This is a genomic window from Mycobacterium sp. SMC-11, assembly GCF_046250095.1.
In the GTDB taxonomy this organism is placed as follows: Bacteria; Actinomycetota; Actinomycetes; order Mycobacteriales; family Mycobacteriaceae; genus Mycobacterium; species Mycobacterium heraklionense_A.
In genome coordinates this window covers 2,071,185-2,127,980 of sequence record NZ_CP176430.1, presented here as the reverse complement: position 1 = coordinate 2,127,980, position 56,796 = coordinate 2,071,185, and the positions used below count along the sequence as shown (strand labels likewise).

At 68.0% G+C, this 56,796-nt stretch carries 50 protein-coding genes, 1 tRNA gene, 3 rRNA genes and 1 pseudogene (2 of these 55 running past the window's edge); 15 read left to right on the top strand and 40 right to left on the bottom strand.

From position 1 onward, the window contains the following. Positions 1 to 231 carry the 5' portion of a hypothetical protein gene (locus tag ACKY0X_RS09905; protein WP_409429783.1) on the bottom strand. It extends 108 nt beyond the left edge of the window, so the window shows 231 of its 339 coding nt (coding positions 1–231); the start codon lies at positions 229 to 231; its stop codon lies off the left edge, out of view. Here ACKY0X_RS09905 and ACKY0X_RS09900 point away from each other — a divergent pair. The 4 genes from ACKY0X_RS09900 to ACKY0X_RS09885 all read left to right on the top strand — a co-directional run bounded on the left by ACKY0X_RS09900 (position 127) and on the right by ACKY0X_RS09885 (position 3,142). Continuing rightward, the gene (locus tag ACKY0X_RS09900; RefSeq protein ID WP_409429283.1) at positions 127 to 1,887 is read left to right on the top strand and encodes a molybdopterin-dependent oxidoreductase; all 1,761 of its coding nucleotides are present in this window, start codon (positions 127 to 129) and stop codon (positions 1,885 to 1,887) included. The genes ACKY0X_RS09905 and ACKY0X_RS09900 overlap by 105 nt on opposite strands. 119 nt (positions 1,888 to 2,006) lie before the next feature. After that, the gene (locus ACKY0X_RS09895; protein WP_409429282.1) at positions 2,007 to 2,363 is read left to right on the top strand and encodes a hypothetical protein; all 357 of its coding nucleotides are present in this window, start codon (positions 2,007 to 2,009) and stop codon (positions 2,361 to 2,363) included. Positions 2,364 to 2,377: 14 nt separating this feature from the next. After that, positions 2,378 to 2,659 carry a hypothetical protein gene (locus ACKY0X_RS09890; protein WP_409429281.1) on the top strand — a complete coding sequence of 94 codons (282 nt, stop codon included), beginning with the start codon at positions 2,378 to 2,380 and terminating at the stop codon, positions 2,657 to 2,659. Positions 2,660 to 2,893: 234 nt separating this feature from the next. Beyond that, positions 2,894 to 3,142, top strand: coding sequence for a hypothetical protein (locus tag ACKY0X_RS09885; RefSeq protein WP_409429280.1), 249 nt, complete (start codon positions 2,894 to 2,896; stop codon positions 3,140 to 3,142). A 78-nt stretch (positions 3,143 to 3,220) separates the two neighbouring features. On the opposite strand, the gene ACKY0X_RS09880 is transcribed toward ACKY0X_RS09885, so the two are convergent. The 3 genes from ACKY0X_RS09880 to ACKY0X_RS09870 form a co-directional block, all read right to left on the bottom strand. Further along, positions 3,221 to 4,012, bottom strand: coding sequence for an AAA family ATPase (locus tag ACKY0X_RS09880; protein WP_409429279.1), 792 nt, complete (start codon positions 4,010 to 4,012; stop codon positions 3,221 to 3,223). A gap of 42 nt (positions 4,013 to 4,054) precedes the next feature. After that, positions 4,055 to 4,573, bottom strand: a complete 519-nt coding sequence (locus ACKY0X_RS09875; RefSeq protein ID WP_409429278.1) for a hypothetical protein — start codon at positions 4,571 to 4,573, stop codon at positions 4,055 to 4,057. A 108-nt stretch (positions 4,574 to 4,681) separates the two neighbouring features. After that, positions 4,682 to 4,755, bottom strand: a tRNA-Pro gene (locus ACKY0X_RS09870). 183 nt (positions 4,756 to 4,938) lie between these two features. Here ACKY0X_RS09870 and ACKY0X_RS09865 point away from each other — a divergent pair. Next, complete coding sequence (locus tag ACKY0X_RS09865; RefSeq protein ID WP_409429573.1) at positions 4,939 to 6,594, top strand: patatin-like phospholipase family protein; 1,656 nt, start codon at positions 4,939 to 4,941, stop codon at positions 6,592 to 6,594. A 5-nt stretch (positions 6,595 to 6,599) separates the two neighbouring features. Here the strand turns inward: ACKY0X_RS09865 and ACKY0X_RS09860 are convergent, their stop codons facing one another. Further along, a complete protein-coding gene (locus ACKY0X_RS09860) occupies positions 6,600 to 7,382 on the bottom strand; it encodes a sulfite exporter TauE/SafE family protein (RefSeq protein ID WP_409429277.1) in 783 nt (260 codons plus the stop codon). A gap of 60 nt (positions 7,383 to 7,442) precedes the next feature. On the opposite strand from ACKY0X_RS09860, the gene ACKY0X_RS09855 reads away from it, so the two are divergent. Then, entirely contained in the window at positions 7,443 to 7,877 is a 435-nt protein-coding gene (locus tag ACKY0X_RS09855) for a hypothetical protein (RefSeq protein WP_409429276.1), read from the top strand. Positions 7,878 to 7,886: 9 nt separating this feature from the next. Here the strand turns inward: ACKY0X_RS09855 and der are convergent, their stop codons facing one another. The 6 genes from der to ACKY0X_RS09825 are packed head-to-tail and all read right to left on the bottom strand — an operon-like array spanning position 7,887 to position 13,203. Continuing rightward, entirely contained in the window at positions 7,887 to 9,293 is a 1,407-nt protein-coding gene (gene der / locus ACKY0X_RS09850) for a ribosome biogenesis GTPase Der (protein ID WP_409429275.1), read from the bottom strand. Next, positions 9,290 to 9,982 carry a (d)CMP kinase gene (gene cmk, locus ACKY0X_RS09845; protein ID WP_409429274.1) on the bottom strand — a complete coding sequence of 231 codons (693 nt, stop codon included), beginning with the start codon at positions 9,980 to 9,982 and terminating at the stop codon, positions 9,290 to 9,292. The genes der and cmk overlap by 4 nt, the downstream gene beginning before the upstream one ends. Next, positions 9,979 to 10,737: a pseudouridine synthase gene (locus tag ACKY0X_RS09840; protein WP_234784636.1), complete on the bottom strand. Its 759-nt coding sequence runs from the start codon at positions 10,735 to 10,737 to the stop codon at positions 9,979 to 9,981. The genes cmk and ACKY0X_RS09840 overlap by 4 nt, the downstream gene beginning before the upstream one ends. Then, entirely contained in the window at positions 10,734 to 11,510 is a 777-nt protein-coding gene (gene scpB / locus ACKY0X_RS09835) for an SMC-Scp complex subunit ScpB (RefSeq protein ID WP_409429273.1), read from the bottom strand. The genes ACKY0X_RS09840 and scpB overlap by 4 nt, the downstream gene beginning before the upstream one ends. A 14-nt stretch (positions 11,511 to 11,524) precedes the next feature. Continuing rightward, the gene (locus ACKY0X_RS09830; protein ID WP_409429272.1) at positions 11,525 to 12,349 is read right to left on the bottom strand and encodes a segregation/condensation protein A; all 825 of its coding nucleotides are present in this window, start codon (positions 12,347 to 12,349) and stop codon (positions 11,525 to 11,527) included. Next, positions 12,346 to 13,203 carry a ParA family protein gene (locus ACKY0X_RS09825; RefSeq protein WP_024442037.1) on the bottom strand — a complete coding sequence of 286 codons (858 nt, stop codon included), beginning with the start codon at positions 13,201 to 13,203 and terminating at the stop codon, positions 12,346 to 12,348. Before ACKY0X_RS09825 ends, ACKY0X_RS09830 begins: the two co-directional genes overlap by 4 nt. A 112-nt stretch (positions 13,204 to 13,315) precedes the next feature. Between ACKY0X_RS09825 and ACKY0X_RS09820 the strand changes: the two genes are divergently transcribed. Further along, positions 13,316 to 14,071 (top strand): O-methyltransferase, encoded by a 756-nt coding sequence (locus tag ACKY0X_RS09820; protein ID WP_409429271.1) that lies wholly within the window; start codon positions 13,316 to 13,318, stop codon positions 14,069 to 14,071. An 89-nt stretch (positions 14,072 to 14,160) separates the two neighbouring features. Here the strand turns inward: ACKY0X_RS09820 and xerD are convergent, their stop codons facing one another. The 16 genes and pseudogenes from xerD to ACKY0X_RS09740 form a co-directional block, all read right to left on the bottom strand. Next, positions 14,161 to 15,117 (bottom strand): site-specific tyrosine recombinase XerD, encoded by a 957-nt coding sequence (gene xerD / locus ACKY0X_RS09815; RefSeq protein WP_409429270.1) that lies wholly within the window; start codon positions 15,115 to 15,117, stop codon positions 14,161 to 14,163. Further along, positions 15,114 to 15,737, bottom strand: coding sequence for an NUDIX domain-containing protein (locus ACKY0X_RS09810; protein ID WP_409429269.1), 624 nt, complete (start codon positions 15,735 to 15,737; stop codon positions 15,114 to 15,116). Before ACKY0X_RS09810 ends, xerD begins: the two co-directional genes overlap by 4 nt. Then, entirely contained in the window at positions 15,730 to 17,538 is a 1,809-nt protein-coding gene (locus tag ACKY0X_RS09805; RefSeq protein WP_082980843.1) for a CTP synthase, read from the bottom strand. Before ACKY0X_RS09805 ends, ACKY0X_RS09810 begins: the two co-directional genes overlap by 8 nt. Positions 17,539 to 17,675: 137 nt before the next feature. Further along, complete coding sequence (locus ACKY0X_RS09800) at positions 17,676 to 18,635, bottom strand: copper transporter (RefSeq protein WP_409429268.1); 960 nt, start codon at positions 18,633 to 18,635, stop codon at positions 17,676 to 17,678. A gap of 37 nt (positions 18,636 to 18,672) precedes the next feature. Beyond that, positions 18,673 to 19,854 carry a putative cytokinetic ring protein SteA gene (gene steA / locus ACKY0X_RS09795; RefSeq protein ID WP_065039243.1) on the bottom strand — a complete coding sequence of 394 codons (1,182 nt, stop codon included), beginning with the start codon at positions 19,852 to 19,854 and terminating at the stop codon, positions 18,673 to 18,675. A 114-nt stretch (positions 19,855 to 19,968) separates the two neighbouring features. Further along, complete coding sequence (recN, locus tag ACKY0X_RS09790) at positions 19,969 to 21,747, bottom strand: DNA repair protein RecN (RefSeq protein WP_409429267.1); 1,779 nt, start codon at positions 21,745 to 21,747, stop codon at positions 19,969 to 19,971. A gap of 15 nt (positions 21,748 to 21,762) precedes the next feature. After that, positions 21,763 to 22,695 (bottom strand): NAD kinase, encoded by a 933-nt coding sequence (locus tag ACKY0X_RS09785; RefSeq protein WP_409429266.1) that lies wholly within the window; start codon positions 22,693 to 22,695, stop codon positions 21,763 to 21,765. Beyond that, entirely contained in the window at positions 22,692 to 23,498 is an 807-nt protein-coding gene (locus ACKY0X_RS09780; RefSeq protein WP_409429265.1) for a TlyA family RNA methyltransferase, read from the bottom strand. Before ACKY0X_RS09780 ends, ACKY0X_RS09785 begins: the two co-directional genes overlap by 4 nt. Before the next feature lie 7 nt (positions 23,499 to 23,505). Further along, positions 23,506 to 23,691: a hypothetical protein gene (locus ACKY0X_RS09775; protein ID WP_409429264.1), complete on the bottom strand. Its 186-nt coding sequence runs from the start codon at positions 23,689 to 23,691 to the stop codon at positions 23,506 to 23,508. Positions 23,692 to 23,719: 28 nt separating this feature from the next. Further along, positions 23,720 to 24,703 (bottom strand): HAD-IIA family hydrolase, encoded by a 984-nt coding sequence (locus ACKY0X_RS09770; RefSeq protein WP_409429572.1) that lies wholly within the window; start codon positions 24,701 to 24,703, stop codon positions 23,720 to 23,722. A 36-nt stretch (positions 24,704 to 24,739) separates the two neighbouring features. Continuing rightward, positions 24,740 to 25,366: pseudogene (locus ACKY0X_RS09765) on the bottom strand (hypothetical protein); the annotation flags it as partial. A 655-nt stretch (positions 25,367 to 26,021) separates the two neighbouring features. Next, positions 26,022 to 26,134, bottom strand: a 5S ribosomal RNA gene (rrf, locus tag ACKY0X_RS09760). A gap of 138 nt (positions 26,135 to 26,272) precedes the next feature. Then, a 23S ribosomal RNA gene (locus ACKY0X_RS09755) occupies positions 26,273 to 29,393 on the bottom strand. Between the two features lie 358 nt (positions 29,394 to 29,751). Next, positions 29,752 to 31,286: ribosomal RNA gene (locus ACKY0X_RS09750) — 16S ribosomal RNA — on the bottom strand. The 16S, 23S and 5S rRNA genes sit together here, the layout of an rRNA operon. Positions 31,287 to 31,664: 378 nt before the next feature. Further along, on the bottom strand, positions 31,665 to 32,933 hold the full coding sequence (tyrS, locus tag ACKY0X_RS09745; protein WP_409429263.1) for a tyrosine--tRNA ligase: 1,269 nt from the start codon (positions 32,931 to 32,933) through the stop codon (positions 31,665 to 31,667). A 17-nt stretch (positions 32,934 to 32,950) separates the two neighbouring features. Beyond that, entirely contained in the window at positions 32,951 to 33,562 is a 612-nt protein-coding gene (locus ACKY0X_RS09740; RefSeq protein WP_409429262.1) for a DNA-3-methyladenine glycosylase, read from the bottom strand. Between the two features lie 70 nt (positions 33,563 to 33,632). Here ACKY0X_RS09740 and ACKY0X_RS09735 point away from each other — a divergent pair, with 70 nt between their 5' ends. The 3 genes from ACKY0X_RS09735 to ACKY0X_RS09725 are packed head-to-tail and all read left to right on the top strand — an operon-like array spanning position 33,633 to position 35,775. Further along, the gene (locus tag ACKY0X_RS09735; protein ID WP_409429261.1) at positions 33,633 to 34,391 is read left to right on the top strand and encodes an ABC transporter ATP-binding protein; all 759 of its coding nucleotides are present in this window, start codon (positions 33,633 to 33,635) and stop codon (positions 34,389 to 34,391) included. Further along, on the top strand, positions 34,325 to 35,155 hold the full coding sequence (locus tag ACKY0X_RS09730) for an ABC transporter permease (protein ID WP_409429260.1): 831 nt from the start codon (positions 34,325 to 34,327) through the stop codon (positions 35,153 to 35,155). Before ACKY0X_RS09735 ends, ACKY0X_RS09730 begins: the two co-directional genes overlap by 67 nt. Next, complete coding sequence (locus ACKY0X_RS09725; protein ID WP_409429259.1) at positions 35,155 to 35,775, top strand: TetR family transcriptional regulator; 621 nt, start codon at positions 35,155 to 35,157, stop codon at positions 35,773 to 35,775. Before ACKY0X_RS09730 ends, ACKY0X_RS09725 begins: the two co-directional genes overlap by 1 nt. On the opposite strand, the gene ACKY0X_RS09720 is transcribed toward ACKY0X_RS09725, so the two are convergent. After that, complete coding sequence (locus ACKY0X_RS09720) at positions 35,741 to 35,965, bottom strand: Trm112 family protein (RefSeq protein WP_409429258.1); 225 nt, start codon at positions 35,963 to 35,965, stop codon at positions 35,741 to 35,743. The genes ACKY0X_RS09725 and ACKY0X_RS09720 overlap by 35 nt on opposite strands. Next, positions 35,962 to 38,991 carry an acyl-CoA synthetase gene (locus ACKY0X_RS09715; protein ID WP_409429257.1) on the bottom strand — a complete coding sequence of 1,010 codons (3,030 nt, stop codon included), beginning with the start codon at positions 38,989 to 38,991 and terminating at the stop codon, positions 35,962 to 35,964. The genes ACKY0X_RS09720 and ACKY0X_RS09715 overlap by 4 nt, the downstream gene beginning before the upstream one ends. A gap of 70 nt (positions 38,992 to 39,061) precedes the next feature. Between ACKY0X_RS09715 and ACKY0X_RS09710 the strand changes: the two genes are divergently transcribed. Next, positions 39,062 to 40,843: an ABC-F family ATP-binding cassette domain-containing protein gene (locus tag ACKY0X_RS09710; protein WP_409429256.1), complete on the top strand. Its 1,782-nt coding sequence runs from the start codon at positions 39,062 to 39,064 to the stop codon at positions 40,841 to 40,843. Between the two features lie 3 nt (positions 40,844 to 40,846). On the opposite strand, the gene ACKY0X_RS09705 is transcribed toward ACKY0X_RS09710, so the two are convergent. Next, the gene (locus ACKY0X_RS09705; protein ID WP_409429255.1) at positions 40,847 to 41,500 is read right to left on the bottom strand and encodes a M15 family metallopeptidase; all 654 of its coding nucleotides are present in this window, start codon (positions 41,498 to 41,500) and stop codon (positions 40,847 to 40,849) included. 114 nt (positions 41,501 to 41,614) lie between these two features. Between ACKY0X_RS09705 and ACKY0X_RS09700 the strand changes: the two genes are divergently transcribed. The 3 genes from ACKY0X_RS09700 to ACKY0X_RS09690 are packed head-to-tail and all read left to right on the top strand — an operon-like array spanning position 41,615 to position 44,505. Further along, positions 41,615 to 42,394, top strand: a complete 780-nt coding sequence (locus ACKY0X_RS09700) for a siderophore-interacting protein (RefSeq protein WP_409429571.1) — start codon at positions 41,615 to 41,617, stop codon at positions 42,392 to 42,394. Between the two features lie 10 nt (positions 42,395 to 42,404). Further along, positions 42,405 to 43,859, top strand: coding sequence for a PPE family protein (locus ACKY0X_RS09695; protein WP_409429254.1), 1,455 nt, complete (start codon positions 42,405 to 42,407; stop codon positions 43,857 to 43,859). Continuing rightward, on the top strand, positions 43,837 to 44,505 hold the full coding sequence (locus tag ACKY0X_RS09690) for a heme oxygenase (biliverdin-producing) (RefSeq protein WP_409429253.1): 669 nt from the start codon (positions 43,837 to 43,839) through the stop codon (positions 44,503 to 44,505). Before ACKY0X_RS09695 ends, ACKY0X_RS09690 begins: the two co-directional genes overlap by 23 nt. A gap of 5 nt (positions 44,506 to 44,510) precedes the next feature. On the opposite strand, the gene argH is transcribed toward ACKY0X_RS09690, so the two are convergent. Genes argH through argC form a run of 8 tightly spaced genes read right to left on the bottom strand, consistent with a single transcriptional unit; the run spans position 44,511 to position 52,872 of the window. Next, entirely contained in the window at positions 44,511 to 45,923 is a 1,413-nt protein-coding gene (gene argH, locus ACKY0X_RS09685; protein ID WP_409429252.1) for an argininosuccinate lyase, read from the bottom strand. Then, positions 45,920 to 47,116, bottom strand: coding sequence for an argininosuccinate synthase (locus tag ACKY0X_RS09680; RefSeq protein ID WP_065041823.1), 1,197 nt, complete (start codon positions 47,114 to 47,116; stop codon positions 45,920 to 45,922). Before ACKY0X_RS09680 ends, argH begins: the two co-directional genes overlap by 4 nt. A gap of 40 nt (positions 47,117 to 47,156) precedes the next feature. Further along, entirely contained in the window at positions 47,157 to 47,645 is a 489-nt protein-coding gene (locus tag ACKY0X_RS09675; RefSeq protein WP_406759961.1) for an arginine repressor, read from the bottom strand. Further along, positions 47,642 to 48,568 (bottom strand): ornithine carbamoyltransferase, encoded by a 927-nt coding sequence (argF, locus tag ACKY0X_RS09670; protein ID WP_409429251.1) that lies wholly within the window; start codon positions 48,566 to 48,568, stop codon positions 47,642 to 47,644. The genes ACKY0X_RS09675 and argF overlap by 4 nt, the downstream gene beginning before the upstream one ends. Then, positions 48,565 to 49,743 carry an acetylornithine transaminase gene (locus ACKY0X_RS09665; RefSeq protein ID WP_409429250.1) on the bottom strand — a complete coding sequence of 393 codons (1,179 nt, stop codon included), beginning with the start codon at positions 49,741 to 49,743 and terminating at the stop codon, positions 48,565 to 48,567. Before ACKY0X_RS09665 ends, argF begins: the two co-directional genes overlap by 4 nt. After that, positions 49,740 to 50,618, bottom strand: a complete 879-nt coding sequence (gene argB / locus ACKY0X_RS09660; protein ID WP_409429249.1) for an acetylglutamate kinase — start codon at positions 50,616 to 50,618, stop codon at positions 49,740 to 49,742. Before argB ends, ACKY0X_RS09665 begins: the two co-directional genes overlap by 4 nt. Beyond that, entirely contained in the window at positions 50,615 to 51,817 is a 1,203-nt protein-coding gene (gene argJ, locus ACKY0X_RS09655) for a bifunctional glutamate N-acetyltransferase/amino-acid acetyltransferase ArgJ (protein WP_409429248.1), read from the bottom strand. Before argJ ends, argB begins: the two co-directional genes overlap by 4 nt. After that, positions 51,814 to 52,872 (bottom strand): N-acetyl-gamma-glutamyl-phosphate reductase, encoded by a 1,059-nt coding sequence (gene argC, locus ACKY0X_RS09650; RefSeq protein ID WP_409429247.1) that lies wholly within the window; start codon positions 52,870 to 52,872, stop codon positions 51,814 to 51,816. The genes argJ and argC overlap by 4 nt, the downstream gene beginning before the upstream one ends. Positions 52,873 to 53,006: 134 nt before the next feature. Between argC and ACKY0X_RS09645 the strand changes: the two genes are divergently transcribed. Next, positions 53,007 to 53,639, top strand: a complete 633-nt coding sequence (locus ACKY0X_RS09645; RefSeq protein WP_409429246.1) for a maleylpyruvate isomerase family mycothiol-dependent enzyme — start codon at positions 53,007 to 53,009, stop codon at positions 53,637 to 53,639. Positions 53,640 to 53,652: 13 nt separating this feature from the next. Here ACKY0X_RS09645 and ACKY0X_RS09640 read toward each other — a convergent pair whose 3' ends face one another. Together ACKY0X_RS09640 and ACKY0X_RS09635 are read right to left on the bottom strand one after the other, a co-directional pair. Further along, the gene (locus ACKY0X_RS09640; RefSeq protein WP_409429245.1) at positions 53,653 to 55,095 is read right to left on the bottom strand and encodes a dihydrolipoyl dehydrogenase family protein; all 1,443 of its coding nucleotides are present in this window, start codon (positions 55,093 to 55,095) and stop codon (positions 53,653 to 53,655) included. A 132-nt stretch (positions 55,096 to 55,227) separates the two neighbouring features. Continuing rightward, positions 55,228 to 56,796, bottom strand: partial view of a PGRS repeat-containing protein gene (locus ACKY0X_RS09635; RefSeq protein WP_409429244.1) — the 3' portion only. 1,080 nt of this gene lie beyond the right edge of the window; 1,569 of the gene's 2,649 nt are visible here — the last part of the coding sequence; its start codon lies off the right edge, out of view; it ends in the stop codon at positions 55,228 to 55,230.

Sequence of the window (56,796 nt, the reverse complement as noted above, 5' to 3'; positions counted from 1 at the left end):
GGTGTAGTCGATGATCCACAGTCGGATGCCGACGGCGTCGGGCGAGAAGTGGAAGCGGAAGAAATGCCCCGGTAGCACCTCCGCCGATACCCGGCGGAAATGCGAACTCCCACATATGGTGTCGCCATGAGCCCTGAAGCGACGAAAGCCGATGCTCATCACATAGATGTCTTTGGCGAGCACGTCCGCGTCGGCGAATGGGCCGGCGGGATCGCCGATGAGCCTGCCCACATCCCGTCGGTTCGGATCGGCCGCCGCTGGATCAGCACGCTATGGCTGGTGCCGTTGGCAGTCGCGGGGTTGATGGTCGCGGTGGCAATCGCCCAACATCTGCGCCAGTTCGACTGGATGCAGGAGTTCATCGCGCGCTACCCGGGCACGCCGGCCACCGATGGCGCAGAGCCCTCTGGCTTTCCGGCATGGCTGCGCTGGTCGCATCTGTTCAACATCATGTTCATGATGTTCATCATTCGGGCGGGTTTACAGATCCTGGCCGACCATCCGCGGCTCTACCTGAACGCCGGCAGCACCCCGGGCACGGCCTGGCTGCGGTTACGCGGGCCGGTTCCGCCGGACCGGTTGAACCCGTCCGAGCCGTCGCGCGCGTGGACCGCCAAGGACGATTCGGTCTCGTTGCCGCGGTGGCTGGGCATCCCCGGCACCCGGCACACCATCGGATTGGCGCGCTGGTGGCACTTCACCTTTGACGCACTGTGGCTGCTCAACGGCATCGTCTTCTATGTGCTGCTGTTCGCGACCGGGCAGTGGCGCCGCATCGTTCCGCAGTCATGGGACGTTATCCCCAATGCCGCATCCACCATGGTCCAATACCTGTCGCTGGACTTCCCCGCCAACGACGGATTCGTCGCCTACAACAGCCTGCAACTGATCGCCTATTTTCTGACCGTCTTCATGTTCGCGCCGCTGGCATTCATCACCGGCCTGCTGCAAGCCCCGGCGATTGCGGCGCGGTTCGGACTGGGCAGCGGACCGGCCAACCGGCAGGTCGCCCGGTCGATTCACTTCGGCGTGCTGGCGTGGATGGTGTTCTTCATCGCCGTGCACACCGCGATGGTGTTCACCACCGGGCTGGTCGGGAACCTGAACCACATCGTCTTCGGCACCGACACCGACTCGTACTGGGCGCTGGCGGTCTACGTGCTGGCCATGGCGGTGATCATCGTGTTGTGGCTGGCGGCATCGCCCGTCACACTGCGCTATCCGCGAGTAATCCAAACGGTCGGCCGTGCCTCCGTCGGTTGGATCAAGGGGCTGATGGAGTGGTTCAACCCGGAGGCGGAGTATTCCGAGGACGACATTTCCCCCTATTTCTGGCCCAACGGGACGCTGCCAGCCTCTGAGCACTACCGGAAACTCCAGGCGGGAAATTGGGTGGACTACCGGCTCCGGGTGAGCGGCTTGGTCGAGAACCCCACCGACTTCAGCTACGCCGACCTGTTGGCCATGGACAGACATGAGCAGATCACCCAGCACTACTGCATCCAGGGCTGGTCGGGCATTGCGAAGTGGGGCGGTGTCCGGATGCTCGACATCCTGCGTATCGTCAAGCCACTGCCGTCGGCGCGGTGGGTGGTGTTCACCTCGATGGCCGACGGGTCCGAACCCGGCGGCGGCCGCTACTACGACTGCCACAAGATCGACCACATGCGCCACCCGAAAGCACTCCTGGCCTATGAGATGAATGGCGAACCGCTCACCGAAACCCACGGCGCTCCTTTGCGCCTGCGCAACGAGGTCGAACTGGGCTTCAAACAGGTGAAGTGGATCGAGTCGATCGAGTTCGTGGAAACCTTCGCCCACATCGGCAAAGGCCAGGGCGGCTACAACGAGGACCACGAGTACTTCGGCTACCGCATGCCCATCTGACCCGATATCGCCGACCTGCTTGATGCTGATGCTCGCGGCGTTTCCGGCCAGTCCCCGCTAACGGCCCCACTCCACCCCGGTGAATTCCGCAAACAGCAATTCACTTATACAGTTCCCCCATGACCACCCCCGTCCTGCGGGTCACCCCGGTCAGCCTGCGCACACTGGCGCAGCGCTGCGCGGCGCTGTCGGGTCAGGTCGCGCCGGCACTGCCCGCGGCGAGCGGATCGGCATGGCAGGCCAGCGGCGCTGCAACCAGCAGCGTCAATGCCGGTGCAAGCAGCGCCGGCAGCGCCTCCAGATCCCGGATGACCGCCAACTCGAACAAGCTGAGCACCGCCGCGCGCGAGTACGAGTCGATGGACCATGACGGCGCCGCCGTCCTGGCCGCAGTCCCCCAGCACGGAGCCAGTCTTCCCACGCTGGTCCCCCGCAGCTCCGGTGTCGACGGCGGCGCCGGCAAGCTCGGGATATAGGCAGGCAGACCGCGATGTCCGGATTGCCGCCGCTGACCGAGATCGAAGACGCCAACTGGGATTACCTCACCACCAACGCCACCGCCTGGACCAACCTCGCCAACACATGGGAAGCCGCGTTCACCGAAGTCCGCGACGCTGCAAAGAATCCCGGAGGCACCCCCTGGACCGGCGCCGGCGCCGAAGCCTTCCAACAGCGCGCCGCCGCCGACGTCGTGAAAATCCACGGTCCCGCCGACATGCTGCGCAACGCCGCCGCTATCGCCACCCGCGGAGCGCAGGCACCACCTTTTTGACACACCGCGTGTCTGGGGCGCGGTTTCAAAACACCCCTCCCCAGCCAGCACCTCACTGTGACCACGATCACACGGCATTGTTTTGGCGGCATCCCCGACCGGCACCGCACCCGGCAACTCCGCCGGCATCGGCACCGATGCCCCTGCCCCGCCACGGCGGCCGCACCCGGCACCGGGTCCGGCACCGCCAGTGCCCGTTGCCGGATCCGCTTCACGCCGCGTGGGTCAGCGTCGGTGACGGCGCTTGCGCAGCAACGGATTCCGGCGCAGGCTCAGCGCATGGAAACGACTACGGAGTACGCAAATATCCGGGACAGCATCGAGACCGTGGCCGCGCTGGCAACAGCGGCGGCGAGAGGGATCGAGGTGCTCGACACCGACACCGCTGACAGCCTCAGCGATGAGGCGAAGATCGCGACGGCGGACGCGGTCTGGTCGGGTCTCATCGCTGGCATCGCCGGCCTGGACCGCCTCGACCGCTGAACCCACCGCGCAGCCCCGGCCGCTGAGAATGCGGCCGGGGCGGTTTCACGCGATTGCACTGCGGCCGTCAAACCGCGGCTAGAGGTAGGTTCCGCTGCCGGGCAGGGCAGCCCGGTACCGCCCGGAACCGATCTCGGCCAGCAGCGCCGCGGTGGTCAGTTCCCCGCCCTTCGCGGTGAGCACCGCACGCCGCACAATCTCGCGCAGGTCGGAGCCGCTGGTGCGCTCCGGCAGCCGGCCCGCCACCGCGGCGCAGTCGACGGTGTCGGCGCCCGGCAACCCGTCGATGAGGGCCGAGAGAATTCGCGCCGAGTCGGGCCGGGTCGGGAAACCCACTTCCACGGCGCTGTCAAACCTCCCGGTTCTTACGGCCGCTGCATCAAGTGTGCTGATGTCATTGGTCGACGCGATGGTGAGGATTCGCGCGTCCGAAGCAATGTCCATGGCCTGTAGCAATTCGCTGAGGCCGCCACCGTCGCCGCGGCTACGATCCCGACACCACAGGTCGACGTCCTCCAACGCCAGCATGACCGGCCCGCCGAGTTTCTGCGACGCCTCGACGACGCTCGTGAGCAGTCTTTCTCCGGCGCGTGCCTCCACGTAGATCACGGTGAACTCCCCGACCAATTCACGGGCAATCACGGCACTCACCGCGCTCTTCCCGGTGCCCGGCGGGCCGCAGAGCAGCACCCCGCGGCGGGAGCCGAGCCCGTGACGGTTCAGCAGCTCGTGCTGATCCCGAACCGCGGTCACGGCAAGATCGATTTCCTTCCACACCGTTTCATCGACCACCACGGTGTCGCGAGTGAGCTGCGTGGGCAGGTCGATGACGGTCAGTACCAGCCCACCGCTGTAGCTGGCGCGGCACACCTTGCCACGGTACGGATTCAGCTCGTCCGCGCGGTGCAGCAGCTAGTCCAGGACGGCCCGTGCGTCGCGCTGAAAATCGCGATGCACGTATGCGGTGATCTCAGGGTTGTGCCCGAGAGACATTTGCGTGTCGATGCTGATCACCACAGCGGTATGCGGCAGCAGCGTTCCGACGGAAAAAGCCGCGCGCAATTTGTGCGGGTGGTGGTAGGTGGTTTCGCCGACTTCGGCCTCTGTCCAGGACGGCGGATCCGCGTAGCTATACGGCCCAAGCTCCACGTCATCGGCGTGCTTCTCAATCAGCTCGGCGAGCGCCAGCGCCGCGGTCAGCCGCGTGACCGCCGACAAAGCGCGCTCTTCGTCGATGACGTGCGAGTGACCGGGCACTCCGAGGCAGCGGAGTGTGAACCGTTCTGCAGTCTCACTTTTTGGCGGCCGTTCCGCAACGCCGACAAGCAGCTGACCCAGCGCCATCAGCGCCCGCTGCGAGTCGTCGGCCAACGCATCGATCCACGCCGCTGCGTCGGTGACGGGAGTACGGGAATTGACGGTGCTAGCCATGGCAAACGACCGTAGGCGAGGGTACCGACAACCAACTGGGGTCAAAACTGGGGTCAAACCCCGCTTCCGGAAACCCTCCGAACCCCAAAAAACCACCTCTGACCTGTGTCGGGCTGACAGGATTTGAACCTGCGACCACTTGACCCCCAGTCAAGTGCGCTACCAAACTGCGCCACAGCCCGCCACCGCCGAACATCTCCGGCAGCAGGTCGAAATGCTACCGCACGCCCGCGCGTGTCCCGAATCCGCGTGACGACACCTCGACCGCGTAGGCTCGCCACGCGGGACTGCCTCCCCTCGGCAGCGCGACTACCCCTCAGGAACCACCACTTATGCAGCTTCCCCCCTCGCAGCAGTGGTCGGCCATGCCCGACCCCACGGACCCCATAGACACCCCCAAGACCAGCACCGACTCGGCCGTCACCGATGAAGTAGTGGACGTCGTCGATACCGGCGACACCATCCTGCTGCTGCAGAAGATGGAAAATCGCCTCATCCGGCACACGCTGCGCCGGCCCGACGTGCTCAGCGCCGAGCAGCTGCGCCGGCTGCGGTATCTGCTCAACTTCGCCCGGCTCGACGACTTCGAGCCCGGTGCCGCCGGCCCGGGCGGCGCCCGCGGCCGCGGTGACGTCGCGGTCGGCGCGGAGTTGGCCGGGTGGCGGGCCAAGGTGGCCGACGCGATGCGCGGCCCGCTGCGCGAGGAACGCGATCCGGTGATGGCCTTGGTCGCCGCCCGCGACACCCTGAGCACGCTGACCGCCGACCAGGACGAGCAGCGCCGCCTGCTGGCCGAACGCCACTGCAACGACTTCTCCCTGGCCGAGCTCGACGCCGAGGTGGGCCACAAGAAGCTGGTCACCGTCCTCGGTGGTGGGGGCGGCGCCGGCTTCGTCTACATCGGCGGCATGGAGGCCCTGCTGGAATCCGGGGCGGTGCCCGACTACCTGATCGGCTCTTCGTTCGGTTCCATCCTGGGCTCGGTCGTCAGCCGCACCCTTCCGGTGCCCATCCACGAATACATCGAGTGGGCCAAGACGGTGTCGTTCCGCGCCATCTTGGGGCCCGAGCGACTGCGCCGCCGCCACGGCCTGACCGGTGTGTTCGCCTTGAACTTCGATCTTTTCGCCGACGCGATGTTCCGCCGCGACGACGGCGCGCCCATGAAGATGTCGGATCTGGCGATTCCGTTCGACGCCGTGGTGGCCGGGGTGCGCCGCCAGCCGTTTGCGGCGCTGCCGGGGCGCTACCGCAACCAGCGCCTGGCCGGCCTGCAGCTGCGGTCCTTCCCGTATCTGTCGATCGGCCTGGGCCCGCAGGTGGCCACACGGATGTGGCAGACGGCCGCGTTCATCGACCCCCGGGTGGTGACCCCGATCGTGATCGGCGGCGACAACCCGGACCGCGACGTCAATGTCGTTGACGCAGCGTCGTTCTCGTCGGCGATCCCCGGGGTGCTGCACCACGAGCCCAAGGACCCGGCCATGGAGCCGCTGTTCGATGCGCTACTAGACGAGCACGACGTCGGTGCCCTGGTCGACGGTGGCGCGGCCAGCAATGTGCCCCTGGAGCTGGCCTGGAAACGCGTCCGGGCAGGCCGGTTGGGCACCCGCAACGCCTGTTATCTCGCCTTCGACTGTTTCCACCCGCAGTGGGACCCCAAGCACCTGTGGCTGGTGCCGATCACCCAGGCGATCCAGTTGCAGATGGTGCGCAACGCGCCCTACGCGGACCATCTGGTCCGGTTCTCCCCCACCCTGTCACCGGTCAACCTGGCGCCGTCGGCGGCCACCATCGACCGGGCCTGCCAGTGGGGACGCAAGAGTGTCGGTCACGCCATCCCGGTGGTTTCGGCACTGCTGCAACCGGTCTGGTGGGAGGGCACCGAGCCCGCGGTGGTGACGCCGAAGGCGCCGCCGCAACCGGAGCACCCGCACGCCGCGTCGATGAATGAGGTGATGGCCTCGGCCCGGGCGCCACGCAATCGCTGGGAGCGGTGGCGCAGGCAGAACCCCGCCTGAACCGGCTAGACCGTCAACAGCCGGTAGAGCCCGATCAGACCGACCACCAGGATCACCGCACGCAGCGCGTTCGGGGATAACCGGCGCCCGTAGTGACCGCCCAGATATCCCCCGATCAGTGAACCGACGGCGATCAATCCGGCTGCCGGCCAACTGATCCGGTCGAACGCCGTCACCATGTAGGCGCCGGCGGCGACCACGTTGACGATCAGCACCAGCAGGTTCTTCGCGGCGTTCATCCGCTGCATCGACTCGGGCAGCAGCACCCCCATCACACCGACCAGCAGAATTCCTTGGGCCGCAGCGAAATAACCGCCGTACACACCGACGACGAAGGTGCCGACCACCAATGCCGTCAGCCGACCACCGCTGAGCTGGTCGGTCGAACGGCCCTCGGCCGCCGCGCGGCGCTGCGCCACGGCCTGGATCTTCGGCCCGATCACCACCAGCGCCAGGGCGCCGACCAACAGTGCCGGCACGATTCGGTTGAACACGCTCTCGGGCAGGTGCAGCAGCAGATACGCGCCGAGCACCGCGCCCAGCAGCGATCCCGGTATCTGCCAGCGCAGCCGATCCCACTGACCGCGCAGTTCACGACGGTAGGCCCAGGTGCTGGAGATACCACCGGCCACCAGGCCGATCGCGTTGGAGATCGTCGCGGTCAGCGGGGCAAAGCCCAGCGTCACCAGGGTCGGGAAGGTGATCAGTGTGCCCGAGCCGACCAGGGCGTTGATCGCCCCGGCGCCCACCCCCGCCAGCAGGATCAACACCATCTGCGATACCGACATTTGCAGCACCCTACGCTGATCGTGCGCATGGCTAAGGCAGCCCAGCGGAGAGGTGAGGCGATGATCGGCATAACGGGAAAGCGGGCTGTTGGTGCTGTCTGCGGGCTGCTGTTCGCCCTCGGGGCGCCGCCGGTGGCCCAGGCCGCCCCGGAGGTGCCGTCAGGCCCGTACACCTTCGCCGCCCAGCACGGCCCGTCGCAGCGAGAGGCGACGTGGACGTTCACCCCGTGCGGCGCGACGTGCACCACCGTCAACGCCGAACGCTGGCTGCAGAACGCGGAGTTTCATCTCAACGGTGGCCGCTGGGAGTACAGCGGGCGAGGCAGCATGGACTGCCCGGTGGACCACACCCCGCTGCCGGTGTCCAAGACCGTCAGCTTCGATGCGGTGACGCTGGCCGGGCAATGGACCACCGCCACCCTGGAACCGTGTGGCCGAGGGCCAGCGGGCGGCGTGGTCGGGCAGTGGGATTTTCAGCTGACCAAATCCGGCTAACTCAAGAAGTCAGCGAGTCCGCTTGGGGCCGCGCTTTTCTCGCACTCGCACGTTGATGCGGATCGGGCTGCCCTCGAATCCGAACGTCTCGCGCAGTCGCCGCTCCAGGAACCGGCGGTAACCGGCCTCCAGAAATCCAGAGCTGAACAACACGAACGTTGGCGGACGCGAGGTCGCCTGGGTGGCGAACAGGATGCGCGGCGCGCGGCCGCCGCGCGCCGGCGGCGGGGTCGCGGCAACCACCTCTTTGAGCCAGGTGTTGAGCTGGCCGGTGGGGATCCGCTTGTCCCAGGAGGCCAGCGAGGTCTCCAGCGCGGGAACCAACTTCTGCACGGCGCGACCGGTTTTCGCCGAAATGTTCACCCGCGGCGCCCACGCCAGCCGGGCCATGTCCCGGTCGATCTCTTTGTCCAGCAGGTAACGCCGGTCCTCGTCGACCAGATCCCACTTGTTGTAGGCCAGCACCACCGCCCGGCCCGCCTCGACCACCATCGAGATCACCCGCTGATCCTGCTCGGTCAGCGGCAACGACGAATCGACCAGCACGATCACCACTTCGGCGGCGTCGATAGCCCCGTGGGTGCGCACCGAGGCGTAGAACTCGTGCCCGCTGGCTTGCCCCACCTTGCGGCGCAGCCCGGCGGTGTCGACGAAACGCCAGATCTTGCCGTCCATCTCGATCAGCGAGTCGACCGGGTCGACGGTCGTGCCGGCCACGTCGTGCACCACCGACCGCTCATCGCCGGCCAACCGGTTCAGCAGCGAGCTCTTGCCCACATTGGGCTTGCCCACCAACGCCACCCGGCGCGGACCGCCCCCGCCGCCGGCGGTTTCGGCCACCTCGGGCAGCTTGGCGATCACCTCGTCCAGCAGGTCGGCCACGCCGCGGCCGTGCAGGGCACTGATGCTGAACGGCTCGCCGATTCCCAGCGACCACAGCGCCGCCGCGTCTGATTCGGCCCGCTCACTGTCAACCTTGTTGGCTGCCAAGAACACCGGCTTGCCGGATCGGCGCAGAATCCGTGCGGCGGCCTCGTCGCCGGCGGTGGCGCCCACCACCGCGTCCACCACCAAGATCACCGCGTCGGCGGTACGCATCGCCACCGCGGCCTGCTCGGCCACCAACTGTTGCAGGCCCTTGGCGTCGGGTTCCCAGCCGCCGGTGTCCTGCACCACAAAGCGCCGGCCGGTCCACAGCGCGTCGTAGGACACTCGGTCACGAGTCACCCCGGGCAGATCCTGCACCACCGCTTCACGCCGGCCCAGGATCCGGTTGACCAGCGTCGACTTGCCGACGTTGGGACGGCCCACCACGGCCACCACCGGCGGCGGGCCGGAGTCCTCGACCAGATCGTCGAAACCGCCGTCTTCGCCGATCTCCCAGTCGCTTTCGTCGACCCAGGTTCCGTCACTCATCGGATCGCCCCGCAATGCTGCTCAACCAGGTCACGCAGATGGTCGACCACCTGCTCCTGGGTCATGTCTCCGGTGTCCACGATCACCGCGTCGTCGGCGGGCCGCAGCGGCGACACCGCCCTCGTGGAATCCAACTCGTCGCGGCGCAGCACGTCGGCCAGCACGCCGGCGTAGTCGTCGCGCAGACCCGCTGCGATGTTCTGGTCATTGCGCCGCTGGGCCCGGGTCTCGGCAGAGGCGGTCAGGAAGATCTTCACGTCGGCGTCGGGCAGGACCACGGTGCCCACGTCGCGGCCTTCCACCACCACGCCGCCGCCTTGGGCGGCCAACTGCTGCTGCAGCGCGACCAACCGGGTGCGCACCGCGGGAACCGCGGCCACCGCCGACACCGCGCGGGTCACCTCGTCGCCGCGGATCTCTCGCGAAACCTCTTCCTCGCCAAGGAAAACGCGGTCTCCCTCGGGCTGAGAGTCCACCGAGACCTCGACACCCTGTGCGACCGCGCCGATGCCGTCGATGTCATCAAGCGCGACGCCGGAGCGCAGCACCGCCAGCGTGACGGCCCGGTACATCGCGCCGGTGTCCAGATAGCGTGAGCCCAGCGCCGCCGCCAATCCCCGGGCGACCGTGGATTTTCCGGTTCCGGCCGGCCCGTCGATGGCGACCACTGCCGCGCTGCCCGTGCTCACAGGCCCACCGCCGCATAGAGTTCGCCGACTTCCTTGCGGGTCAACGCCCGAATGCTGCCGGGACGCTGCTCCCCCAGCTCCACCGAACCGATGTCGGTGCGCACCAACTCCTGGACCGGAAATCCGACCGCCGCCAGCATCCGTCGAACGATCCGCTTACGGCCTTCGTGCAGGGTGACCCGCACCAGCGACTTGCCGGGCACCGTGTCGACCACCGCGAAGTCGTCGACTTTCGCCGGCCCGTCGTCGAGTTCGACGCCCTCGCGCAGCTTCTTGCCCAGCCCGCGCGGGATGGTGCCCACCACGGTGGCGATATAGGTCTTGGGCACCTGATACGACGGGTGCATCAGCCGGTGCGCCAATTCGCCGTCGTTGGTCAGCAGCATCAGGCCCTCGGTGTCGGCATCGAGGCGCCCGACGTGAAACAGCTTGGCGTCACCGCGAACTCGGTGCTCGACATAGTCGCCGATGCACGGCCGTCCACGGTCGTCCGACATGGTCGAATGCACACCGCGCGGCTTGTTCAGCGCCAGGTAGACCCGGGTGTCGTCGACGGTCACCCGGGCCCCGTCGACCCGGATCAGCGCGGAGGACGGGTCCACGCGGGTGCCCAGTTCGGTCACCACCCGACCGTCCACCTCGACCCGGCCGTCGCGAATCATCCGCTCGGCGACTCGCCGCGAGGCGACCCCGGCCTGCGACAGCACCTTCTGCAGGCGCACACCGTCTTGTTCTTCGTCCGGCCACGCCATCAGAGGTGATCCACATCGAAGGCCAGCGGCTGATCGCTCGCCGGCGCACCGCCGAGTTTCATGAAACGCGGTTCACTATCCAGGCTTTCACTCAAGTCGTCGATCACGTCGACGTCGGGCAGCAGCGGGGCGATGTCGGGCAGGTCGGTCAGCGACGACAGGCCCAGTCGCTCCAGGAACAGCTCAGTGGTCGCGAACGTCACCGCACCCGAGTCGGGATCGGTGCCCGCCTCGGTGATCAGGCCGCGTGCCACCAGGGTTCGGATCACCGCATCGACATTGACGCCGCGCACCGCGCTGACCCGGGCTCGCGTCACGGGCTGGCGGTAAGCCACCACGGCCAGCGTCTCCAGCGCGGCACGGGTCAGCTTGGAGCGGGCACCGTCGAGCAGCAGCCGCTCCACGTACGGCGCGAACCGGGCGCGGGTGTACAGCCGCCAGCCGCCGCCGGTCTCGCGCAAGTCGATGCCGCTGTCGCGTTCGGTGAACTCGTCGGCCATCGTCCGCAGCTTGGCGGTGATCCGGTAGACCGGTTGATCGGTGGCGGCCGCCAGTGCCTCCACGGTCACCGGGGTGTCCACGACCAGCAGCAGCGCCTCGAGCACCGATCCCAGCTCGGCGTCCTCGAGTTCGGGTGCCAGGGCGACGTCGATACCCAGGTTGGAGCCCGACGGGCCGGCGGATTCCTCGGTGCCTTCGTGGTCTTCCACAGGGTCGGCAGCCTCGGGCGCCTCGACATCCTCCGCCACTTCGGAGTCGGGCATGTGGTCAGTCATCAATTCGTCTCGCACTACTCGGCCGATTCTGCTTTCACCAGGTCTTCATTGGTGGGGCGTTCCCCGGTCCACGACACCTGGAGCACACCAAGTGGTTCTGACTGCTCAAATGCTACCGCCCGGGCCCGATACAGTTCGAGCAGCGCCAGGAAGCGGCCGACGATCTCGATCGGCATCGAGCAGTCGGCGACCAGTTCGGAGAACGACGCCCACTGCCCCGTGCCGCGGGCCTCCAACAGCCGCAACACCACACCGGCCTGCTCGGGAACCGACACCATCACCTGATGCAGGTGCTCAAGGCCCACCACCGGCGCCGGGCGCGGTGTGAACGCGGCGGCCGCGATCTGGGCGAACGACTCGGCGTCGACACCGATCATCACTTCGGGCAGCAGGTTGGCGAAGTTGTCTTCCAGCGACACCGCGCGCGGGTAGCTGCGCAGGGCGGCGGCTTCCAGCTCCGCGAACATCTGCGCGACGTGCTTGAACGCCCGGTATTGCAGCAGCCGCGCGAACAACAGGTCGCGGACCTCAAGCAGTGCCAGGTCCTCTTCGTCGTCGACCTGACCGGCCGGCAGCAGCCGGGCCGCCTTGAGGTCGAGCAGCGTCGCGGCGATCACCAGAAAGGCGGTGGTCTCCTCGAGCTCCAGCTGCGCGCCGACGTCGCGGGTGTAGGCGATGAAGTCATCGGTGACCTGGTGCAGCGCCACCTCGGTGACGTCGAGCCGGTGCGCGAAGATCAGCTGCAGCAGCAGGTCGAACGGACCCTCGAAGTTGGTCAGTCGGACCTGGAAGCCCGGCGATTCAGCGGGGGCGTCGGCCTTCTCAGTGTCGGCGTTCACGCGCCGAATCGGTCAATGACTTCGCGGGCCAACGCACGATAGGCCTGCGCGCCGCCGGACTTCGGCGCCCAGGTGGTGATGGGCTCGCCGGCGACGGTGGTCTCGGGGAAGCGCACGGTGCGGGTGATGACGGTGTCGAACACCAGGTCGCCGAAGCGCTCCACCACCCGCGACATCACCTCGCGGGAGTTGACCGTGCGCGGGTCGTAACGGGTCAGCAGGATGCCGCTGATCTCCAGCTTCGGGTTGAGCCGGTCGCGGACCTTGTCGACGGTGTCGGTCAGCAGTGCCAGGCCGCGCAGCGAGAAGTATTCGCATTCGGTCGGGATCACCACGCCGTCGGCGCAGGCCAGGCCGTTGACGGTGAGCAGGCCCAGCGACGGCTGGCAGTCGATCAGCAGGTAGTCGTAGCGGTCCAGCACCGGGGTCAGCGCCCGCGCCAGGGAATGCTCGCGCCCCACCTCGTTGACCAGCTGGATCTCGGCCGCGGACAGGTCGATGTTGGAGGGCACCAGGTCCAGGTTCTCCACCGAGGTCTGCACCAGCACGTCGTCGATACCGACCCGCGGTTCGACCAGCAGGTTGTGCACGGTGTGCGCGAGGTCGTAGTGCGGTACCCCCAGGCCCGCCGACAGCGCGCCCTGCGGGTCCAGGTCGACCAGCAGCACCCGGCGGCCGTACTCGGCCAGCGCGGCCCCGAGGTTGATGGTGGAGGTCGTCTTGCCGACGCCGCCCTTCTGGTTGCACATCGCGATGACCTTGGCCGGCCCGTGCGTCGAACGGGGCTGCGGCTCGGGGATATTCCGCGGCGGACGTCCGGTCAAGCCGACGTCGGGAGTGTCGTCGTCGCTCATGACCGAACCGGCGTTGTGGTGGCGGACATCCGCAGAAGTCTAATAGGTGACCGGCTCTTGTATTAGCCACATGACCAGTGATTGCGGCGCCGCCGGCCATAGGATCGCATCCATGAGCCTCAAACGACGTGTCCCCTTCCTGCGGTGGTCGTTCCTGCGGATGGCCACCGGTGCGCGCAACATCGTCACGACGGGCCAGATCGGCGACGGCCGCGAGGCCGCAGCGGTCGACTTCGTGCTGGCCAACGCCCGGGCCGGCGACATCGACGACGTGCTCGCCCGTATCGACGAGTTCGCCTACGAGAAGTCTTTGCTGATCAATATCGGCGACGAGAAGGGCCTGCTGCTCGACGCCGCGGTGCAGCGGGTCAATCCGGCGCTGGCGCTGGAGCTGGGCACCTACTGCGGCTACAGCGCGCTGCGGATCGCGCGCGCGGCACCGTCGGCGCGGGTCTACTCGATCGAGTTGGCCGAGGCCAACGCCGCCAACGCCCGGCGGATCTGGGCGCACGCCGGGGTGGCCGACCGGGTGACCTGTGTGGTGGGCACCATCGGCGACGGCGGTCGCACGCTGGACACCTTGACCGCCAAGCACGGCTTTGCCGCCGGCGGGCTGGACTTCTTGTTCATCGACCACGACAAGGACGCCTACCTGCCCGACTTGCAGGCCGTCCTCGACCGGGGCTGGTTGCATCCGGGGGCGGTGGTGGTGGCCGACAACGTCAAGCTGCCGGGTGCGCCGCGCTACCGCGAGTACATGCAGGCCCAGCAGGGTTCGCGGTGGGACACCACCGAGCACCGCACCCACGTGGAGTATCAGAGCCTGCTGCACGACCTGGTGCTCGAGTCGACCTACCTGGGCGGATAGCTGGGCGCGACTTTCGGCGAGCAGACGCGAAAACCCCCTCTGAGGGGTCCTTCTTGGGGGCTTTCGCGTCTGCTCGGCGGAAAGGGACCCTAGCGCGCGCGGGGGTGGGCGCCGGCCCACACCTCGCGTAGGGCGTTGACGGTCACCAACGTATAGATCTGGGTGGTGGTCACCGAGGCGTGGCCGAGCAGCTCCTGCACCACCCGCACGTCGGCGCCGCCGTCGAGCAGATGGGTCGCGAACGAGTGCCGCAGCGTGTGCGGTGACACCTTGGCGGTGATCCCGGCCCGTTCGGCGGCGTCCTGCAGCACCTGCCAGGCGCTCTGCCGCGACAGCCGCCCACCGCGGGCGTTGAGGAACACCGCCGCGGTGCCGCGGCCGCGGTGCGCCAGACCCGGGCGGCCCCGCACCAGGTAGGCGTCCAGCGCCGCGACCGCCGGCCGGCCGACCGGCACCAATCGCTGCTTACCGCCCTTGCCGTGCAACAGCACCGACCGGTCTGCGACATCAATGTCATCGATGTCCATTCCCACGGCCTCCGAGATGCGAGATCCGGTGGAGTACAACATCTCCAGCAGGGCGCGGTTGCGCAGCGTCAACGGCCCGTCGGACTCGCTGTCGCCGCCGGCGCCGGCCAGCAGCGCCGCCACCTCGTCGACGGTCAGGCTCTTGGGCAGGCGCCGCCCCGGTGTCGGCGGCTTGACCGAGCGCGCCACGTCGGCGGCCACCAGCCCCTCGGCGGCGGCAAACCGATGCAGGCCGCGCACCGCGATCAGTGCGCGCCCCGCCGAGACCGCCGACAGTGCGGGCACGCCGTTGTCGGGGTCGCCGCGACGCAGCGAAACCAGAAACTCGGTGACGTCACCTTCGCCGACGCCGGCCAGGTCTTCGATCCCGCGGGCCAGCAGGTGCTCGCGGTAGCGGCGCAGGTCGCGCCGATAGGAACTCAACGTGTTGGCCGCAACCCCACGCTCGATGGTCAGGTGGTCCAGATACCCCTGCAACTGCCCGCTCAGCGGACCCACCGGCTGGGTGGCCGCGGTCATGGCCGGTTCTGCCTGGCGGCAAACGCCTTCGGCCGATCGACCCACTCGGCGGCCAGATCACGCAGCTCGGTGAAGCCCTGACTGTTGACAAAAGCGGCCAGGATCCCCGCCACCGCAATGGCATTGACGATCTCGCCGGAAAACACCATCCGGGCCGCCTCGGCCAGCGAATACCACTCGCACTTGAGATCGGCCTCTTCGTCGTGGGCCTCCGGGCGGCCCACCTCGGTCAGGCCGGTGGCCAGATACACCCGCACCGACTCGTCGGAAAAGCCCGGCGTGGAGGCCAGGTCCACCAGCACCCGCCAGGTGGTCGCGGTCAGGCCGGCCTCCTCGACCAGCTCGCGGCCGGCCGTGACATGCGGCGGCTCGCCACCGACATCGAGCAGGCCCGCCGGCAGCTCCCACAGCCGCCGGCCCAGCGCATGACGGTATTGGTAGATCAGCGGGATCTGGCCCTCGGTGTTCACGGCGACCACTGCCACCGCCCCGAAGTGCTCCACCACGTCCCGGGTGGCCGTCGCGCCACCCGGCATCAGGACCTCGTCACGGCGCAGCGCAAAGATCTTGCCGCTGTGCAGCAGCTGCGACGACGTGGTCTCGAAGACGTGGTCAGCCACGGGTGACGTGTTCCGGCAGCGCTTCTTGCAGTGGGTCGGTCAACGGCTGGGCACTGCCGCCGTGCCCCTGCGCTCCGTTCTGGGCGTCATCGTGATCAGCGGCGTGAGGCTCGTGGGCGTGCTCGGGGATCTCCACCGGCAGCCGCTCGGCGGCCTTGTAGTCCATCGCCGCACCGATGAACGCGGCGAACAGCGGATGCGCCCGAGTGGGCCTGCTTTTGAGCTCCGGGTGCGCCTGGGTTCCCACCAGGAACGGGTGCACCTCGCGGGGGTACTCGACGAACTCCACCAGCTTGCCGTCTGGGGAGGTGCCGGAGAACCGCAGCCCGCTCTCGGCGATCCGGTCACGGTAGGCGTTGTTGACCTCGAAACGGTGCCGGTGCCGCTCGGAGACCTCCGTGGCCTGATAGGCCTCGGCCACAATCGAATCCGCTTCCAGCACTGCGGGATAGGCACCCAGCCGCATGGTGCCGCCGAGGTCGGCCGTTCCGGCGACCGCCTCCTGCTGGTCGGCCATGGTCGCGATGACGGGATCGGGGGTGTCCGGGTCGAACTCCGCCGAGCTGGCCTGGGTGATCCCGGCGGTGCGGGCCGCGTCGATCACGATGCACTGCAGACCCAGGCACAGTCCCAGCACCGGCAGCGCGTGGGTGCGGGCGTAGGCGATGGCGCCGATCTTGCCCTCGATGCCCCGGATCCCGAACCCGCCGGGGATCAGCACCCCGTGCATCTCCCCCAGCGCGGCGGCAGCGCCGGCCGGGGTTTCGCACGCATCGGAGGCCACCCAGTGGATCTCGACCTTCGCGAAATGGGTGAAGCCACCGGCCCGCAGCGCCTCTGTCACCGACAGATACGCATCTGAGAGGTCAATGTACTTGCCCACCAAGGCGATTCGCACCGTCTCATGGGGTTCGTGGACGCGGCGCAGCAGCTCGTCCCACTCGGTCCAGTCGACGTCCTTGAACGGCAGGTTGAGCCGACGCACCACGTAGGCGTCCAGCTCCTCACGGTGCAGCACCTTGGGGATGTCGTAGATCGAGGGTGCGTCCGGGGTGGAGATCACGCCGTCGACGTCGACGTCGCACATCAGCGCGATCTTGTTCTTCAGCGCCTCGGGAACCTCGCGGTCGCAACGCAGGATCAGCGCATCGGGGGTGATGCCGATGCTGCGCAGCGCGGCCACCGAATGCTGGGTGGGCTTGGTCTTGAGCTCGCCGGACGGGGCCAGGTACGGCACCAGCGACACGTGCAGGAAGAACACGTTGTCGCGGCCCACGTCGTGGCGGACCTGCCGGGCAGCTTCCAGGAACGGCTGCGACTCGATGTCGCCGACGGTGCCGCCGATCTCGGTGATCACCACGTCGGGGCGCACGCCGTCGGCGTCCGGTTCCGACATGGCCAGGATGCGCCGCTTGATCTCGTCGGTGATGTGCGGGATCACCTGCACGGTGTCGCCGAGGTATTCGCCGCGGCGTTCCTTGGCGATGACCGTCGAATACACCTGGCCGGTGGTCACATTCGCCGAACCGGACAGGTCGCGGTCCAGGAATCGCTCGTAGTGGCCGACGTCGAGGTCGGTCTCGGCGCCGTCCTCGGTGACGAACACCTCGCCGTGCTGGAACGGATTCATCGTTCCCGGGTCGACGTTGAGATAGGGGTCCAGCTTCTGCATGGTGACCTGCAGTCCCCGGGCTATCAGCAACTGGCCCAGGCTACTTGCGGTCAAACCCTTACCTAGCGAGGACGCAACTCCGCCCGTGACGAAGAGATGCTTCGGCTCGGTTTGCGGATGCTTTCGCAGTGGTGGCAACACCAACCTCCGTGACGGCGCAGGAACTGAGGGCCTGCCGACCCACGGAATCTCACCCTAACATCGACGCGGCGTCTCGGCTCCAGACACGCCCACCCGCGCCCGGACACGGCCTGTGATACGTCCCGCTATTGCGCCAGGGTGACCGAGCCGGCGCCGTGGCCGATGCCGTACTGGCCCGGCTGGCCGCCGCCGATCAGGCTGCTCACCGCCATCACGGTGGTGATCCGGCCCGACTCGATGTCCACGTCGTCGACGGTGCTGATCGTGCCGGCCACCGCGGAATCGGTGCGTGCCATGGCCACCGCCGCCGTGCCCGACGCCGACCCGTCGCGGCCGGCCAGCACCGTCGCCGAGCCGTGCGGGGCCAGTGCCGCGGCGAACCGGGCCACGCTCAACCCGGCGGTGCCGGCGTCTTCGGGCAGCGCGCCGCCGGTAACCACGATGGCGGCATTGGCGGCCGGGAAACGCTCCTGGGCGTAGGTGACGAAGCCGGTGTCGCGCAGCGCGGCCAGCACGGTGGCCCGGGCGGCGTCGTCGACCGGGGGGACGGGCGGAGCCGGGGGTTCGGGATGGCGCGAGTTGATCAGCAGCGCGATCCCGAGCAGGTCACCGGCCTGGGCGTCCTGGTCGACCAGGCTGGTGCTCAGTTGGGCGCCGGCCGGCACGATCCCGGACTCCAGCACGGCACGCAGCTTCTCCTCGGCGTTGCCGTCGACGAACTGCGTCGTCAACGTCACCGTTCCGGTGACGGATCCGCCGGCCTGCCCGATGATCCGCGAGAGCGCCTCGACGTCGTCGTCGGCGGCATCAGGGGTCCGGAAGATCACCGTGGATTTCCCGGTCAGCGCGTCATGCACCATCCGGGGTGCCATCTGGGCGTCGAAATCGTTGGCGTTGCGCAGCCGCTCGCTCAGCGCGTTGTGCTGTTCGTGCAGCGCGTCGATCTGCTCCCGCAGATCCTGCTTGTCGGACTGCATGCCGGCCATCAATGGACCCGACAACAGTCCAGAACCCAGGACAACGCCGAACACCAGTGCCAGCAGCACTGCCGTCAGCGACATCGCGTGGTAGCGAGGGGTGATCATGGCGGTGCTGACCCCGATCCTTTTGCGTCGATCCCTATTAGGTCACCCAGTGCCGCAGCCACTGCGACAGGTCGTGCCAGTAGTTGCCGAGCCACTCGAGCACCACGGCGTCGGTCCGCGACACCCACAGCGCGACGATGATCGCCATCAGCATGGTCAGCACCAGCAGCGCGATCGCGCCGGCCGAGATCCGGTTGCGGTAGAGCGTGGCGACCGCGCGGGCGTCCACCAGCTTCTCGCCGACCTTGAGCCGGGTCATGAACATCGACGGGTTGGTCAGCTGACGGGTCCGGTCGAAGAACGTCTCGATGTTGGCGGTGTGCCCGGCCGTCACCAGCAGCGCCGCACCGTGGTGGTCGGCCAGCAGCAGCGCCAGGTCCATTGCGGAACCGGCGGCCGGGAAGGTCATGGCACCGACGCCCAGGTCCTGGATGCGCTCCAGTCCGGGCGCGTGGCCGTCGGCGTCGGCGGGCAGCACGACCTGCGAGCCGCACCGCAGTACCTCGGCGCTCATCTGGTCGGGGTCGCCGACGATCAGCTGCGGGCGGTAGCCGGCCTTGCGCAGCACGTCGGCTCCGGCACCGACGCCGATCAGCACCGGCTGGTACTCCTTGATGAACGGCTTGAGGCACTTGAGGTCATCGGTGGCGGTGGCTTCGTCACCGACCAGCACCACGTGGCGACGCCGCAGGTCGACGTCGATCTCGGGGATCCCGATCCCGTCGATCAGCAGCGGGCTCTCGCTGCGGATGAACTCGATGGTGTTGCCGGCGAAGGACTCCAAGTGGGCCACCAGCCCGCTCTTGGCCTCGATCATCATGTCGGCGATCTCGACGTCGCTGCGTTCGACGCCGCGGGCCAGCCGACGGTCGCCGGAGTAGACGGCGCCGTTGTAGAGGCGGATCTTGGCGCCGTCCCGGATCTTCTTGAACACCGTGGGTCCGGCTTCGTCGATCAGCGTGACGCCGTTGGCGACCAGCACCTCCGGCCCCAGGTTGGGGTAGCGCCCGGAGATCGACGCCGAGGCGTTGACCACGCCGGCGATCTGGGCTTCCACCAATGCGTCGGCGGTGATCCGGTCCAGATCGAGAATGTCGAGGACCACGATGTCGCCGGGGCCAACCCTGCGCAGCAGTCGGTCGATGTCGTGGTCAACCCGAGCCGTACCCACAAGGCCAGGCCGGGCGGTGTTACGAGACAGCAGCGCAGACATCTTCATGGGCGCGATTCTGGCCGGGAAGTCGGGGGAATCGCGGGAGGCGCGCCGTAACACCAGCCCCAGAAGTTCTATTTCGTCACACGAGTCACATGCCGGCTCGGTACGCGCGGGCCGCTACGTGGACGCGCCCCGATCCTCCTGCGCGGCATCCAGCAGTTCTCGCGCGTGCGCCCGGGCCGTGTCGGTCTCCCCCAGCCCGGCCAGCATCCGGGCCAGCTCGCCGACCCGGTCGTCGTCCTCCAGCCGCCGCACCCCGCTGGCGCCCTGTCGCCCGGTGGGCTCGACCATCAGGTGCACGTCGGCGTAGGCCGCGACCTGCGGCAGGTGCGTCACCACGATGACCTGGTGGGTGCGGGCCAAGCGGGCCAGCCGCCGCCCGATCTGCACCGCGGCCCGTCCGCCCACGCCGGCGTCGACTTCGTCGAACACCATCGTGGTGCCGGCCGACTGTCGCGATGAGGTGGCCAGCACGACCTCCAGCGCCAGCATCACCCGGGACAGTTCTCCACCGGAGGCGCTCTTGGCCAGCGGCAGCACCGTCATGCCGCGGTGCGGGGCCAGCCCGAACTCGACGTCGTCGATCCCCTCGGCGCCGGCGTGCACGATCTGTCCCGACGGCAACCGCAACGCGGCCGGGTCCTCGGCGGCGGCCGGGCTGGTGCTGACCCCGATGCTGAACTCGGCATCGGCCATGGCCAGCCCGGACAGCTCGGCGCTGACCGCCTTGGCCAATCCGCCGGCCGCCTTGGTGCGCGCGGCACTGAGGTCGGTGGCGGCCTTGGCCACCTGCTCGCCCAGCGCGTCGACACGGCGGGCCAACTCGGCGAGCGCTTCCTCCGAGACGTCGAGCTGGGTCAGCCGGTCCCGGGATTGCGCCGCCCAGGCCAGCACGCCGTCGATGTCGGCGGCGTACTTGCGGGTCAGGCTGCGCAGCTCGGCCTGGCGGGCCAGCTTGGCATCGAGCGCGTCGGCGCCGGTGGGCAGATCATCGAGATAACTGCCGAGTTCGCGGGCCACGTCGCCCACCACGGTGAGCGCCTCGCCGAGCTGATCGCCCAGCGCCTGCAGCACGGTGTCGTCGGTGCCGCTCAACGCCGCCTTCGCCTGCCCCAGCCGATCGGTTGCCGAGTTCGGCCCGTCCGCTGCATCCAACGCGTCGTCGGCGCCCGCCAGGGCCGCCCGTGCGCCGTCGGCCGCGGCGCGCAGCGCGTCGAGCTCGGAGAGTCGCCGGATGTCGGCGGTCAGCGCGTCGTCTTCGCCGGCCCGTGGATCGACGGCATCGATCTCCCGCAGCGCGAAGGTGAGCCGGTCGGCTTCCTGAGCCAGTTCCCGGGCGCGGTCGCGGCGTTCGACCAGCTCACGTCGTGCCGATTGCCAGGCCTCCCGCGCGGCGCGGTAGCGCTCCAGCCGGCTGCCCACCGCGGCGTAGCGATCCAGTGCCGCACGCTGTTCGTCCGGGCGCATCAACCGCAGCTGATCGTTCTGGCCGTGCAACGTCAACAGGCTGCCGGTGAAACCGGTCAGCGATTTGGCCGGAACTCCGCGACCGCCCAGGTAGGCCCGCGAGGGCCCGTCGCGGCTGACCGAGCGGGCCGCGATCACCGTGCCGTCCTCGTCGCGCTCGGCTCCGGCCGCCTCGAGCAGTTCGTCGATCTGCCCGGCTGCGGCCTGGGCCAGGTCGGCGGTGCAGAACCTGCCCTCCACCACCGCACGGGCGGCACCGGAACGCACCCGGTTGGCGTCGGCGCGAGCACCACCGAGCAGATGCAGCCCGGTGACCACCATCGTCTTGCCGGTTCCGGTCTCACCGGTCAGGACGGTCAGTCCGCGGTCGAATTCGGCGGTGGCGGCGCTGATGGCGCCCAGGGACTCGATACGGATTTCAGTAAGCAAGGGCCGGCACCGTCGTCATTGTCCGCGCCAGCCGGTGACCGGCAGCCGGAATTTGCGCACCAGCCGGTCGGTGAACGGTGAGCGGCCCAGCCGCGCCCACTTCACCGGGCTGCCGCCGCGTTGCACCTCCAGGCGCCCGCCTGCGGGCACCAGCATTTTGCGGCGACCGTCGCAGAACACCAGCGCGTTGTGGCCGTCGCTTTCGACCTCGATCGCGATGATCGATTCGGGGCTGGTGACCATGGGCCGGGCGAACAGCGCGTGAGCGTTGTTGGGCACCACCAGGATGGCGTCGAGATCGGGCCAGAGCACCGGTCCCCCGGCGGAGAACGCGTAGGCGGTGGATCCGGTCGGGGTCGACACCAGCACTCCGTCGCAGCCGAACGTCGACACCGGCCGGCCGTCCACCTCCACGACGACGCCCAGCACGCCCAGCCGGGGTCCCTTCTCCATGCTGGCCTCGTTGAGCGCCCAACCGCTGTCGATGATCTCGCCGTCGGCTCGCACCACGACGTCGAGGGTCATCCGGTCTTCCACCCGGTAGTCGCGGGCGATGATCTTGTCCAGGACCTGGTCGATGGTGTCGGCTTCGGCCTCGGCCAGAAACCCGATCCGGCCCAGATTGACGCCCAGTACCGGGATGTCGGCGCTGCGGGCCAGTTCCGCGGCGCGCAGGAAGGTCCCGTCGCCGCCGAGAACCAGCACCAGTTCGCAGCCCTCGGCGGCCCCGTTGTCGGGGTCCACCAGGTCGATCGCGACACCGACTTCGCGACCGTCGTCAGCACCCGCGTGCAGCGCACCCTTGTCGACGGCTTCGGCGGTCAGCACACGCAGCGCGATGCCGTGTTCGTCGAGCACCTTCTCGACGCGACGCGCGGTGTCGGTGGCCTCTTCCCGACCGCTGTGCACCACCAGCAGCACGGTGCGTTGATGATCTCCACTGGTCATTGCGGACCCCTCGCGACGGCATCTTCCACGGCGGCGCGCAACGCGTCACCGGTCAGCGGCGCAGCACTGGCGCGCAGATGCAGAAAGTATTCGACGTTGCCGGACGGTCCCGGCAACGGACTGGCGGTGACGGCGACGGTGCCCCACCCCAGCTCTTCGGCGCGGTGCGCCACCGATACGACCGCGTCGGCCCGCAGGACCGGGTCGGACACCACACCGCCGGAACCCACCTGTTGTCGTCCGACTTCGAACTGCGGCTTCACCATTGGCACGATATCGGCGTCCGGTGACGCACAGCCAGCCAGCGCGGGCAACACGGTGGCCAGCGAGATGAACGACAGGTCCGCGACGATCAGCTCCGCGGGCCCGCCGATGACCTCGACCGTCAGCCCGCGGACGTTGGTGCGTTCGATGACCACCACCCGCGGATCGGTGCGCAGCGACCAGGCCAACTGCCCGTAGCCGACGTCGACGGCCACCACCCGGGCCGCACCCCGGTCCAGCAGCACTTCGGTGAATCCGCCGGTCGACGCGCCGGCGTCGAGGCACTGCCGGTCGGCAACGGCGATACCGAAGCTGTCCAGGGCGCCGATCAGCTTGTGCGCACCGCGCGACACCCAGCTGCGTTCGCCGTCGTCCGCAACCGCCAGCGCCGCGGTCACCGCCACGGCGGTGGCGGGCTTGACCGCCGGGATGCCGTCGATGGTGACTTTGCCGGCTTCGATCAATTCGGCGGCCTGCTGACGAGACCGCGCCAATCCGCGCCGGACCAGTTCGGCGTCGACCCGAGCACGCCGCGACATGCCTGACTCAGCCCTTCTCTACCGACTCCAGCGCCCGCACCAACATCTGGTGGGCCTCTTCGAGTCGCTGCGCCAAGGCCTGAAAGTCACCGAGATCGCTGTGGGCCGGCAGGTTGGCCAGCTCGGCTTCGTCGGGCAACTCGGCCAGCACTGCCGCAATGCGTGCTCGGACGTCCTCGATCTCACTGTTCATGGGTGCCACTCACGCTAGCCGATGCCGCTTACGGCCACGTGCCAAGCAGGGACCACTGTTGCAGCGCCGCGTTTGCGGTGTCATCGGCGGCCGCGACGGTGAACGTGCGCCCGGCCAGCTCGGCGTCCCACACCGCCGATGCGAGCGCGCGGACGATCGACAGGCCGTCACCGTCTTCCTCCGGTTGCCCGGCGGCGACGGTGACGGTGGTGCCGTCCACCTGTACGTCCCAGTGCGGCTGCGAGCCGATCGCCAGCCGGCCCGCGCCGACGTTCAATGCCCGCAGGTCATGGCCGAGGTAGGTCGGCCGATGATCGGCGACCGCGCCGACGGCGTCGCGGGCGGAGTTCACCCCGGTGAGCACCATCAGGCTGGGCAGCGCGGCGGCGTTGGCCGCGGCGATGTCGGTGTCGAGCCGGTCGCCGACCACCAGCGGGGCGTAGAACTCGCCGCGGGTCAGCGCAGCGGTCAGCAGCGCCGGGCCCGGCTTGCCGGCCACCTGCGGCTCGGCGTCGGTCGCGGCACGCAGGGCCGCCACCATCGAGCCGTTGCCGGGCAGCAGCCCCCGCTCCGACGGCAGCGTCTTGTCGACGTTGGTGGTCATCCACATCGCCCCGGCGCGGATCGCCAGCGCGGCCTCGGCCAGGTCGGCCCAGCCGAGCTCGGTGGACAGGCCCTGAATGACGGCGGCCGGTTCGTCGGTGGCCAGCCGCACCGGTTCCAGGCCGACGGCGCCGATCTCCGCGGCCAGCGACTCCGCGCCCAGTACCAGGACGCGAGCCCCGGCGGGCAGTTGGCCGGCCAGCAGGCCCGCCGCGATCTGGCCGCTGGTGGCGACGTCCTCGGCGGTGGCGGTGAAGCCCAGCTGGTTCAGGTGTGCCGCGACCTCGTCCGCGCCGCGCGACGAATTGTTGGTGATGAACAGCTTGCGGCTCTGCAGTTCGGCCAGGGTCTCGACAGCACCGGCGGTGGGTTCGCCACCGCGGAATACGGTGCCGTCGAGATCCAGCAGCAGGCAGTCGTATTCTTCGGCCAGCGTCGCGCCGCCACCGAGTTCGGCAATGCGGTCCTCGACGTCGGTGACGCCTTCGGTGTCGGCGGCCGCGGCGCGCAGGAACCACTCCAGCGCCTCACCTTCACGGCCGAGCGCCACCAGCGTCTCGCCGTGCGCGTAGTGCAGCCGGGCGACGGTCGAGCCGGTCCGGTCGGAATCCGTCGGCGCCGACGAGAGCACCGTCAGCGCCTGCTCCAACTGGCCCAGGTCCGCGCGGGCACCGGCGGCGACGATCCGCATCTCATCGGCCTCGTCACCCTCGAGCTGCTCGGCGTCCGGGCCGGTGGCCAACTCGATCGCCCGCTGGGGACGTCCCAGGCCGCGTTCGCAGTCGGCGATCAGCGGCAGCAACGCGGACTTGCTGCCCATCCGCCGAGCCGCCCGCAGCTCACCAAGTGCCTGCGTCCAGTCACCGCACTGATAGGCAGCGATCCCGACGGCTTCGCGGACGGCGGTGATCCGCGTTGAGCGGGATCGGGCCGCCTTGGCGTGTAGCAGTGCGGCTTCGGGATCGTCGTCGAGCAGCATCCCGGCGGCGACCAGGTGGCAGGCCACCGCGTCGGCGGTAGCCCGGTTGAGCGTGCTCAGTTCCCGGCGCACTTCCGGCGCCAGCTGCTTGGGCTCGACCCCTTCGGGCAGCGGCGGGTCGTCGTAGCGCTGCGATGTCTCCTCGCCGGACGGGCGCGTGGGTCGTGACGTGCTGTCGAAGTCCCGGCGCGGGCGCGAGGAACGGTCGAAATCGCGCGGCGGACGTGAGGCTCCATCGCGGTCGCGCTGGAACCGCGGGCCGCCGTCGCGATCCCGGGGCGGCCGTGGGCTGCCGTCGCGATCCCGGGGCGGGCGCGGGCTACTGTCGCGATCCCACGAGGGCCGCGGACTGCCATCGCGGTCACGCGCCGGCTGGGAACGACGATCGCGGTCTGGTCCCGCACCGCGGGGCGTCCGACGCTGATCGCCGGAACCCCGGAACGAGCCACCACCGGACTGCCCAGGCCTGCCTCCGGACTGCCCGGGGCGGCCTCCGGATTGCCCGGGCCGCCCTCGTCGCCCGGCATCGCCGGCGCCCCTGCCGCCGCCCCGCGGCCCGTCGCCGCCATTGCCGTGTTCGGCCACCTCGCGCCCTCCGGTCGTAACAGTGCTACCGAAAAGGATACGGCGGGGATCGCCGACCTCTTGACACGGTCGCATTCGCGCGATCTGTTCGCGCAAAAAGATGGGACATGCAGGAAATGCCTGTGCCCCCCAATTTCTTGGGGGGCACAGGTCTTAATGTTGTGTTCGGCGGTGTCCTACTTTTCCACCCGTGTGGGCAGTATCATCGGCGCTGACAGGCTTAGCTTCCGGGTTCGGGATGGGACCGGGCGTTTCCCTGTCGCTATTTCCGCCGTAACTCTATTTTCTTTTCCTGTGTGGTGAACGACCCCCTAAGGGGGTGGTTCACTCGTGTCACCAAGTTTGTGTTTGGTGGTGGGGTGTGGGTTTTGAGTGTTTTGTGGTGTGGTTGCGGGCAACACGTTGTTTCTTTGTGTTGGTAAGTTTTCGGCCGGTTAGTGCCAGTTCCCTGCACACCTTGCGGTGCTTCCAGGTCTGGTCTATCAATCCCGTAGTCTGCGGGGGGCCTTATCCCTCTAAAAGGGTGAGAATCCTGGTCTTGGAGTAGGTTTCCCGCTTAGATGCTTTCAGCGGTTATCCTGTCCGAACGTAGCCATCCAGCCGTGCTCCTGGTGGAACAACTGGTATACCAGAGGTTCGTCCGTCCCGGTCCTCTCGTACTAGGGACAGGTTTCCTCAAGATTCTGACGCGCGCGGCGGATAGAGACCGAACTGTCTCACGACGTTCTAAACCCAGCTCGCGTGCCGCTTTAATGGGCGAACAGCCCAACCCTTGGGACCTGCTCCAGCCCCAGGATGCGACGAGCCGACATCGAGGTGCCAAACCATCCCGTCGATATGGACTCTTGGGGAAGATCAGCCTGTTATCCCCGGGGTACCTTTTATCCGTTGAGCGACACCCCTTCCACTCGGGGGTGCCGGATCACTAGTCCCGACTTTCGTCCCTGTTTGACGTGTCAGTCTTACAGTCAAGCTCCCTTGTGCACTTACACTCAACACCTGATTGCCGTCCAGGTTGAGGGAACCTTTGGGCGCCTCCGTTACATTTTAGGAGGCAACCGCCCCAGTTAAACTACCCACCAGGCACTGTCCCTGAACCAGCTTCATGGTTCGAAGTTAGAGGTCCAATACGATCAGAGTGGTATTTCAACAACGACTCCACCCACACTGGCGTGCGAGTTTCACAGTCTCCCACCTATCCTACACAAACCGCATCGAACATCAATACCAAGCTATAGTGAAGGTCCCGGGGTCTTTTCGTCCTGCCGCGCGTAACGAGCATCTTTACTCGTAATGCAATTTCGCCGAGTCTATGGTTGAGACAGTTGAGAAGTCGTTACGCCATTCGTGCAGGTCGGAACTTACCCGACAAGGAATTTCGCTACCTTAGGATGGTTATAGTTACCACCGCCGTTTACTGGGGCTTAAATTCTCAGCTTCACCCCGAAGGGTTAACCGGTCCTCTTAACCTTCCAGCACCGGGCAGGCGTCAGTCCGTATACATCGTCTTGCGACTTCGCACGGACCTGTGTTTTTAGTAAACAGTCGCTTCTCACTGGTTTCTGCGACCCCCTCCCGCTGCCGGCCGCGAAGGCCATGACGGTATGAGGGTCCCCCTTCTCCCGAAGTTACGGGGGTATTTTGCCGAGTTCCTTAACCATAGTTAACTCGTACGCCTTGGTATTCTCTACCTGACCACCTGTGTTGGTTTGGGGTACGGGCCGTGTGTGAGCTCGCTAGAGGCTTTTCTCGGCAGCATAGGATCACCGAATTCGCCGCAAACGGCTATGCATCACCTCTCGGACTTTATGCCAGACGGATTTGCCTATCTGACGTCCTACGGGCTTGCCCCAGTATTACCACTGACTGGTACGGCTACCTTCCTGCGTCACCCCATCGCTTGACTACTACCAGCGAAGGTCCCACGCAGCCAGCAGTCGTCGCTCCCCGAAAGGATTGATCGACCACCTTTTGGGTGGTTAGTACCACTGATTCATCATGGGCGCCCACACACGGGTACGGGAATATCAACCCGTTGTCCATCGACTACGCCTGTCGGCCTCGCCTTAGGTCCCGACTCACCCTGGGAGGACTGGCCTGGCCCAGGAACCCTTGGTCTTTCGGCGGGCAAGGTTCTCACTTGCCTCATCGCTACTCATGCCTGCATTCTCACTCCCACACCCTCCACCACTAGATCACTCTGTGGCTTCACCGGATGCAGGACGCTCCCCTACCCAATACTTACGTATTGCCGCGGCTTCGGCGGTGTGCTTGAGCCCCGCTACATTATCGGCGCACAATCACTTGACCAGTGAGCTATTACGCACTCTTTCAAGGGTGGCTGCTTCTAAGCCAACCTCCTGGTTGTCTAAGCGACTGCACATCCTTTTCCACTTAGCACACGCTTTGGGGCCTTAGCCGGCGATCTGGGCTGTTTCCCTCTCGACGCACGGAGCTTATCCCCCGCCGTCTCACTGCCACGCTTACACTCACCGGCATTCGGAGTTTGGCTGACGTCAGTAACCTAGTAGGGCCCATCGGCCATCCAGTAGCTCTACCTCCAGTGAGAAACACGCAACGCTGCACCTAAATGCATTTCGGGGAGAACCAGCTATCACGGAGTTTGATTGGCCTTTCACCCCTACCCACAACTCATCCCCTCAGTCTTCAACCTAAGTGGGTTCGGGCCTCCACGCGGTCTTACCCGCGCTTCACCCTGGCCATGGGTAGATCACTCCGCTTCGGGTCCACAACACGCCACTACACACACCCCAACGGATGCGATACGCCCTATTCAGACTCGCTTTCGCTGCGGCTACCCCACACGGGTTAACCTCGCGACGTGCCGGTGACTCGCAGGCTCATTCTTCAAAAGGCACGCCATCACCCCACCACAAGGGAGGGCTCTGACGGATTGTAGGCACATGGTTTCAGGTACTATTTCACTCCCCTCCCGGGGTACTTTTCACCATTCCCTCACGGTACTAATCCGCTATCGGTCATCGAGTAGTATTCAGGCTTACCGGGTGGTCCCGGCAGATTCACAGCAGATTCCACGGGCCCGCTGCTACTCGGGAAATCATCACAAGACAGGTATCGGGTTTTCACGTACCGGGCTCTCACCGTCTACGGCAGGCCATCCCAAGCCACTTCCGCTAACCACAACACTTTCTCACTGTCCTCCGGCCAGGTAGAACCGGACATGACACTCCCACAACCCCGCACACACAACCCCTACCCGGTATCACATGCATACGGTTTAGCCATCCTCCGCTTTCGCTCGCCACTACTCACGGAATCACATTTTGTTTTCTCTTCCTACGGGTACTGAGATGTTTCACTTCCCCGCGTTACCTCCCCACTGGCTATACATTCACCAGTTGGTGACACGACATCACTCGTGCCGGGTTTCCCCATTCGGACATCCTCGGATCCACGCTCGGTTGGCAGCTCCCCGAGGCATATCGCAGCCTCCTACGTCCTTCATCGGCTCTCGATGCCAAGGCATCCACCATGCGCCCTTAAACACTTACAAATCACAAAAACCAAGAAACAAAAATTGCAAAAACAAACAAGACACAAGCCTTGCTTGCTAGATGCTCGCAACCACTATCCACAAAACAAACACCACACCCCACCACCAAGATGGAGCGACAACACACCCACCCCACACAAGGGGCGAAAACAGGCCTGTTGCCTCAGGACCCAACAGTGTGCCCAACCCAAAGGCCGGCCGACACCACCCCAAGAGGAAGCGCCGGTTGATGATCAAAGCTGTTGTTGTTTCAAAACAATCTGCACCACCGAGCACCCACTACAGGCCCCGGCGAAAAATATCCCAACCATCGGATCCCACACTCTTGCGGGGACGGGGGAAAAATGGTGCTCCTTAGAAAGGAGGTGATCCAGCCGCACCTTCCGGTACGGCTACCTTGTTACGACTTCGTCCCAATCGCCGATCCCACCTTCGACGGCTCCCTCCACAAGGGTTAGGCCACCGGCTTCGGGTGTTACCGACTTTCATGACGTGACGGGCGGTGTGTACAAGGCCCGGGAACGTATTCACCGCAGCGTTGCTGATCTGCGATTACTAGCGACTCCGACTTCATGGGGTCGAGTTGCAGACCCCAATCCGAACTGAGACCGGCTTTAAAGGATTCGCTAACCCTCACGGGATCGCAGCCCTTTGTACCGGCCATTGTAGCATGTGTGAAGCCCTGGACATAAGGGGCATGATGACTTGACGTCATCCCCACCTTCCTCCGAGTTGACCCCGGCAGTCTCTCACGAGTCCCCACCATAACGTGCTGGCAACATGAGACAAGGGTTGCGCTCGTTGCGGGACTTAACCCAACATCTCACGACACGAGCTGACGACAGCCATGCACCACCTGCACACAGGCCACAAGGGAACCGATATCTCTACCGGCGTCCTGTGCATGTCAAACCCAGGTAAGGTTCTTCGCGTTGCATCGAATTAATCCACATGCTCCGCCGCTTGTGCGGGCCCCCGTCAATTCCTTTGAGTTTTAGCCTTGCGGCCGTACTCCCCAGGCGGGGTACTTAATGCGTTAGCTACGGCACGGATCCCTAAAGGAAGGAAACCCACACCTAGTACCCACCGTTTACGGCGTGGACTACCAGGGTATCTAATCCTGTTCGCTCCCCACGCTTTCGCTCCTCAGCGTCAGTTACTGCCCAGAGACCCGCCTTCGCCACCGGTGTTCCTCCTGATATCTGCGCATTCCACCGCTACACCAGGAATTCCAGTCTCCCCTACAGTACTCCAGTCTGCCCGTATCGCCCGCACGCCCACAGTTAAGCTGTGAGTTTTCACGGACAACGTGACAAACCACCTACGAGCTCTTTACGCCCAGTAATTCCGGACAACGCTCGCACCCTACGTATTACCGCGGCTGCTGGCACGTAGTTGGCCGGTGCTTCTTCTGTACCTACCGTCACCCCAAGAAAAATCCTGGAGCTTCGCCGATACTGAAAGAGGTTTACAACCCGAAGGCCGTCATCCCCCACGCGGCGTCGCTGCATCAGGCTTGCGCCCATTGTGCAATATTCCCCACTGCTGCCTCCCGTAGGAGTCTGGGCCGTATCTCAGTCCCAGTGTGGCCGGACACCCTCTCAGGCCGGCTACCCGTCGTCGCCTTGGTAGGCCATTACCCCACCAACAAGCTGATAGGCCGCGGGCCCATCCCACACCGCAAAAGCTTTCCACCACACACCATGAAGCGCGTGGTCCTATTCGGTATTAGACCCAGTTTCCCAGGCTTATCCCAAAGTGCAGGGCAGATCACCCACGTGTTACTCACCCGTTCGCCACTCGAGTACCCCCGAAAGGGCCTTTCCGTTCGACTTGCATGTGTTAAGCACGCCGCCAGCGTTCGTCCTGAGCCAGGATCAAACTCTCCAAACAAAAACCATTTGGAAACAATCCCAAAACATCAGTCAAAAACTGACATCAAAAAAACGCCACACCCCCAACACGGGGCGCCGAAGGCATGGCAAAAACAACAACAAACAAAAACCACCAAACACACTATTGAGTTCTCAAACAACACGCCCGACTGAGAGCGCAGTCTACCCGCGGTGTTTAACCGCTTGCAGGCCTTGCGGACAGTCAGAATCCTTCGCGATTCTCTCGAATCTCTCCGGGGCGTCTCTGGGGCTTCCGTTTCCGGCGCTCCCTGCGACGTGGATTAAGTTACGCGAGGGGAATCTTAGAGTCAAATCCGCTGGTCAGGACGCTTTTTCAAGATCAACCTGTGTTGGCGTCCAGTCCAAGGCACCCGCACTAGACCCGTTCGATACCGGCCACGTTGCGCTTTCCTCGGCGTAGCACCAACCAGCGGCCGTGCAAGAAATTGTCGGGCTGCGGCGTCCATTCCTCGCTGTCGATACGGACGTTGTTCACCGAGACGCCGCCCTCGCCGATAGTGCGCCGGGCCGCGCCCCGACTTGCCGACAGACCGGTAGCGACCAAAAGGTCGACAATGCCGTCCGCGGTTCCAGGCTCCAGCCGCGCGACCGAGGTCTCCTGCAGGGCCGCGGTCAGGGTGGATTCGTCCAATCGGGTCAGCTCACCCCGGCCGAACAGCGCCTGGCTGGCCAACTCCACCGCCTCGGTCGCGGCCTCCCCGTGCACCAATGTGGTGAACTCCCGGGCCAGCGTGCGTTGGGCGGCCCGCTCGTGTGGGCGCTCGGCGGTCGCTTCCTCCAGTGCGGCCAGCTCCTCGGCCGACAGGAAGGTGAACCAGCGCAGATAGCGGATCACGTCGGCGTCCGCGGTGTTGAAAAAGTACTGGTACCAGGCGTACGGGCTGGTCATCTCCGGATCCAGCCACAGGCTGCCGCCACCGGTGGACTTGCCGAACTTGGTGCCGTCGGCGGCGGTGACCAGCGGCACCGTCAACGCGTGCACGGTCGCGCCCAGTTTCTGGCGCACCAGCCGGACCCCGGCGATGATGTTGCCCCACTGATCGGAGCCGCCGATCTGCAGCGAACAGCCGTACCTCTGATGCAGCTGCACGTAGTCGTTGGCCTGCAGGAGCATGTAGCTGAACTCGGTGTAGGAGATGCCCTCGTCGAGGCGGCGCCGGATGGTGTCACGGTCGAGCATCACGTTGACCGAGAAGTGTTTGCCCACGTCACGTAGGAATTCCACCGCCGACAGCGGGGCGGTCCAGTCCAGGTTGTTCACCACCACGGCACCGGTCGGGCCGTCGTCGAAGTCGACGAAGCGCTCCAGCTGGCCGCGGATCCGCTCGGACCACTCGGCCACGGTGTCGGCGGTGTTCAGGGTCCGCTCGCCACTGTCTCGAGGGTCGCCGATGAGTCCGGTGGCACCGCCGGCCAACACGATGGGCCGGTGTCCGGCCCGCTGGAATCGGCGCAACGCCAGCAGCGGCACCAGGTTCCCGGCGTGCAGGCTGGGCGCGGTCGGGTCGAATCCGGCATAGACCGTGATCGGCCCGCCCGTCACATCGGTGGTCAGGGCGTCCAGGTCAGTCGACTGGGCGATCAGCCCGCGCCAGGTCAGCTCGTCGAGAATCGTCGTCGGCATGGGTTGATTTTCCCGGATCAGTCCGAGGCGCCCGGCGCCGGTGCCCGTGGGCTGCGTCGGTACGCCGAAACCTCGGGTATCCCAGGCGCCCACAACCGCCACGGCCGATCGGCGGCCTGACTGACGCCCACTCGCGGCCCGGCTTGCGCCGGCAGCGGCCCGCCGAACTGCAGCCGCACCGGACTGCTCGGGTCGAACAAGTCAATTCCGTTGTCGTCCATAGTGATTCCTAAGGCGGAGCAGAGATTGCCCGGGCCGCGGGCCAACGCCACCTCCGGCACGGCGTCACCACGGCGGGCCTGGACCAGCGGCTTGCCCACGTCGATCACCGCCGCCCGCAGCAGCACCGCGGCGGCCGTCCCGTCCGGGCCGCAGACCACGTTGGCGCAGATGTGCATGCCGTAGCTGCGGTAGGTGTACAGGTGCCCGGGCGGGCCGAACATCACGGTGTTGCGCGGGGTGGGTCCACGGTAGGAATGCGCCGCCGGGTCCGGCCAGGGACCGTTCGGCACCCCTCCATAGGCCTCCACTTCGACGATCGTCGCCTCGACACCGCGGCAGCTGAGGGTGGCCCCGAGCAACCGCTGGGCAGCCGCGAGCGGATCCACGGCAAGCCGGGCAGCACTCACGCTGGGAGATTCTGCCTTGAGACCTCTACCGCCCTTGACAGGGCGTCGCACCGCACAGATTATTCAACACATGATGATTTCATCGCGTGATGAATTCTCGGGGTCGGGTCCGGCCGTCGCGATCGATCACCTGAGGGTGGTGCGCGGCAAGCGGCCGGTGCTGCACGACCTCTCGGTGCAGATCACCCCGGGCACCATCACCGGCCTGCTCGGGCCGTCTGGCTGCGGAAAGACCACCCTGATGCGCTGCATCGTCGGCACTCAGCTGATCACCGATGGCCGAGTGGAGGTGCTGGGCAGTCCGGCCGGCTCCCCCGTGCTACGCCACCGGGTCGGCTACATGCCGCAGCAGGCCACCATCTACGACGACCTGCGGGTGGTCGACAACGTGCGGTACTTCGCCGCACTCGCCGGTGTCGACTCCCGCGACGCGGACGACGCGATCGAGGCGGTGGATCTGCGCAAGCACCACGGCGACTACTGCGCCAACCTGTCCGGCGGGCAGCGCGCGCGGGTCTCGCTGGCCTGCGCCCTGGTCGGCCGACCGGACCTGCTGGTGCTCGACGAGCCGACGATCGGCCTGGACCCGGTGCTGCGCGCCGAACTCTGGCAGCAGTTCTCGGCGCTGGCCCGGCGCGGCACCACGTTGCTGGTGTCCAGTCATGTGATGGACGAGGCCGACCACTGCGGCGATCTGCTGCTGATGCGCGAGGGCTGGCTGCTGGCGCGTACCACCCCAAGACGACTGCGAGAGGAGACCGGATGTTCGTCGATGGAGGAAGCGTTCCTGTCCATCATCCGGCGCACCACCGCGCCCCAAGCAGGCTGACCGGATTCCTGCAGCTGCGGCCCTTCGTGGCCACCACGGGGCGGATCCTGCGCCAGCTGGCCGGCGACCACCGCAGTGTCGCGATGATCTTGGCTGTGCCCAGCCTGGTCATCACGCTGATGTACTTCATGTTCTCGGGCGCCGTGCACCCGCCGGGCAACCCGTCGCCGTTCAACGCCGCGTGCCTGGTCCTGCTGGGCATCTTCCCGCTGTTTCTGATGTTCGTCATCACCGCGATCACCATGCAGCGCGAACGCGCGTCGGGAACCCTGGAGCGCATCTTGACCACCCCGCTGCGCCGGGTCGACCTGCTCGCCGCCTACGGGACGGCGTTCTCGATCGCGGCGGCCGCCCAGGCCAGCCTCGCGTGTGTTGTCGCGTTCTGGCTACTGGACTTCCACACCGTGGGCAGCCCAGCCTGGGTGTTCGGGATCGCGATCATCAACGCGATGCTCGGTGTCGGCCTGGGGCTGCTGTGCAGCGCGTTCGCCCGCACCGAATTTCAGGCCGTGCAGTTCATTCCGCTGGTGATGGTGCCGCAGCTGCTGCTGGCCGGAATCATCGTGCCACGCGCGGCGATGCCCGAGTGGCTGCAGTGGGTGAGCAACGCGATGCCGGCCAGCTACGCCCTCGAAGCGCTGCAGCAGGTGGGCACCCACCCGGAACTGACCGGCGTCGCGGTGCGCGACATCGTCATCGTGCTGGCGTTCGCGGTCGCGGCACTGGGACTGGCCGCGGTCACGCTGCGGCGACGGACGCCGTGATGGCCACCGCATCAAACAGCCGTAAGCCGGGCCGCCCGTCGGGCGCCTCCGACAATCGAGACAAGATCCTGGCTTCGGCACGAGACCTGTTCGCCCGCAATGGTTTCGCGAACACCTCAATCCGAGCGGTGGCCGCCGCGGCGGGCGTCGACGCAGCGCTGGTGCACCACTACCACGGCACCAAACAGCAGCTGTTCGCCGCCGCGGTCGAGCTGCCGATCGATCCGATGACGGTGCTGGGGCCGCTGCGCGAGACACCGGTCGAGGAACTCGGGCACACCCTGCCCGAACTGCTGCTGCCGCTGTGGGATTCGCAGGCCGGCACCGGCTTGATCGCGGCGTTACGCTCCATGCTCACCGGGACCGAGGTGCCACTGGCTCGGTCGTTCTTCCGGGACATCGTGATCGCCGAACTCACCCCGCGAATCGACGAGCCGTCCGGAACCGGCGTCCTGCGCGCCGAGTTCGCCGCCAGTCAGTTGATGGGCGTCGTGGTTGCCCGCTACATCATCGGCCTGGAGCCGATCGCCTCACTGCCCGCGCGGGAGGTGGTGGCGATGATCGCCCCCACCCTGCAGCGTTATCTCACTGGGGATCTGCCGGGCCAGCTTGGTCAATGAGCAGGGCGTGCTCGTCGTCGTTGACGGATTCGGCCTCATCGATCAGCAGCACCGGGATGTCGTCGTCGATGCGGTAGGCCCGATGCATGCGCGGGTTGTAGAGCGCATCCGCACCGGAACGCTGCACCAACAGCAGCGGGCCACGGTCGGCCGGGCATACCAGGATGTCCAGCAGGTCTTGGTCGATCACGGGCGACCACCGGCCAGTTCGGCGCGCACCGCGGCCGTCAACCGTTTGAACTGGCGGGTGGTCGCATCGAAGTACCAGGCGTTGCGTCCGGCCTTGGGCAGCCCGGCCTCGCGCAGCGCACCCACCACCGGCCGGTACACCGTGCTCAGTGACAGGCTGGGCACCAGGTGGATGACATCGGGGCCGACACCGGACGGAAGCGCGGCCACTGCCTCGCTGAGGTCGGCGGCGGTCACCGAGGCGCCCGGCTGCACCGTTACCGCCGACACCACCAGGTCTGCTCCCTCGGTCGGCACCCGGTAGGTGACCGCCAGATCGACGCCGGTGACGGCGCCGAGGGCATCGGTGATGACCACCGGGAAGGCGATCCCGCGATCGGTGCGGACGCTGGATGCGCGCCCGCCGACCAGCCAGTAGTCACCGTCGGCGTCGCGCCGGAAGAGGAACTCCGTGGAGATCCAGGTGTCGGCCGGCGCGAACACTCCCCGCTTGACCGAGGCCGACGGGTCGATCGGTCCGCGCGGCTTGGCCAGCAGCACACCGACTTCGTCGGTCTCGGCGACCCGCACGAAGCCCCGGTCGTCTTCCAGGATCAGATCGTGATCGCAGTCGTAGGCGGCCAGTTCCACATCCACCGCGCCGGGCAGCGGGCGTCCCTTGCTGCCGACCTTGGCGCCAGAGACGTTGGCCAGCACGGCCTGACCGTCCTTGGTGGCGAAGAACTCGACGACGTGGGCCGGTGCGAACACCTCGGTCACTCGGTTCCACAGGCCGACGGGCATTCCGGAACCGATAAACAGCCGGACCGGGTGGTTGCCCTGCAAGACGAAGTTCGGGTCATCGATGACCTCGCCGAGCATCGCCCAGGTGTAGGACACCACACTGACGCCGTACTGGCGCACCTCGGCGACGAATCGGTCCGGGTTCAGGCCGCGCGACAGTGCGATGCGGGCCCCGCCGACCACGGCCCCGCCGAGGCTGACCAGCAGCCCGGATTCGTGGTGCAGCGGCGTGAGGCAGTAGACGGTGTCGTTGGGGCCCAGGGCCGCGGTCGACGCGGTGCCGAACGCCGAGAGCGCCCAGCGGAAGTTGGTGATCTGCTTGGCCACCAGCTCGCCGGCCGCGTTGCCGAAGGCCACGAACGCCAGGTCGCGGGCGAATCCCGGGTTCGGCCGGTACCAGCCGGGCAGTTCGACGGCGTCCGGGTCGATCTGTTCCATGTCGACGACGTCGATATCGGTGGGCAGGTCCAGGTCGCGGGCTTCACCACCGCCGAGCACCAGCACCTGGCAGTCCAGTTCGCGGGCGGCCGCGCCGGCCAGCTCAAGGGTTTCCGGGTCGACGATGATGTCGGAGATGCCGCCCAGGCGAGCCGCGGGCAGCAGATCGCCGTCGGTCGGCATCAGCACGGCCACCGCGCCCAGCCGGGACAGCGCCGCGATCGCGACCAGGGCGCTGGGCCGGGTCGCCATCAGCACTCCGACGTGGACGCCTTGGCGCACCCCGACGTCGATCAGGCCGCGGACGACGTTGTCGATGCGCCTGTTGACCGCCTCGTAGGTGTGCACTCGCCCGTCGAACAACAGGAATTCGCCGTCGGGCGAGTCCGCGGCCTGCTCATCGATGATGCGGCCCAGCGAGATTCGGGTGTGATCGTTGATCTGTCCGAGCCGGGCCAGCCGGGGCAGGGTACGCGCGGTCTCAACGGCCATGGTGCGCACCGATTTCTGCGCCGCCACCACGGCGTCCGCGGCGCCGCGCGCCAGGGTCAGCGCGACCTCGGAGGCCTCCCCCAGCCCGTGCGCGATCCGCGACGTCATTGCGACGCCGCGCTTGGCGCCTTCGGACGGCTGCGCGGACATCAGTGCCACGCCCGCCGGCTGCGGGCCCATCCCGGACTGCCACAGCACCCAGCGCGCCACGGTCGGCCAGGTCAGTTCGGCGGCCTTGGAACCCACCACCAGGCCGAAGTGGCCTGCCCGCAGCAGATATTCGAAGACCTTGGCGTCGGGGGCTGCGCGGCGAATCCCGCGGACGGCCGCCGGCTGGCCGATGTCATCGACCTCGCCGACGAATGCCAGCACCGGGCAGGTGATGTCGGTGAGCGTGACCAGCTGCCCGTTGATGGCGAAACCACCGGTCATCATCCGGTTGTGGGCGATGAACTGCTTGAGCAGCTCGGAGATCGCCGGACCCGACCAGGCGATCCAGCCCTCGGATTCCAGGAAGCGGCGCTGCGCCTCGCGCGGCAGCAGGGCCTCGCGGTCGTGCAGCTGGCGCAGGAAGTCCATCCGCGCCTTCGCCGTCTTGAGCGGGTCCATCATCTGGAAGCCCAGGCGCGCCTGCCATCCCGAGATGTCGAGCCGATTGAAGACGTGGTCGGCCATGAAGCCGGCGACACCGGAGGCCAGATTGGGCGGCAGTCCCATCGGCAGTGCGGCCAGGGTGTCCACCGGCGAACCGAACGCGATGATGCTGGCGATGTTCTTCGAATGCCGGTATGCCCCGGTCTGATAGGCGAACATGCCGCCCTGGGAGTAACCGGCCAGGTGCACGTCGCGCCCGGTGGTCTCGGCGACGGTGTCGATGGCCTGGCTCAGACCGACGATGTGGTCGGCCAGATTGCGGCGCATGCCGCCTTCGATCTGATCCGGTGAGCCGAAGTCGATCACCCACGGGTCCACACCGGCGTCGTGCAGAATGCCGACCGCACCCTCGTCATGGGTGACGTCCCACATGTTTGCCGACATCATCATCGGGTGCACCAGCAGCACCGGCGGTCCGGGCTGCGGTTGCCCCGGCCGGCTGTCCGGCGGGAAGTACCGCCGCAGCTTGTACATCGGGGTGCTCTCGACGATTTGGAACGGTGACGGCACCGCTCCGGTCTCCAGGCCGCCCCAGCGCAGAACTTCCAGGCCGTTCTGTGCGGTGGCCATCAGCCACTCGACCGGCCGGGTAATGGCCGACAAGTTCAGATCCACCGCTGCTCCCCTACTTTGCGCTCGATCCTGGAATGACGTGCACATTCTGGCACATCAGGACGGTTCGTCCGGCTGGTTCACCATTCGCCCAAGGGTAGGCAGTACCGTTGCGGCGGTGGCACACCTGCTCGGAGCTGAGGCCCTTCACCTGCGGTACCCCACCGGTGTGGTGTTGGACTCAGTCACCCTCGGGGTGAACGACGGCGCCCGGATCGGGATCGTCGGGCGCAACGGCGACGGAAAATCGTCGCTGCTGCGCCTGTTGGCCGGCGCCGCGACCCCGGATTCGGGCCGCGTCACCCGACGCAGCGGCCTGCGGGTCGGGTTGCTGGACCAGGCCGACACCCTCGATCCCGGCAGCACGCTGGGGGTGGCGTTGGTCGGTGATCAGGCCGACCATGAATGGGCGTCCAACCCGCGAATCCGTGACGTGGTGGACGGCTTGGTCTCCGACATCTCGTGGGACGCAACCATCTCCGGGCTGTCGGGAGGGCAGCGGCGACGAGTGCAGTTGGCGGCCTTGCTGATCGGCGAATGGGACGTGATCTGCCTCGACGAGCCGACCAACCACCTCGATGTGGAAGGCATCACCTGGTTGGCGCGACATCTTCAGCAGCGCTGGGCCCGCAATACCGGCGCCTTGCTGGTCGTCACCCACGACCGGTGGTTTCTCGACGAGGTGGCCACCACCACCTGGGAAGTGCACGACCGCATCGTAGAACCGTTCCAGGGCGGCTACGCGGCTTATGTCCTGCAGCGGGTGGAGCGCGACCGGATGGCCGCCGCCAGTGAGGCCAGGCGGCAGAATCTCTTGCGCAAAGAGTTGGCGTGGCTGCGACGTGGGGCACCGGCCCGCACCTCCAAACCGAAGTTCCGCATCGAGGCGGCCAACGCGCTGATCGCCGACGTTCCGCCGCTGCGCAACGAAGTCGAGCTGATGAAGCTGGCGACCGCGCGGCTGGGCAAGGACGTCATCGACCTGCTCGACGTGTCGGTCTCATTCGACGGCAAACCGGTTCTGCGCGACGTCGAATGGCGGATCGGCCCCGGCGAGCGCACCGGAATCGTCGGCGCCAACGGCGCCGGGAAATCCACCCTGCTCGGTCTGATCGCCGGCACGGTGGTGCCCGACAGCGGCCGAGTCAAGCGCGGCAAGACGGTGCGACTGGGCATGTTGGACCAGCAGTCGGCGGAGTTGGCGACGCTCACCGACGACCGGGTGGCCGACGTGCTGGGCCGGCTGCGCAACGACTACCAGGTCGACGGCAAGGAGATGACGCCCGCGCAGCTGTTGGAGCGACTCGGTTTCGGCAGCGCCCAGCTGTCGGCCCGGGTCGGCGAGCTCTCCGGCGGGCAGCAGCGGCGGCTGCAGTTGATGCTCACCTTGCTCGCCGAGCCGAATGTGCTGGTGCTCGACGAGCCCACCAACGACGTCGACACCGACATGCTGACCGCCACCGAGGACCTGTTGGACTCCTGGCCGGGCACCTTGATCGTGGTCTCGCATGACCGGTATCTGCTGGAGCGGGTCACCGACAACCAATACGCGATCCTGGACGGGCGGCTGCGGCACCTGCCGGGCGGCGTCGACGAGTATCTGCAGCTGGCCGCCGAGGCCCGTCGAGCACCGGTGTCACGGCCCGCGGCCGCGGCCGCCGACGGTCCGGCTCCGCTGTCGGGAGCGGAACTGCGTGCGGCACAGAAGGATCTGGCCGCCGTCGATCGCCGGTTGGCTCGGCTGGCCGAGCAGATCGAGGCCAAGCATCACGAGCTGGCCGCCTTCGACCAGTCCGATCACGTCGGTCTGGCGGAGCTCACCCGGGAACTGCGAGCACTGGAGGCCGAGGTGGCCGAGCAGGAGGGCCGTTGGCTGGAGCTCTCGGAGCTGGTGGAATAGGCGTCAGCGCCGCTCAAAATGCTGGTAGTCCACCGGCGATTTCCAGTTGCCGCCCCAGCGCCATCCGGCGTCGGTGAAGGCACGAACCGCGGCGTCACCGGCATGCAGCAGGCCCGGTTCGATCCGCCGGCGATCCAGGTAGACCCCGGCGTTGCGCGGCTCGAATCTGCCGTGATCGACCAACGGGTTCAGCAGCGGGTTGACATCGATGGCACGGCCATAGGCGTGTAGCGCCCAATTGCCCGAGCCCGGGATGCGACGGCAGTTGAACGCCGAGGTGTTGTTGTCCTCCATCGACAACTCGTCGTCACCACCCCGATAGTGCGCCACCGATTGCATCCGTTCGATCGGGAACTCCAGCCGGTAGAGCCGGTCGAATATGGCGATGACTTGCGCAACCAGCTCCTGGTTCACGATCAACTCGCCGCGGTGCGGCCGATCGTCGAAGCCGAGGTAGGTCAACGAGACCCGCCGCAGCTGCGCGGGGGCGACCGGGCAGTCGCGGTGCCAGGTCGGGCCGAGTTCGGCGGCCGTGACGGGTGCGACGGTGGCGGGCTCGGGTGCGTCGCGCGGCGATGGTGCCGGCGCCGAGGTGGGTGGCGGCGGTGCGCCGCCGGTGCACTGTGGCAGCAGCCCGCAGAGCGCGATCGCCGCCATCAGGCGCCACGTGGTCGAGATCTTTCGGCTGCCGTTGATCCATTCACGCTAACGCAGCGTCACATCTGCTACTGTCGCCGCTTAGGTAAGGCATACCTAATTTCATTCGACTCCCTGGAGGCCCCGGTGGCACCGCTCCTCGATTCGTTTCCCCTCGTCAACACCCTGCGCGACGCGCTGTTTCTGTCCGCGGCCGTCGGGGAGATCGAACAGCTGACACCGACGATGCGCCGCATCCGTTTCACCGGTCCACGCCTGCGGGGCCTGACCTGGACGCCGGGCCAGCATGTCCGTCTGCAGGTCGCCGGTCTGCTCGATTCGGTGCTGCGGCTGCATCCGCACGACGCCTTGCGCACCTATTCCGTCTACGACGCCGATCCCGACGCCGGAACGCTCGACATCGTGATGTGCCAGCACGGCTTCGATCCAGACGCCGTAACGCCTGCCCGGCGGTGGGCGGCGGCCGTGTCGCTCGGAGACCAGGTCGACTTCACCCGGCCGCAGGGCAACTTCGTCGTCCGCCAAGACGCTGCCTATCACGTGTTCGCCGGGGATGAGACGGCCTCGGTCGCGTTCGCCGCCATGCTGCGGTCGGTGCGGCCCGACGCGGAGGTGTACGGCGTTGTCGAGGCCGCGACCGAAGCAGATCACCTACCCCTCACGCGGCCCGTGACCCACGTCGAGCGCGGTCACGCCTCGGCCGCGAACTCCGCCGTCCTCGCCGACGCCCTGCGCAACCTCGACCTTCCCGACCACCCCGGCATCGCCTACCTCGCCGGTGAGGCCCGCACCATCCAAACCCTGCGAAAGATCCTGATCACCGAACGCGGCTGGGATCGACGGCGCATCCGCACCAAACCGTTCTGGACTCCCGGCCGCACCGGCATGGAATGAGCCCACGACCATGACCGCACCCATCTGGATGGCGTTACCCCCTGAGGTGCACTCCGCCCTGCTCAGCAGCGGGGCCGGGGCCGGAACCCTACTGGCCGCTGCCGATGCCTGGTCGGCGCTGAGCGGCGAATATGCCACAGCCGCAGCCGAACTCACCACCATCTTGGGTGCCGTGCAGGCCGGATCGTGGGAGGGGCAAACCGCGGCACGCTACCTTGCCGCGCACGCGCCCTACCTGGCCTGGCTGATGCAGGCCGGTGCGAACAGCGCCAGCGCGGCCGCCCAGCTCCAGACAGCGGCCGGCTCCTACACCGCGGCTCTGGCGGCCATGCCGACCGTCGCCGAACTGGCCGCCAACCGCGCGACGCTGGGCGTATTGGTGGCGAGAAACTTCTTCGGTATCAACGCGATCCCGATCGCGGTCACCGAGGCGGACTATATCCGGATGTGGCTGCAGGCCGCCACCACCATGAGCGTCTACCAGGCAGTCTCCGCGGCGACAGTGGCATCAACACCCCAGACGGCGCCGGCGCCGTCTGTTCTCGAGCCGGGTGTCGGTGAGGCGGGGTCCGCCGCCTTCACCGACCCCGTCGAGGAATGGCTTTCTGGTTCCGAACATTTCAGCAGCATGTATCGCATGCTCAAGCGGGTGCTGTCGGATCCACTCGGCACCCTGTACCAGGTCGTCGTCGACTTTGCGACCGACCCAGCGGCGGCGGCAACCACCTGGCTGCCGCTGTTCTACCTCTTCGCCTACGCAGCAACCTTCGGCGTGATGGGAACGCCGATCTACGCGGCGATCATGGGGCCGGCGGCATCGGCGGCCATCCCGATCGCGTTGGGCTTGTCCGGGCTCGCGGCGATGGCCGAGGTGCCCGCCACCCCGGCACCGGCCGTCGTCAGCGCGCCTGCCCAGGATTTCCCGGCTGCGGTCGTGGTGCCGACTCCCCCGTCGGCCGCGGTCCCAGCACCTGCGGCACCGTCGCCGAGCGTCACCACCGCTCCGGTGCCACCGGCTCCGACTCCGGCGGCCGCTAGCACCGCGATGGCGCCCTACTACGCGGTTTCCGGCGGCGGGCCCGGCGTCGGCTTCGGCCCCACCATGGGGCAGCCGGCCACAGCAGCCTCCCGGGCCTCGCGTAGTGCGCGCACCGAAGCCGACACCGCCGCAGTGGCGGCGGCCGGTAAGAAGGCCGCGGTACGCAAGCGCCGCACCGCTACAGCCAAAGCCCGTGGCTACCGCTACGAATTCCTCACCGTGGAGAGTGCCTCAGGCAACGCTGAGCTCGGATCGATCGGCACTGTGGCGAAGTCTGGACTGGCGGACCCGGCCGGACTCACTACGCTGGCGGAAGATGCATTCGGCAACGGGGCCACCAACCCGATGATGCCGGGAAGCTGGACCACCGAGAGCACCCGCGAAGAAGGGAACGGATCACAGCATGCCGCTGAAGGCCCCGGTTGACCCCGATGCCGTCCGATCGTTGTCCACCGCCATGCGGGAAGGCTCACAAGCCGCGCACGACGCCGCCGAGGCCTCGCCGTTCGTCTCAGAACTGATGGGCGGCAAGGTCAACGAACAGGGCTACGTCGATTACCTGCTGCGGTTGCGGATGGTCTACGCCGCACTGGAGGCCGCGATACGGGCGAAACGCGACGACGCTCTCGTCGCATCGGTGTACGACCCCGCACTGGAACGGCTCGCAGCGATCGAGGCCGACCTGGAGTTCTGGGCCGGCGGAGCCGTTGCGGAGGTCGATTCGCCCGCCGCTCAGGCCTACTGCCACCGGATCGCCGCGGCCTCGACCAGCGAGTTGCTGGCCCACCACTACACGCGCTACCTCGGAGACCTCTCCGGCGGCCAGGCGATCGGGCGCGTACTGGACCGCACCTTCGAGCTCGGCGGCGCCGGCCTGTCGTTCTACGAGTTTCCGGTGCGGGCCAAGCCGTACAAGGACGCCTACCGTGCCCGCCTCGACGAGCTCGGTCTGGAGCCCGACGAAATCGCTCGCGTGGTCGAGGAGGTCAGGCACGCATTCGGACTCAACCAGGACCTGTTCGACGAACTCGCCGAGAACCTGACGTCGTACTACCGCGACTCGCCGGATTAGTTCGGTTAACCGGCCGTTCGACGGCGCGCCTGGCTGACGGCTTCGCGGACCGCTGCCAGCTGCTCGGCCACCCGCACCGGCGCGGTACCGCCGCGGGCGTCACGAGAGCCCACCGAGCCCTCGACGGTCAGCACCTCGCGCACCTGCGGGGTGAGGTCTGGGCTGATGGCGGCCAGTTCGGCATCGGTCAGCTCGTCGAGGCCGACGCCGCGCTGCTCGGCGACCTTCACCGCCGCACCCGCTGCCTCGTGCGCGATACGGAACGGGACACCTTGGCGCACCAGCCATTCGGCGATGTCGGTGGCCAGGGTGTAGCCGGCCGGTGCCAGCGCGGCCATCCGCTCGGTGTCGAAACGCAAGGTGCCGACCAGCCCGGCCATCGCCGGCAACAGCAGCTCGAGCTGCGCCGCCGAGTCGAACACCGGCTCCTTGTCCTCCTGCAGGTCCCGGTTGTAGGCCAGCGGCTGGGCCTTCAGCGTCGCCAGCAGGCCGGTCAGGTTGCCGATCAACCGGCCGGACTTCCCGCGGGCCAGCTCGGCGATGTCGGGGTTCTTCTTCTGCGGCATGATCGAGCTGCCGGTCGACCAGGAATCGTGCAGCACGGCGTAGCCGAATTCCGTTGAACTCCACAAGATGATGTCTTCGGACAGCCGGGACAGGTCGACGGCGATCATCGCGAACACGAACGCGGCCTCAGCGGCGAAGTCGCGGGCGGCGGTGGCATCGATCGAGTTGTCGGCGGCCGCGGTGAAGCCGAGTTCGGCGGCGATGGCGTCCGGGTTCAACCCCAGCGACGAGCCGGCCAACGCGCCCGACCCGTACGGCGAGATCGCGGCGCGGGCGTCGAAGTCGAGGATCCGGTCCACGTCGCGCAGCAGCGGGTGGGCATGCGCCAGCAGGTGGTGGGCCAGCAGCACCGGCTGCGCCGACTGCAGGTGCGTCTTGCCCGGCATGATCGCGCTCGGGTGGGCACCGGCCTGGTGGGCCAGCGCCTCGACCACATCGAGCACCCCGGCGGCCACGCGGCGCACCGCGTCGCGCAGCCACATCCGAAACAGCGTGGCCACCTGGTCGTTTCGCGAGCGTCCGGCACGCAGCCGGCCGCCCAGATCAGGACCGACCCGGTCGATCAGGCCGCGCTCCAGCGCGCCGTGCACGTCCTCGTCGGTGACCAGCGGCCCGAAGCTGCCGTCGGCGACGTCTTCGCCGAGGCTGTCCAGGCCGGCCAGCAGACCGTCACGCTGCTCGGTGGTGAGCAGCCCGGCATGAAAGAGCACCTTCGCGTGCGCCTTGGACGCGGCCACGTCGTAGGGCGCCAGCACCCAGTCGAAGTGGGTGGATTTGCTCAGCGCCGCAAGCGCGTCGGACGGTCCTTCGGCGAACCGCCCGCCCCACAGTGATCCCTCGTTGGTGCTCACCCCAAGTCCCGGCGGGCGGAGATCTTGGAGCTCAACCCGTGGATCTGCACGAAGCCACGCGCCGCGGTCTGGTCGAAGGTGTCGCCCTCGTCGTAGGTGGCCAGGTTGAAGTCGTAGAGCGACTCCGCGCTGCGGCGGCCGTTGACGATGATGCTGCCGCCGTGCAGGACCAGGCGGATGTCACCGGAGACGTGCTGCTGGGTGTCCTCGACGAACACCTCCAGCGACCGCTTGAGCGGGCTGAACCACAGGCCGTCGTAGGTGAGCTCGCCCCACTTGCGGTCCACACCACGCTTGTAGCGGCCCAGTTCACGCTCCAGGGTGACGTGCTCGAGCTCGGTGTGCGCGGTGATCAGCACCATCGCGCCGGGCGCCTCGTAGATCTCGCGGCTCTTGATGCCCACCAGCCGGTCCTCGACCACGTCGAGCCGTCCCACGCCCTGCGCGCCGGCCCGGGTGTTGAGCTCCTGGATGATCTCCAGCACGCTGAGCGGACGACCGTCGATGGCCACCGGGCGGCCCTTGTCGAAGCTGATGATCAGCTCGTCGGGGGCGTTGAAGTTGACCGTCGGGTCCTCGGTGTAGTCGTAGACGTCCTTGGTGGGGGCGTTCCACAGGTCTTCGAGGAATCCGGTCTCGACCGCCCGGCCCCACACATTCTGGTCGATGGAGAACGGCGAGCGCTTGGTGACATTGATCGGGATGTCGTTCTGCTCGGCGAACGCGATCGCCTTCTCCCGGGTCCAGGCGTAGTCACGGACCGGGGCGATCACGTCGAGTTCGGGTGCCAGCGAAGCGAAGCCGACCTCGAAGCGGACCTGGTCGTTGCCCTTGCCGGTGCAGCCGTGGGCGACGATGGTGCCGCCATGGCTGCGTGCGGCGTCCACCAGGTGCTTGACGATCAGCGGCCGGCTGATGGCCGAGACCAGCGGGTAGCGGTCCATGTAGAGCGCGTTGGCCTTGATGGTCGGCAGGCAGTACTCGTCGGCGAACTCGTTGCGGGCGTCGACCACGACGGCCTCCACCGCACCGCAGTCCAGGGCCCGCTGGCGCACCACTTCCATGTCCTCGCCGCCCTGGCCGAGGTCGATGGCGACGGCGACCACTTCGCGGCCGGTCTCCTTGCCGATCCAGCTGATCGCCACCGAAGTGTCCAGGCCGCCGGAATACGCCAGGATGACGCGTTCGGACATCGAGTTCTCCTTGCTATGTGTTGCTGTGTGCTTCTGGGTATTACTGCAGGTCGTTGAGGGTGGCGGCGAGTTCGGCGCCGGTCATCGGCTCACGGGCCGCCACGAAGATGGTGTCATCCCCGGCGATGGTGCCGACGACGTACGGTAGCGCGGCCCGATCGATGGCGCTGGCCAGGTAGTCCGCTGCCCCGGGCGGGGTGCGCAGCACGGCGAGATTTCCGGTGGCATCGGTGGACACCAGCAGCTCGCCCAGCAGCCGGCACAACCGGTCGGTGCCGCCGGAGACGGCGCGCACCGGGCTGCCATCCTCGGGCACCACATACACCCCGGCTCCCCCGTCGACACCCCGCAGCTTCACCGCGCCCAGCTCTTCGAGGTCGCGCGACAAGGTGGCCTGGGTGACCTCGATGCCGTCGGCGGCCAGGATGGTGGCCAACTCGGTCTGGCTGCGCACCGCGGCAGAGGACAGCACCTCGACGATGCGGGCCTGGCGGCCCACTCGCGTGACGGTGCTGTCGGCGCGGCTCATCGTGACCGTTCCAGCAACCACACCAACAGCGCCTTCTGCGCGTGCAGTCGGTTCTCGGCTTCGTCCCACACCGCGCTGCGCGGCCCGTCGATCACCGAGTCGGTGATCTCGTCACCGCGGTGCGCCGGAAGACAGTGCAGCACCGTGACTTCCGGGTCGGCCAGGCCGACGAGTTCGTCGTTGATCTGGAACGGCCGAAATGGCGCCACCCGGTCCAGGCCGTCGTCCTCCTGGCCCATCGAGGTCCAGGTGTCGGTGACCAGCACGTCGGCGCCGGCGGCGGCCTTGGCCGCATCGGCGGTCAGGGTGACCGAGGCGCCGGTGTCGGCGGCACGCCGCTCGGCGGCGGCGACCACGGCGGGGTCGGGGGTGAAGCCTTCGGGGGCAGCGACGGTGACGTGCACTCCGGCGGTCACCCCGCCGAGCATCAGCGAGTGCGCCATGTTGTTGGCGCCGTCGCCGAGGTAGGTCAGCTTCAGGCCCTTGAGGGCGCCTTTGCGTTCGGCGATGGTCTGCAGGTCGGCCAGCACCTGGCAGGGGTGGAACTCATCGGAGAGCGCGTTGACGATCGGCACGCCTGCGGTGCTGGCCATCGCGGTCAGCCGGTCCTGGGCGAAGGTGCGCCACACAATGGCGTCGACGTAGCGCGACAGCACCTGCCCGGTGTCTTCGAGGGTTTCATCGCGCCCCAACTGGGTGGACCGGCCGTCGACGACGACGGCGTGCCCGCCGAGTTGGGCGATGCCGATCTCGAAGGAGAACCGGGTGCGGGTGGAGTTCTTGTCGAAGATCACCGCGACCCCGCGCGGGCCTTCCAGCGGCCGGCGACTGAACGGCGCGGCTTTCAGTTCCGCTGCCAGAGCCAGGATTTCGGCCTGCTCGGCCGGCGTGACGTCGTCGTCGCGAAGGAAGTGGCGGATCACTGTGCAGCCTCCTGGGCGGTGTCGAGGATGCCCGGCAGCGCGGTGATGAAGCTGCCGATCTGCTCCTCGCTGACGATCAGCGGCGGCGCCAACCGGACCACGCCGGCCGCGGCGGCGTTGACCAGGAAGCCGGCGTCGCGGGCGGCCAGTTCGACGGCCTTGGCCTTCGGCTCGGTGAGCACCACGCCCTGCAGCAGGCCCTTGCCGCGGACATGGTCGACCAGCGGATGGCCCAGTTCCTCGATGCCGTGACTCAGCGTCTTGCCGAGCGTGGCAGCTCGGGCGATCAGGTCGCCGTCGGCCAGCGCCCGCAGCACCGCCAACGCGGCCGCCGTGCACACCGGGTTGCCGCCGAAGGTGCTGCCGTGCAAGCCCGGGGTCAACAGGTCACCGGCCGCACCCACGGCCAGGCAGGCACCGATCGGCAGCCCGCCGCCGAGGCCCTTGGCCAGCGTGATGATGTCCGGGGTGATGCCGTCGTGCTGGTGGGCGTAGAAGGCACCGGTGCGCCCGATCCCGGTCTGCACCTCGTCGAGCACCAGCAGGGCGCCGTGGGCGGCGGTGATGCCGCGGGCCTCGGCCAGGTAGCCGGCCGGCGGGGTGACGACGCCGCCCTCCCCCATGATCGGCTCCAGGAACACCGCCGCGGTGCTCGAATCGACCGCCGCGGCCAGCGCCTTGGTGTCGCCGTAGGGCACGTGGGTGATGTCGCCGGGCAGCGGCTCGAACGGCGCCTGCTTGTCGGGCTGTCCGGTCAGAGCCAGCGATCCCATGGTCCGGCCGTGAAAAGCACCTTGCGCGGCAACGATCTTCGTCTTGCCGGTGAGCCGGGTCATCTTGAAGGCCACTTCGTTGGCCTCGGTTCCGGAGTTGCAGAAGAACACCCGCGCCGGCGCCCCGAGATGATCGACCAGGCCCTCGGCCAGGGCGATGCCCGGCTCGGTCGCGTACAGGTTGGAGGTGTGGCCCAACGTGTTCAGCTGGGTGGTGACGGCCTCGATCACCGCCGGGTGGCGGTGGCCGAGCACGTTCACCGCGATGCCGCCGAGCAGATCGACGTAGCTCTTGCCGGTCTCATCGGTCACCACCGCGCCCTCGCCGCTGACCAGTGCCAGCGGCGGGGTGCCGTAGTTGTTCATCATCACCGCGGACCACCGGTCCTGCAGGCTGCTCATGCGTTTACCACCTTGGTTCCCGTTCCGGCGTGGGTGAAAAGCTCGACCAGCACGCAGTGTTCGACGCGGCCGTCGATGATGTGGGCGCTGGGCACCCCACCGCGGACGGCGCGCAGGCAGGCTTCGACTTTGGGGATCATGCCGGACTCCAGGCTCGGCAACAGTTGCTCCAGCGTCGCGGTGTCGATCTCACTGACCAGCGACTCGGCATTGGGCCAGTCGGTGTAGAGGCCGTCAACGTCGGTGAGCATCAACAGTTTCTCGGCCCGCAGCGCCTCGGCCAGCGCGGCCGCGGCGGTGTCGGCGTTGATGTTGTGCACCACCCCGTCGGGGTCGGGCGCCAGGGTGGAGACCACCGGAATCCGGCCCGCGGCAATGAGGTCCAGCACCGCGGCGGTGTTGACCTGGTCGACGTCGCCGACCAACCCGATATCGGTGGCGACCCCGTCGACGGTGACGCTGCGCCGCACCGCGGTGAACAGCGCGGCGTCCTCGCCGGTGATGCCGACCGCGTACGGGCCGTGGGCGTTGATCAGGCCGACGAGTTCGCGGCCGACCTGGCCGAACAGCACCATGCGCGCCACGTCGAGCACTTCCGGTGTGGTGACCCGGAATCCGCCCTTGAAGTCACCTTCGATGCCGAGCCGTTTGAGCATGGCGCTGATCTGCGGCCCGCCGCCGTGCACCACCACCGGGTGGATGCCGCAGTTGCGCAGGAATGCCATATCTGCGGCGAACGCATGCTTGAGGGTGTCGTCGGTCATGGCGTTGCCGCCGTACTTGACGACGACGACCTTGCCGTGCAGCTGCTTGAGCCACGGCAGGGCTTCGGCCAGAACCTGGGCTTTGACTTGAGTGCTGAGCTGTTCGGTCATGACGAATACGCGGAATTCTCTTCGACGTAAGCGTGCGATAGGTCGGTGGTGCGCACCGTGGCCTGCCCGCTGCCGAGGTTGAGTTCCACGGTCACGTGGATGTCCGCCCCGGACAGGTCGACCTCCCGCGCTCCCGGCATCGGCATGCCGCCGGAGAAGACCGGGGAGCCGTTGAACGACACCGTGATCCGGTCCGGGTCGATGGTGAACGGCACCATCCCCACGGCGGCCAGCACCCGTCCCCAGTTGGGGTCCGAGCCGAACAGCGCGGTCTTGACCAGGCTGTCGCGGGCCACGATCCGCGCGGCGATCAGGGCGTCGGCGTCGCTGCCGGCGCCGCTGACGGTGATCGACACCCGCTTGGTGACACCCTCGGCGTCGGCCTGAAGCTGGGCGCACAGGTCGTCGCAGACCGCCAACACCGCGGCGTCCAGATCTTCTTGGCTGGGCGTGATCTCGCTGGCGCCCGACGACAGCAGCAGCACCGTGTCGTTGGTAGAGCAGCTGCCGTCGATGTCGAGCCGGTCGAACGTCACCGCGGCGGCCCGGCGCAGGGCAATGTCCAGCGCCGCCGCGTCGACCTTGGCGTCGGTGGTCAGCACCACCAGCATGGTGGCCAGCGAGGGTGCCAGCATGCCGGCACCCTTGGCCATGCCGCCCACGGTCCAGTCGCCCTTGTGGTGCAGTGCAACCTGTTTGGGGACGGTGTCGGTGGTCATGATGGCGCGGGCGGCTTCGTCTCCTCCGACCAGGCCGCCGGCCATGGCCTGCACCACGTCGGTGACACCGGCCAGCAGCTTGTCCATCGGCAGCCGGTCACCGATCAGACCGGTGGAGCAGACCGCGACCTCGGCCGCACCGGTCTCGGTGCCCCAGTGCGACAGTGCCGCAGCGACGGCTTCGGCGGTGGTGTGGGTGTCTTGGAAACCACCCGGACCGGTGCAGGCGTTGGCACCGCCGGAGTTCAGGACCACCGCCCGCAGCCGGCCGCCCTTGAGCACCTGCCGGCTCCACTGCACCGGCGCGGCCTTGACCTGGTTGCTGGTGAACACACCGGCCGCGGCGTAGTCCGGGCCCTCGTTGAACACCAGCGCCAGGTCCGGATTACCGGAAGCCTTGATGCCGGCGGCGATTCCGGCGGCCCGGAATCCGCCGGGTGCGGTGACGCCCTGTTCGCGCACCAGCCGAACGTCACTCATGGCGCAACTCCTACGACGGAAAGTCCTTCGGTCTCCGGCCAGCCCAGCGCCAGGTTCATCGCCTGCACGGCCGCGCCGCCGGTGCCCTTGACCAGGTTGTCGATCGCCGCGATTGCGATGAACGTCGAGGCGTCCTCGTCGACGGCCACCGCGAGATGGGCGGCGTTGCTGCCGATCACCGATCCGGTCTTGGGCAGCTGCCCCTGCGGCAGCAGGTGCACGAACGGCTCGTCGTGGTAGGCCTTTTCGTAGACCGCGCGCAGTTCGGACAGCGACGCCGTGGTCTTGGCGGTGCAGGTGGCCAGGATGCCCCGCGACGCCGGGATCAGCACCGGGACGAACGCGACGCTGACGTCGCGGTGGGTGACCGCCCGCAGCCCTTGGCTGATCTCCGGGGTGTGCCGGTGGGCGCCGCCGATGTTGTAGGCCCGCGCCGACCCGATGACCTCCGAACCCAGCAGGTCGACCTTGGCGGCCTTGCCGGCACCGGAGGTGCCGCTCACGGCGACCACGGTGACGTCGGGTTCCACCAGTCCGGCGGCGACGGCCGGGAACAGCGCCAGCAGCGCCGCGGTCGGGTAACAGCCCGGTACCGCGATTCGCCGGGCGTTGATGAGTTTGTCGCGGCCGCCGGGCAGCTCCGACAGGCCGTAGGGCCAGGTGCCGGCGTGCGCCGAGCCGTAGAAGCGTTCCCAATCGGTTGGATCGCCCAGCCGGAAGTCCGCGCCGCAGTCGACCACCACGGTGTTGTCGTCGAGCTGCTCGGCCAGTACCGCCGAATGTCCGTGCGGCAGGCCGAGGAACACCACGTCGTGTCCGGCCAGAGTGTCGACCTCGGTCGGTTCGAGGACGCGGTCAGCCAGCGGCACCAGGTGCGGGTGCTGTTCGCCCAGGGTGCTGCCGGCATTGCCGGCGGCGGTCAGCGCGCCGATGCTCAGCCGGCCGTCGGCGTAGGCGGGGTGCCCGAGCAGCAGCCGCAGGATCTCCCCGCCGGCGTAGCCGCTGGCACCAGCCACCGCCACTTTGATCGCTTTGGTCACTGGACGATTCTGCATGACTATGCGTATAGATGCAAACTCATTAAACAGGACGGCGGAGCGCCTCCAAGAACGCTCGCTGCGCAAGGCCGAGAGTAGCCGTCGGGCCCGCGATCTCCCCTAGCGTAGACGTCAATCGAAGGGAGCAGGCCGTGAACACCGAGGACATCTGGCGAGCCGCGGACGCCGAGCGGAGCAGCCTGGCGGAACTGCTGGAACACCTCACCGCATCGCAGTGGCGCCATGCCAGCCTGTGCCAGGGGTGGCAGGTCCGAGATGTGGTCGCCCATCTGGCGATCTCGGCCCACGCCCACGTCGGCCGAATTCTGGTCAGTCTGCTGCGGGCTCGCGGCAGTGTCGACCGCATGATGCTCGATACCGCGACTCGGCACGCCGCGAAGACCGATGATCGAGAACTGCTCAGCGAGTTGCGTAGCACGATCGGCTCGCGCTTCACCGCCGTCAGCACGACCCCGACCGATCGGCTGATGGACCTGCTGGTACACGGCCAGGACATCGCGGTCCCACTCGGTCTGCAGCGCGAGATGCCCACGGCTGCAGCGCAAGTGGCACTCGAAAGCGTCTGGAACCCGCGATTCCCCTTCTATGCGGCCACCCGGTTGGCGCCCTACCGGGTGCGCGCACTGGACACCGAGTGGGACAAGGGCTCCGGCCCGATCATCGAAGGGCCGGTTTCGGCGCTACTCCTGTTGGCAACCGGGCGCGACTCGGCCGCGCTGCCCCATCTCAGCGGCGAGGGCGCGGAGTTACTGCAAAACGGCTGACGGCTCGGTTCCGCTAGCCCTGCTCCCCGTCGCGGTAGGCCTCCAACAACCGCAGCCAGATCTCGCTGATCGTCGGGAAGCACGGCACCGCGTGCCACAGCCGGTGCATCGGCACCCGTCCGGCGACGGCGATGGTGGCCGAATGCAGCAGCTCGGCCACGCCGGGGCCGACGAATGCCACGCCGAGCAAGAACGATTCGTCGGCGTCGACCACCATGCGCGCACGCCCGCGGTAGCCGTCGGCGTGCAGCTTGGCCCCCATCACCGCGTCGCCGATCTCCACGTCCACCACCTGCACCCGGCGGCCGGCCCGCTCGGCCTGCTCGGCGGTGAGCCCGACCGCGGCCGCTTCGGGGTCGGTGAAGAAGACCTGCGGTACGGCGTGATGGTCGGCGGTGGCGGCGTGCACGCCCCACGGCGCGGTGTCCAGTGGTTGCCCGGCGGCCCGGGCGCCGATGGCGTCGCCGGCGATGCGCGCCTGATATTTGCCCTCGTGGGTGAGCAGTGCGCGGTGATTGGCGTCGCCGCACGCATACAGCCACCCGTCGTCGACGGCGCGCACCCGGCAGGTGTCGTCGACCTCCAGCCAGTCGCCGGGGGTGAGCCCGACGGTTTCCAGGCCGATGTCGCCGGTGAGCGGGGTGCGGCCGGTCGCGAACAGGATCTCGTCGACCTCGAGCTCGGTGTCGTCGGTCAGCTGCAACCGCACCGGGCCGTCGCCCGCCCGCTCGAGCCGGGCGACCGAAACACCGGTGCGCACATCGACTCCGGCGTCGGCCAGGCCGCGGGCGACGTACTCGCCGACGAACGGTTCCATCCGCGGCAGCAACCCCGATCCGCGCACCAGCAGCGTCACCGCCGAGCCCAATCCCTGCCAGGCGGTAGCCATCTCAACGCCCACCCCGCCGGCCCCGACCACGGCGAGGCGCCGGGGCACCGACGTGGCCTCGGTGGCTTCGCGGTTGGTCCACGGACGGGCGTCGGCCATTCCCGGCAGATCCGGCACGGCCGCCCGGGTTCCGGTGCAGATGACGACGGCGTGCCGGGCGGTCAGCGTCACGTCGCCAGCCTCGGTGGCGACGACCACCCGTCGTGGCCCGTCCAGGCGACCGTGGCCGCGCACCAGGGTCGCGCCGATCCCGTTGACCCAGTCCGCCTGCCCGGAGTCGTCCCAGTCCCCCACATAGCGATTGCGGCGCCCAAACACCCCGGCGGCGTCGATCGAAGAACTGACGGCCTGTCGCGCGCCGTCGACGCGGCGCGCATCGTCGAGCGCGAGCACCGGCCGCAGCAGCGCCTTGCTGGGTACGCAGGCCCAGTAAGAACATTCACCGCCGATGAGTTCGCGCTCCACGATCGCCACCGCCAGTCCGGCGGCGCGGGCGCGGTCGGCGACGTTCTCCCCGACCGGTCCGGCACCGAGGACGACAACGTCGACGGTTTCGGGTTCGTGCATCGAGTCGACCCCCTCAAGGTCCCGCTCCGCGAACGGTGGCGACTCTCAGCATGCCCGAGCGGCGACTGCTGTCTGCGCAGATTCGAGCAGGATCTCCGCGGCTGTCAGCGGCAGCTGGCGATGTGCGTGCGATCAGGGGTTGTCGGCGCCGGCTGACCCGACGGCCCCAACGGTGCCGTCGAACCCGCCGTTGCCGCCGCGACCCCCGTTGCCGCCGACGCCACCCACGCCGGTGCCATCCTCACCACCGGTGCCGCCCGCGCCTCCTACCCCACCGACGCCGGTTCCGTTGGCACCGGGAGCGCCGCCGTCACCGCCGACGCCACCGTCACCGCCGCGGGAGACAGCGCCCGTGCTGGACCCGGTGTCCATCTCGACTTGACCCAGACCTCCGGCTCCGCCGGCACCACCGATCGCGGTTCCGACGCCTGGGGCGCCTGAGTCGCCACCGTTTCCGCCGGTCGCACTGCCGCCGGAAATGGAGTAGAAGCTAGCCCCGTCGCCCTCGACCTTGCCGATGCCGCCGGCGCCACCGTGGGCTCCACCGCTACCGGCCCCGCCGTTACCGCCCGTGGCAGTACCACCGGTGATGAAGCCGGAGCCGGTGCCCAGTGCCTGTACCGCACCGCCGCCGCCGTCGCCACCCACGCTGCCGACCCCGTCCGCGGCACCCCCGTCGCCGCCGCGCCCGTCACCGCTGGTCGAGCAGTCGCAGAAACTCGCCACCCCGCCAATTCCGCCGTTACCACCGTGGCCGCCGTTGCTGGCGGCCCCGCCCTGCCCGCCGGTGCCGGTGCCGGTCGCGGAGCCAGGAGCTTGGCTGACCTGGACCGCACCCCCGCCCCCGTTACCGCCGATGCTGCCGGTGCCGGTGGCGTCGCCGCCGTTGCCTCCGACGGAGTCACCGGTGGCGGTGCCGCCGGTAGTCAGCAATGCCGCGTTCGCGGCCACGCCCCCGTCGCCGCCGGTGCCGCCGTCACTGCCGGCGCCGCCGTGACCGGCGGTCACCGTACCGCTGGCGTTGCCCGCGCTGTCGGCCAGAATGGCGGCCAAGCCGCCGGCACCGCCGACGCCGCTTCCGACGGCGGCACCGCCTGCCCCTCCGGTCGCCACACTCAGGGCGCCGCCGGCGACACTGCCGGCTCCGTCAGCGGAAATGAGAGCCCAGCCACCGTGTCCACCGGTACCGCCGGCCGCGGTGGCCGACCCCGCGCCGCCCGCAGCGCCGTTCCCGCCAATCGCGGTACCACCGGCATTCCCGCCTCCGGTGCTGTAGATGGCGGCGCCGCCGCCACCGCCACCGCCACCCCCGCCGTAGCCGGGCCCGCCGGTGCCGCCGGCCTCGCCCGCACCACCGGCGCCTCCGACTCCGCCCTGCCCGGGGCCGCCTACGCCCGGCACCCCGTCGATGTACCTGGCGCCGTCACCACCGGCCCCGCCGTCACCGCCGCCGCCGGCCACACCGCCGGCCACCATGCTCAGACCACCGGTGCCACCGGTACCGCCGTTGCCACCGGTCTGTGCGGCCAGGAACTGGGCCAGTCCCAACGGCTCTTCGCGCAGCCCGGAGCCCACACCACCGTCACCGCCGACGCCGCCGTTGCCGCCGACCAGTCCGCTACCGCCGGCACCACCGTCACCGCCGTCGCCGGCCAGTATGTAGGCACCGCTGACCCCATCGCCGCCATCGCCACCGTCACC

Excerpts from the sequence above, each read along its gene's own strand:
- ACKY0X_RS09900 (WP_409429283.1), top strand. The coding sequence starts at position 127 with ATGAGCCCTGAAGCGACGAAAGCCGATGCTCATCACATAGATGTCTTT.
- ACKY0X_RS09895 (WP_409429282.1), top strand. The coding sequence starts at position 2,007 with ATGACCACCCCCGTCCTGCGGGTCACCCCGGTCAGCCTGCGCACACTG.
- ACKY0X_RS09890 (WP_409429281.1), top strand. The coding sequence starts at position 2,378 with ATGTCCGGATTGCCGCCGCTGACCGAGATCGAAGACGCCAACTGGGAT.
- ACKY0X_RS09875 (WP_409429278.1), bottom strand. The coding sequence starts at position 4,573 with ATGGCTAGCACCGTCAATTCCCGTACTCCCGTCACCGACGCAGCGGCG.
- ACKY0X_RS09865 (WP_409429573.1), top strand. The coding sequence starts at position 4,939 with ATGCCCGACCCCACGGACCCCATAGACACCCCCAAGACCAGCACCGAC.
- ACKY0X_RS09860 (WP_409429277.1), bottom strand. The coding sequence starts at position 7,382 with ATGTCGGTATCGCAGATGGTGTTGATCCTGCTGGCGGGGGTGGGCGCC.
- ACKY0X_RS09855 (WP_409429276.1), top strand. The coding sequence starts at position 7,443 with ATGATCGGCATAACGGGAAAGCGGGCTGTTGGTGCTGTCTGCGGGCTG.
- der (WP_409429275.1), bottom strand. The coding sequence starts at position 9,293 with ATGAGTGACGGAACCTGGGTCGACGAAAGCGACTGGGAGATCGGCGAA.
- scpB (WP_409429273.1), bottom strand. The coding sequence starts at position 11,510 with ATGACTGACCACATGCCCGACTCCGAAGTGGCGGAGGATGTCGAGGCG.
- ACKY0X_RS09825 (WP_024442037.1), bottom strand. The coding sequence starts at position 13,203 with ATGAGCGACGACGACACTCCCGACGTCGGCTTGACCGGACGTCCGCCG.
- ACKY0X_RS09820 (WP_409429271.1), top strand. The coding sequence starts at position 13,316 with ATGAGCCTCAAACGACGTGTCCCCTTCCTGCGGTGGTCGTTCCTGCGG.
- xerD (WP_409429270.1), bottom strand. The coding sequence starts at position 15,117 with ATGACCGCGGCCACCCAGCCGGTGGGTCCGCTGAGCGGGCAGTTGCAG.
- ACKY0X_RS09800 (WP_409429268.1), bottom strand. The coding sequence starts at position 18,635 with ATGATCACCCCTCGCTACCACGCGATGTCGCTGACGGCAGTGCTGCTG.
- steA (WP_065039243.1), bottom strand. The coding sequence starts at position 19,854 with ATGAAGATGTCTGCGCTGCTGTCTCGTAACACCGCCCGGCCTGGCCTT.
- ACKY0X_RS09785 (WP_409429266.1), bottom strand. The coding sequence starts at position 22,695 with ATGACCAGTGGAGATCATCAACGCACCGTGCTGCTGGTGGTGCACAGC.
- ACKY0X_RS09780 (WP_409429265.1), bottom strand. The coding sequence starts at position 23,498 with ATGTCGCGGCGTGCTCGGGTCGACGCCGAACTGGTCCGGCGCGGATTG.
- ACKY0X_RS09775 (WP_409429264.1), bottom strand. The coding sequence starts at position 23,691 with ATGAACAGTGAGATCGAGGACGTCCGAGCACGCATTGCGGCAGTGCTG.
- tyrS (WP_409429263.1), bottom strand. The coding sequence starts at position 32,933 with ATGCCGACGACGATTCTCGACGAGCTGACCTGGCGCGGGCTGATCGCC.
- ACKY0X_RS09735 (WP_409429261.1), top strand. The coding sequence starts at position 33,633 with ATGATGATTTCATCGCGTGATGAATTCTCGGGGTCGGGTCCGGCCGTC.
- ACKY0X_RS09730 (WP_409429260.1), top strand. The coding sequence starts at position 34,325 with ATGTTCGTCGATGGAGGAAGCGTTCCTGTCCATCATCCGGCGCACCAC.
- ACKY0X_RS09725 (WP_409429259.1), top strand. The coding sequence starts at position 35,155 with ATGGCCACCGCATCAAACAGCCGTAAGCCGGGCCGCCCGTCGGGCGCC.
- ACKY0X_RS09715 (WP_409429257.1), bottom strand. The coding sequence starts at position 38,991 with ATGTGCACGTCATTCCAGGATCGAGCGCAAAGTAGGGGAGCAGCGGTG.
- ACKY0X_RS09705 (WP_409429255.1), bottom strand. The coding sequence starts at position 41,500 with ATGGCGGCGATCGCGCTCTGCGGGCTGCTGCCACAGTGCACCGGCGGC.
- ACKY0X_RS09695 (WP_409429254.1), top strand. The coding sequence starts at position 42,405 with ATGACCGCACCCATCTGGATGGCGTTACCCCCTGAGGTGCACTCCGCC.
- ACKY0X_RS09690 (WP_409429253.1), top strand. The coding sequence starts at position 43,837 with ATGCCGCTGAAGGCCCCGGTTGACCCCGATGCCGTCCGATCGTTGTCC.
- ACKY0X_RS09680 (WP_065041823.1), bottom strand. The coding sequence starts at position 47,116 with ATGTCCGAACGCGTCATCCTGGCGTATTCCGGCGGCCTGGACACTTCG.
- ACKY0X_RS09675 (WP_406759961.1), bottom strand. The coding sequence starts at position 47,645 with ATGAGCCGCGCCGACAGCACCGTCACGCGAGTGGGCCGCCAGGCCCGC.
- ACKY0X_RS09665 (WP_409429250.1), bottom strand. The coding sequence starts at position 49,743 with ATGAGCAGCCTGCAGGACCGGTGGTCCGCGGTGATGATGAACAACTAC.
- argB (WP_409429249.1), bottom strand. The coding sequence starts at position 50,618 with ATGACCGAACAGCTCAGCACTCAAGTCAAAGCCCAGGTTCTGGCCGAA.
- argJ (WP_409429248.1), bottom strand. The coding sequence starts at position 51,817 with ATGAGTGACGTTCGGCTGGTGCGCGAACAGGGCGTCACCGCACCCGGC.
- argC (WP_409429247.1), bottom strand. The coding sequence starts at position 52,872 with ATGCAGAATCGTCCAGTGACCAAAGCGATCAAAGTGGCGGTGGCTGGT.
- ACKY0X_RS09640 (WP_409429245.1), bottom strand. The coding sequence starts at position 55,095 with ATGCACGAACCCGAAACCGTCGACGTTGTCGTCCTCGGTGCCGGACCG.